General features: G+C 71.4%; 46 protein-coding genes and 3 pseudogenes (1 of these 49 only partly in view). 24 read left to right on the top strand and 25 right to left on the bottom strand.

What is annotated here, in order from left to right; genetic code table 11:
- The 3 genes from KUM32_RS29240 to KUM32_RS29230 all read right to left on the bottom strand — a co-directional run.
- On the bottom strand, positions 1-288 hold the 5' portion of the coding sequence (locus KUM32_RS29240) for a hypothetical protein (RefSeq protein WP_217144975.1). It extends 189 nt beyond the left edge of the window; only the first 288 of its 477 coding nucleotides appear in the window; the start codon lies at positions 286-288; the stop codon falls past the left edge of the window.
- 455 nt (positions 289-743) lie between these two features.
- Complete coding sequence (locus KUM32_RS29235) at positions 744-1,307, bottom strand: hypothetical protein (RefSeq protein WP_254406293.1); 564 nt, start codon at positions 1,305-1,307, stop codon at positions 744-746.
- A 387-nt stretch (positions 1,308-1,694) separates the two neighbouring features.
- On the bottom strand, positions 1,695-2,939 hold the full coding sequence (locus KUM32_RS29230; RefSeq protein ID WP_217144974.1) for an MFS transporter: 1,245 nt from the start codon (positions 2,937-2,939) through the stop codon (positions 1,695-1,697).
- Positions 2,940-3,038: 99 nt separating this feature from the next.
- Here KUM32_RS29230 and KUM32_RS29225 point away from each other — a divergent pair, with 99 nt between their 5' ends.
- Positions 3,039-3,623 (top strand): TetR-like C-terminal domain-containing protein, encoded by a 585-nt coding sequence (locus KUM32_RS29225; RefSeq protein ID WP_217144973.1) that lies wholly within the window; start codon positions 3,039-3,041, stop codon positions 3,621-3,623.
- Between the two features lie 96 nt (positions 3,624-3,719).
- Here the strand turns inward: KUM32_RS29225 and KUM32_RS29220 are convergent, their stop codons facing one another.
- On the bottom strand, positions 3,720-5,249 hold the full coding sequence (locus tag KUM32_RS29220; RefSeq protein WP_217144972.1) for a ricin-type beta-trefoil lectin domain protein: 1,530 nt from the start codon (positions 5,247-5,249) through the stop codon (positions 3,720-3,722).
- Positions 5,250-5,352: 103 nt separating this feature from the next.
- A complete protein-coding gene (locus KUM32_RS29215; RefSeq protein WP_217144971.1) occupies positions 5,353-6,801 on the bottom strand; it encodes a cellulase family glycosylhydrolase in 1,449 nt (482 codons plus the stop codon).
- Positions 6,802-7,096: 295 nt separating this feature from the next.
- Between KUM32_RS29215 and KUM32_RS29210 the strand changes: the two genes are divergently transcribed.
- Positions 7,097-8,395: a M64 family metallopeptidase gene (locus tag KUM32_RS29210; protein WP_217144970.1), complete on the top strand. Its 1,299-nt coding sequence runs from the start codon at positions 7,097-7,099 to the stop codon at positions 8,393-8,395.
- 187 nt (positions 8,396-8,582) lie between these two features.
- Here KUM32_RS29210 and KUM32_RS29205 read toward each other — a convergent pair whose 3' ends face one another.
- The 6 genes from KUM32_RS29205 to KUM32_RS29180 all read right to left on the bottom strand — a co-directional run bounded on the left by KUM32_RS29205 (position 8,583) and on the right by KUM32_RS29180 (position 14,811).
- Positions 8,583-9,455, bottom strand: coding sequence for an alpha/beta fold hydrolase (locus KUM32_RS29205; protein ID WP_217144969.1), 873 nt, complete (start codon positions 9,453-9,455; stop codon positions 8,583-8,585).
- Between the two features lie 52 nt (positions 9,456-9,507).
- Positions 9,508-10,446, bottom strand: a complete 939-nt coding sequence (locus tag KUM32_RS29200; protein WP_217144968.1) for an amidohydrolase family protein — start codon at positions 10,444-10,446, stop codon at positions 9,508-9,510.
- Between the two features lie 169 nt (positions 10,447-10,615).
- A complete protein-coding gene (locus KUM32_RS29195) occupies positions 10,616-11,437 on the bottom strand; it encodes a VanZ family protein (protein ID WP_217144967.1) in 822 nt (273 codons plus the stop codon).
- A gap of 86 nt (positions 11,438-11,523) precedes the next feature.
- Positions 11,524-12,669 (bottom strand): HAMP domain-containing sensor histidine kinase, encoded by a 1,146-nt coding sequence (locus KUM32_RS29190; RefSeq protein WP_217144966.1) that lies wholly within the window; start codon positions 12,667-12,669, stop codon positions 11,524-11,526.
- The gene (locus KUM32_RS29185; protein WP_217144965.1) at positions 12,662-13,357 is read right to left on the bottom strand and encodes a response regulator transcription factor; all 696 of its coding nucleotides are present in this window, start codon (positions 13,355-13,357) and stop codon (positions 12,662-12,664) included. The genes KUM32_RS29190 and KUM32_RS29185 overlap by 8 nt, the downstream gene beginning before the upstream one ends.
- 704 nt (positions 13,358-14,061) lie before the next feature.
- Positions 14,062-14,811 (bottom strand): HAD family phosphatase, encoded by a 750-nt coding sequence (locus KUM32_RS29180; RefSeq protein ID WP_217144964.1) that lies wholly within the window; start codon positions 14,809-14,811, stop codon positions 14,062-14,064.
- A gap of 573 nt (positions 14,812-15,384) precedes the next feature.
- Here KUM32_RS29180 and KUM32_RS29175 point away from each other — a divergent pair.
- Together KUM32_RS29175 and KUM32_RS29170 are read left to right on the top strand one after the other, a co-directional pair.
- Positions 15,385-16,005 (top strand): ScbR family autoregulator-binding transcription factor, encoded by a 621-nt coding sequence (locus KUM32_RS29175; protein ID WP_374227562.1) that lies wholly within the window; start codon positions 15,385-15,387, stop codon positions 16,003-16,005.
- A 152-nt stretch (positions 16,006-16,157) separates the two neighbouring features.
- The gene (locus KUM32_RS29170; RefSeq protein WP_217144962.1) at positions 16,158-16,763 is read left to right on the top strand and encodes a GPP34 family phosphoprotein; all 606 of its coding nucleotides are present in this window, start codon (positions 16,158-16,160) and stop codon (positions 16,761-16,763) included.
- A 78-nt stretch (positions 16,764-16,841) separates the two neighbouring features.
- On the opposite strand, the gene KUM32_RS29165 is transcribed toward KUM32_RS29170, so the two are convergent.
- Positions 16,842-18,689: an AMP-binding protein gene (locus KUM32_RS29165; RefSeq protein ID WP_254406290.1), complete on the bottom strand. Its 1,848-nt coding sequence runs from the start codon at positions 18,687-18,689 to the stop codon at positions 16,842-16,844.
- Positions 18,690-18,908: 219 nt separating this feature from the next.
- Here KUM32_RS29165 and KUM32_RS29160 point away from each other — a divergent pair, with 219 nt between their 5' ends.
- The 3 genes from KUM32_RS29160 to KUM32_RS29150 all read left to right on the top strand — a co-directional run bounded on the left by KUM32_RS29160 (position 18,909) and on the right by KUM32_RS29150 (position 22,537).
- Positions 18,909-19,748 carry an alpha/beta fold hydrolase gene (locus KUM32_RS29160; RefSeq protein WP_254406289.1) on the top strand — a complete coding sequence of 280 codons (840 nt, stop codon included), beginning with the start codon at positions 18,909-18,911 and terminating at the stop codon, positions 19,746-19,748.
- Between the two features lies 1 nt (position 19,749).
- Positions 19,750-21,012 carry a hypothetical protein gene (locus KUM32_RS29155; protein ID WP_217144960.1) on the top strand — a complete coding sequence of 421 codons (1,263 nt, stop codon included), beginning with the start codon at positions 19,750-19,752 and terminating at the stop codon, positions 21,010-21,012.
- Positions 21,013-21,340: 328 nt separating this feature from the next.
- Entirely contained in the window at positions 21,341-22,537 is a 1,197-nt protein-coding gene (locus KUM32_RS29150) for a cytochrome P450 (RefSeq protein WP_217144959.1), read from the top strand.
- A 31-nt stretch (positions 22,538-22,568) separates the two neighbouring features.
- Here the strand turns inward: KUM32_RS29150 and KUM32_RS29145 are convergent, their stop codons facing one another.
- Both KUM32_RS29145 and KUM32_RS43940 read right to left on the bottom strand, forming a co-directional pair.
- Complete coding sequence (locus tag KUM32_RS29145; protein WP_217144958.1) at positions 22,569-23,741, bottom strand: PP2C family protein-serine/threonine phosphatase; 1,173 nt, start codon at positions 23,739-23,741, stop codon at positions 22,569-22,571.
- Positions 23,742-23,905: 164 nt separating this feature from the next.
- Positions 23,906-24,053, bottom strand: a pseudogene (locus tag KUM32_RS43940) (zinc-binding dehydrogenase); the annotation flags it as partial.
- A 96-nt stretch (positions 24,054-24,149) separates the two neighbouring features.
- Here KUM32_RS43940 and KUM32_RS29140 point away from each other — a divergent pair.
- The 8 genes from KUM32_RS29140 to KUM32_RS29105 all read left to right on the top strand — a co-directional run bounded on the left by KUM32_RS29140 (position 24,150) and on the right by KUM32_RS29105 (position 36,241).
- Positions 24,150-25,823 carry a multicopper oxidase family protein gene (locus KUM32_RS29140; protein WP_217144957.1) on the top strand — a complete coding sequence of 558 codons (1,674 nt, stop codon included), beginning with the start codon at positions 24,150-24,152 and terminating at the stop codon, positions 25,821-25,823.
- Positions 25,824-26,063: 240 nt separating this feature from the next.
- Positions 26,064-26,903 (top strand): SDR family oxidoreductase, encoded by an 840-nt coding sequence (locus KUM32_RS29135; RefSeq protein ID WP_217144956.1) that lies wholly within the window; start codon positions 26,064-26,066, stop codon positions 26,901-26,903.
- Positions 26,900-28,015 carry a class I mannose-6-phosphate isomerase gene (locus KUM32_RS29130; RefSeq protein ID WP_217144955.1) on the top strand — a complete coding sequence of 372 codons (1,116 nt, stop codon included), beginning with the start codon at positions 26,900-26,902 and terminating at the stop codon, positions 28,013-28,015. Before KUM32_RS29135 ends, KUM32_RS29130 begins: the two co-directional genes overlap by 4 nt.
- Positions 28,016-28,279: 264 nt before the next feature.
- The gene (locus tag KUM32_RS29125) at positions 28,280-29,851 is read left to right on the top strand and encodes an FAD-dependent monooxygenase (RefSeq protein ID WP_217144954.1); all 1,572 of its coding nucleotides are present in this window, start codon (positions 28,280-28,282) and stop codon (positions 29,849-29,851) included.
- Positions 29,852-30,069: 218 nt separating this feature from the next.
- Entirely contained in the window at positions 30,070-31,446 is a 1,377-nt protein-coding gene (gene dacB, locus KUM32_RS29120; protein WP_217144953.1) for a D-alanyl-D-alanine carboxypeptidase/D-alanyl-D-alanine-endopeptidase, read from the top strand.
- Between the two features lie 448 nt (positions 31,447-31,894).
- On the top strand, positions 31,895-33,529 hold the full coding sequence (abc-f, locus tag KUM32_RS29115; protein ID WP_217144952.1) for a ribosomal protection-like ABC-F family protein: 1,635 nt from the start codon (positions 31,895-31,897) through the stop codon (positions 33,527-33,529).
- A 79-nt stretch (positions 33,530-33,608) separates the two neighbouring features.
- Entirely contained in the window at positions 33,609-35,240 is a 1,632-nt protein-coding gene (locus tag KUM32_RS29110; RefSeq protein ID WP_217144951.1) for an ABC-F family ATP-binding cassette domain-containing protein, read from the top strand.
- 155 nt (positions 35,241-35,395) lie between these two features.
- Positions 35,396-36,241 (top strand): prephenate dehydratase, encoded by an 846-nt coding sequence (locus KUM32_RS29105; protein WP_217144950.1) that lies wholly within the window; start codon positions 35,396-35,398, stop codon positions 36,239-36,241.
- A 340-nt stretch (positions 36,242-36,581) separates the two neighbouring features.
- Here the strand turns inward: KUM32_RS29105 and KUM32_RS29100 are convergent, their stop codons facing one another.
- The 4 genes and pseudogenes from KUM32_RS29100 to KUM32_RS29085 all read right to left on the bottom strand — a co-directional run bounded on the left by KUM32_RS29100 (position 36,582) and on the right by KUM32_RS29085 (position 40,742).
- The gene (locus KUM32_RS29100) at positions 36,582-36,983 is read right to left on the bottom strand and encodes a DUF6009 family protein (protein ID WP_217144949.1); all 402 of its coding nucleotides are present in this window, start codon (positions 36,981-36,983) and stop codon (positions 36,582-36,584) included.
- Entirely contained in the window at positions 36,980-38,503 is a 1,524-nt protein-coding gene (locus KUM32_RS29095; RefSeq protein WP_217144948.1) for a phage/plasmid primase, P4 family, read from the bottom strand. Before KUM32_RS29095 ends, KUM32_RS29100 begins: the two co-directional genes overlap by 4 nt.
- Positions 38,500-39,498: a bifunctional DNA primase/polymerase gene (locus KUM32_RS29090; RefSeq protein WP_308408746.1), complete on the bottom strand. Its 999-nt coding sequence runs from the start codon at positions 39,496-39,498 to the stop codon at positions 38,500-38,502. The genes KUM32_RS29095 and KUM32_RS29090 overlap by 4 nt, the downstream gene beginning before the upstream one ends.
- A gap of 682 nt (positions 39,499-40,180) precedes the next feature.
- A pseudogene (locus KUM32_RS29085) lies at positions 40,181-40,742 on the bottom strand (SDR family NAD(P)-dependent oxidoreductase).
- Positions 40,743-40,909: 167 nt separating this feature from the next.
- On the opposite strand from KUM32_RS29085, the pseudogene KUM32_RS29080 reads away from it, so the two are divergent.
- Positions 40,910-41,343, top strand: a pseudogene (locus tag KUM32_RS29080) (transcriptional regulator); the annotation flags it as partial.
- A gap of 134 nt (positions 41,344-41,477) precedes the next feature.
- Here KUM32_RS29080 and KUM32_RS29075 read toward each other — a convergent pair.
- Together KUM32_RS29075 and KUM32_RS29070 are read right to left on the bottom strand one after the other, a co-directional pair.
- Positions 41,478-42,719 carry a ParB/RepB/Spo0J family partition protein gene (locus tag KUM32_RS29075; protein ID WP_217144946.1) on the bottom strand — a complete coding sequence of 414 codons (1,242 nt, stop codon included), beginning with the start codon at positions 42,717-42,719 and terminating at the stop codon, positions 41,478-41,480.
- Positions 42,716-43,984, bottom strand: coding sequence for a ParA family protein (locus KUM32_RS29070; protein ID WP_217144945.1), 1,269 nt, complete (start codon positions 43,982-43,984; stop codon positions 42,716-42,718). Before KUM32_RS29070 ends, KUM32_RS29075 begins: the two co-directional genes overlap by 4 nt.
- Positions 43,985-44,241: 257 nt before the next feature.
- Here KUM32_RS29070 and KUM32_RS43935 point away from each other — a divergent pair, with 257 nt between their 5' ends.
- Both KUM32_RS43935 and KUM32_RS43930 read left to right on the top strand, forming a co-directional pair.
- Positions 44,242-44,673, top strand: a complete 432-nt coding sequence (locus KUM32_RS43935) for a TnsA-like heteromeric transposase endonuclease subunit (RefSeq protein ID WP_254406287.1) — start codon at positions 44,242-44,244, stop codon at positions 44,671-44,673.
- Positions 44,670-45,047, top strand: coding sequence for a TnsA-like heteromeric transposase endonuclease subunit (locus KUM32_RS43930; protein ID WP_308408745.1), 378 nt, complete (start codon positions 44,670-44,672; stop codon positions 45,045-45,047). The genes KUM32_RS43935 and KUM32_RS43930 overlap by 4 nt, the downstream gene beginning before the upstream one ends.
- Positions 45,048-45,674: 627 nt before the next feature.
- Here KUM32_RS43930 and KUM32_RS29060 read toward each other — a convergent pair.
- Positions 45,675-46,016: a hypothetical protein gene (locus KUM32_RS29060; protein WP_217144944.1), complete on the bottom strand. Its 342-nt coding sequence runs from the start codon at positions 46,014-46,016 to the stop codon at positions 45,675-45,677.
- A gap of 170 nt (positions 46,017-46,186) precedes the next feature.
- Between KUM32_RS29060 and KUM32_RS29055 the strand changes: the two genes are divergently transcribed.
- On the top strand, positions 46,187-47,047 hold the full coding sequence (locus KUM32_RS29055) for a hypothetical protein (RefSeq protein ID WP_217144943.1): 861 nt from the start codon (positions 46,187-46,189) through the stop codon (positions 47,045-47,047).
- A gap of 33 nt (positions 47,048-47,080) precedes the next feature.
- Here KUM32_RS29055 and KUM32_RS29050 read toward each other — a convergent pair whose 3' ends face one another.
- Both KUM32_RS29050 and KUM32_RS29045 read right to left on the bottom strand, forming a co-directional pair.
- A complete protein-coding gene (locus KUM32_RS29050) occupies positions 47,081-47,854 on the bottom strand; it encodes a cyclopropane-fatty-acyl-phospholipid synthase family protein (protein ID WP_254406286.1) in 774 nt (257 codons plus the stop codon).
- Between the two features lie 730 nt (positions 47,855-48,584).
- Positions 48,585-48,890 carry a cupin domain-containing protein gene (locus KUM32_RS29045; RefSeq protein ID WP_217144941.1) on the bottom strand — a complete coding sequence of 102 codons (306 nt, stop codon included), beginning with the start codon at positions 48,888-48,890 and terminating at the stop codon, positions 48,585-48,587.
- 1,181 nt (positions 48,891-50,071) lie between these two features.
- On the opposite strand from KUM32_RS29045, the gene KUM32_RS29040 reads away from it, so the two are divergent.
- From KUM32_RS29040 to KUM32_RS29030, 3 genes are all read left to right on the top strand, one after another.
- Entirely contained in the window at positions 50,072-51,187 is a 1,116-nt protein-coding gene (locus KUM32_RS29040; RefSeq protein ID WP_217144940.1) for a bifunctional DNA primase/polymerase, read from the top strand.
- The gene (locus KUM32_RS29035) at positions 51,184-52,752 is read left to right on the top strand and encodes a phage/plasmid primase, P4 family (protein WP_217144939.1); all 1,569 of its coding nucleotides are present in this window, start codon (positions 51,184-51,186) and stop codon (positions 52,750-52,752) included. The genes KUM32_RS29040 and KUM32_RS29035 overlap by 4 nt, the downstream gene beginning before the upstream one ends.
- 199 nt (positions 52,753-52,951) lie before the next feature.
- On the top strand, positions 52,952-53,332 hold the full coding sequence (locus KUM32_RS29030) for a DUF6009 family protein (RefSeq protein ID WP_217144938.1): 381 nt from the start codon (positions 52,952-52,954) through the stop codon (positions 53,330-53,332).
- 133 nt (positions 53,333-53,465) lie between these two features.
- Here KUM32_RS29030 and KUM32_RS29025 read toward each other — a convergent pair whose 3' ends face one another.
- Entirely contained in the window at positions 53,466-54,266 is an 801-nt protein-coding gene (locus tag KUM32_RS29025; protein ID WP_217144937.1) for a GNAT family N-acetyltransferase, read from the bottom strand.
- A 189-nt stretch (positions 54,267-54,455) separates the two neighbouring features.
- On the opposite strand from KUM32_RS29025, the gene KUM32_RS29020 reads away from it, so the two are divergent.
- Positions 54,456-56,678 (top strand): bifunctional glycosyltransferase family 2 protein/CDP-glycerol:glycerophosphate glycerophosphotransferase, encoded by a 2,223-nt coding sequence (locus tag KUM32_RS29020; protein ID WP_217144936.1) that lies wholly within the window; start codon positions 54,456-54,458, stop codon positions 56,676-56,678.
- Between the two features lie 96 nt (positions 56,679-56,774).
- On the opposite strand, the gene KUM32_RS29015 is transcribed toward KUM32_RS29020, so the two are convergent.
- Positions 56,775-57,158: a helix-turn-helix domain-containing protein gene (locus KUM32_RS29015; RefSeq protein WP_217144935.1), complete on the bottom strand. Its 384-nt coding sequence runs from the start codon at positions 57,156-57,158 to the stop codon at positions 56,775-56,777.
- Between the two features lie 101 nt (positions 57,159-57,259).
- On the opposite strand from KUM32_RS29015, the gene KUM32_RS29010 reads away from it, so the two are divergent.
- Entirely contained in the window at positions 57,260-57,661 is a 402-nt protein-coding gene (locus tag KUM32_RS29010; RefSeq protein WP_217144934.1) for a RidA family protein, read from the top strand.
- Positions 57,662-57,671 lie beyond the last annotated feature (10 nt).

Below are 57,671 nucleotides of genomic sequence, written 5' to 3'. Positions count from 1 at the left end.
CGTCTGCTTCCACGGCCCGGCGGGCGGCCTCAGGTCCCCGGAGAGGCACGCGCCCATGCACGCCAGCAGCTCGGGCAGCCGATAGGTCCTGTCCAGCATCTTCACCGGACCGATCTTCATGATCACCTCACAGGTGACCCGGGTCAGGTCGACGGCTTCCCTCAGACGGGCCTCCATGTCCCAGCGGAGCCGGTGGCCGAGGCGTGGCAGCGCGGGAGCCAGGGCGATGTCGAGGATGTCCAGGACATAGGTGTCGTCGCTCGCGTCCTCCACCAGGCAGATGCTCATCTCACTCCTCCCGTCGTGTCGTCGGTGGGGAAGGCGTCGCGTACGGTCACGGGTCCGCGGGAGGGTGCCGCGCCAGGGGTGGGGCTCGGGGCGTCCACCCGTTCGGGCGCACCCGACGGCCGGTGAGGACCGGTGGCCGATCCTCGGGCACAGGGCTCAACGGAAGATGTTCCAGCGGGAGTCGCCTGGCACGCGGGCCGGTGAGGTGGGAGGCGGCGCACCGGGCAGTCTCGCAGCGCCTGCCGTGCGGCCCTAGGATGGCGTGGCAGGCGCATGGTACGTCGGGTGAAGGCGGCGGCGGGCACCCCCGGGAGTGCTCCGGGCCCGCGCCCGGACGAGAACCCCGGCCCGATTACGGCGGGCCGGGATTCCGCGTCATGCGCCTGGTGGTGGAGCCCCGGCCCGATTACGGCGGGCCGGGGTTCCGCTTCGTGCGCATCCTGGGGCGAGCGGGCTCAGTAGTTGCCCTTGCCGTGCTCGACGACGCGGAAGCTGCCGACCACGCCGTCCTTCACGACGACGCCCTCGACGCAGTCGGGGGTCACGCCGTTCGCGGAGCTGTGCGGTCCGACGGTGGCGATGGGAGAGCCGTTGTCGCAGGTCAGTCCGCTGAAGACCTCGATGGTCTTGCGGCTGTCGTTACGGATGTTCAGGCTTCGGGAGCCCAGGCCACTGGCGACGACCACGCAGCCGCTCGAGTGAGCGGAGTAGGACCGCTCGTTGATCTGGATCCAGCCGCGGTCGCGGTCGTCGTGGTCCCGGCCGCCCTGGTTGTGGCCCTGGTTGTGGCCCTCGCCGTTGCCCTTGCCGTTGTTGCCCTCGTTGCCCTTGCTGCTGCCCTCGTTGCCCTTGCTGCTGTTGCCGCTGTTGCTGGTCCCGGGGTCGCCGCCCAGGGGCGCCTGCTGGACGACAGCCGGGACCGCCTCGGAGTCGGGAGCAGCGGTGGCGTAGGTGATGCCGGTCGCGGTCAGCGCCGCGGCGGCCGCGACAGCCGCGGTGATCCCTGAAGAACGGGACATGATCATGTCGTTTCTTCTCCTGTCTCAGAGTCAGAGAGCGCGGCGGTGAAAGCCGTGCGTGATTGAACGTACTCACGCCTCCCATAACTGTCATTTCGGGAAAATCGGAAGAGATGGCAATAGGGGGCCGAACGGGGGACGTGGGACGCGGGCATACCCGACCTCCGGGCCCGGACGGGGCGTCAACTACCAGCTCACATTTACTTATTGACTGACAATTAGCCCTTAGGAGTGATCTCCTGACGCCTCCTCACTCCCGGCGGCAGCAGGAGACGACGAGCTGGCGGGCCGGGGAACTGAGACCTGCTCAGCGGCGCGTCGGCCGCCGCACGCCCCACCGTGGAGGAGGGCACGGGGGAGCCGGGTCGTCCCGTCGGCACCGGCGCCTCAGCCGCACGGGGCCATGGCGGCGCGGCGCTGCGCCCGTACCTGGTTCAGACGCAGGACGAGGGCGGAGAAGGTGATCACCACGATCGCCACCGCGTAGATCTCGGTGGCGGTCCTCAGCCCGAGGGCGGTGACGGCGATCCCTCCGAGTACGGCGGGCACGCTGTTGCCCAGGTAGTTGATGATGTTCGCCAGGGCGAAGACCTCGCTGCGCTCGTGCGGCCTGGCGATCCGGGCGAAGGTGCCGAACGTCGCCAGCGCCGACGCGCCGAAGCCGACCCCCGCGACAAGGGTGCCGGCGGCGGAGAGCCAGACGAGCCCCTCCACCACCCCGGCGAGCGACATCAGGGTCCCGAGCCCGAGCAGGGCGGACGAGGGGGCCAGCAGCCAGGACGCCGAACGGGAACGGAGCAGGAAGACCGCGAGCGCCCCGGTTCCCGCCAGGAGCGTCACGACGACGCCGCCGACCAGGTGGTTGTGCAGCCCCAGCAGCCCCGCGGCGACGGACGGGCCGAGCGAGAGGTACATCCCGCCCAGGGCCCAGGTGGCGATCATCGCCGGCACCACCGGGACGATGTCCGCGCGCAGGTGCGCGGGCATCGCGACCCGTGGGCGCAGCGAGGCGAGGGCTCCCGGCCGGCGGAGCGAGGTCTCCGGCATGAGGGCGACGACCGCGGCCGCCGGCACCATCGCGCCGAGCAGCAGCGCGTAGACCAGCCGGGTCGGGGCGGGTCCGAACTCCACCAGCACACCGCTGCCGAGCGCGCCCAGAGCGAGCCCGGTCAGGGGAGCCACCGAGCTGACGACGCCCGCCCGCCCCCGTGACGGCTCGAGGTCGACAAGGGCCGCGCTCAGAGCGGTCGTCGCCGCCCCGGTCGCGATGCCCTGCAGTACCCGGGCGGCAGACAGGACGAGCACGTTCCCGGCGACCAGGAAGAGGACGAGCGCGACCGCTTCCAGCGCGACCGCCGCGGCCAGCACCGGCCGGCGGCCGAGATGGTCCGACAGCGCTCCGACGATCAGCAACGAGCCCAGCAGGCCGAAGACGTAGAGGGCGAAGACACCGGTCAGCACCCACGCCGAGAACTGCCATTGCTGCTGGTAGATCACGTAGAGCGGGGACGGCGCGCTGGAAGCGGCCAGGAAGAGGACGAGGATCGCGGCCACGCAGGTGAAGGCACCCTTCCACGGCGCGCGGTGCGCACCGCCGTCGGGCGGTGCGACGTCAGGGGATTCGACAGACATGCAAGCCTCGCAGTGATCGTTGCGTTAGCAGATTCGAACGTAACACAAACGCAGCGATCGCTGCACTAATAAAGCAATGATCAATGCAATAATGGACATATGCCTGCTCCGACGCCTGCTCCGTCCACGCCCGCACCCCACGGCGGCAGCCGGCCCGGCGGCCGGTCCGCCCGAGTCCGGGCGGCCGTCCACCGGGCCGTCAGGGAACTGGTCGCGGACGAGGCCCGGGAACCGCTGACGATCCCGGTCGTGGCCGCCCGCGCGGGCGTGCACGCCACCACGGTCTACCGCCGCTGGGGCTCCGTCGGCGAGCTGCTCGCCGACGTCACGACCAGCCGCTTCGCCGGCGAGTTCGTGGTGCCGGACACCGGGAGCCTGCGCGGGGACCTGGAACGCTACGCGTCCGACCTCGCCAAGGACCTCGGCGACCCGGACACCCTCGCCCTGGTACGCGCCACCATCGGCGCGGGCGGAGAACAGGGCGCCGCCGCCTGCCGCGGAGAGCGCCAGCAGCAGCTCGAAGCCATCCTCGACCGGGAACGCGCCCGGGGCGGACAGCCCCCGTCCCCCGGGCACACCACGGACGCCGTGGTCGCCCCCCTCTACTACCGCGCCGTCTTCACCGACCTGCCCCTCACCCCCGAGTGGACACGCACCCTCGTGTCGCACCTGCTGCCGGAGTGACCCCCCTCCCCCGGCGCACGACCCCCACCCGGCCGCTCGCCGCCGTCGGGCAGGCGGGCGCGGCCGGGTGGGGGCAGCGGATGCGCGTGGTGCCCGCTACGCGAAGCGCTGGTGCGCCGAACCGTCGCAGTTCTGGATCCGCAGCGGCTCGCCCGGGCCCGCCAGGGTGAGGCAGAGTCCCCGCGCGGCCGTCGGCCGGATCGTCGCCCCGTCACGGACGAACTTCTGGTGCGTCCCGCCGTGGCAGTTCCACAGGACCAGGCCCGTACCGGCCGGATACCTGGTGTCGGGGACGTCCAGACAGCGGTCCTGGGTCAGCTCGGTGTGGAGCGTGCCGCGCGCGGAGTCGTACCACCAGCCCTGGTTGCGGCCACCGTGGCACTCCCAGCCGAGGACGCGGGTGCCGTTGGCGCTCGCGGCTGCGCCGACGTCCACGCAGGTGCCGGTCGCCCGGTTCGTCAGCGGCCGGAAGACCGTGTCCCAGGCGTACGGGAAGAGCACCGGCTTCCCGGAGGAGTCGACGTCCGCGCAACTCGCCTCGCCGGCACCCGACTCGTACAGCTGCGTGAGGCAGGAGGCGAAGGCGGCGTGGCCGCGGGCGTTGGGGTGGAAGGACTGGCGCAGGGAGTTCTCGTCCGGCATACCGGGCTTCGAGAGGTCGATGTAGGCGCCCCGGGCCCAGGTGTCCTCCATGCAGACCTCGTGGCCGTGGAAGAGCCGGGAGTTGTCGAGGTAGAGGGCACCCGTGGCGGCCGCGGCCCTGCGCATGCCGCGTTCGAAGGCGGGGACCGCGCTGTCGCGGCCCCAGACGGTGTCGGAGTCGTAGCCGAGTCCGCCGCAGGCGAGCTTGCCGGAGAAGTCCGGGTTGTCGCGGAAGTCGGGTCCGATGGGACTGGGGTAGCCCATGACGACGAGCTTGTAGTCGCCGTCGGCGTAACCCGCGTCGCTCATCACGCTCCGCAGATCGCGCACGGTCTGCTCGACCTTGGGCACGAGAGCGTCGACGCGGGCCTGCCAGCCGGGGGCGTACTCGGGTTCACAGGGGCCCTGGGCGAGCAGGTAGCGCGTGACGCAGTCGGTCATGACGGGCCCGAACTGGAGGTCGTCGTTGGCTCCCGCGACCAGCACCACCATCTTGACGCGGGTGTTGCGCGCCTTGATCGCGAGACTGTCGCTCTGCACGAGCTCGTCGGCGTACTGCGGGGAGCCGCCGATACGGATGTTCCCGGTGGACGCGCCGGAGCACGACACGTCGAAGGTGAGGTCGGCGGGGATGCCGGTGCGGTGGATGGCCGCCTCCGGGGAGCGGTGGCACCAGTTGTCGGGGCCGTTGGTGCCGGGCTCGTAGGTACCGATCCCCTCGCCCGAGATCTCGCTGTCGCCGAGGGAGACCAGGCTGGTCCTGCGGTCGTCGAGGGGCCGTTCCGCCGGGTCTCCGTAGAGCCTGGTGGCCTCGGCCGCGCGGACGGCCTCCAGTTCGGGGGCGAGCGGTACGGAGGAGACGGACTCGGCGGGGCCGGGCCGGGCGGCCTGCGCGGGGGCCGCGGCGGTGACGGTTCCGCATGTCACCGCCACCGCGGCGGCAGCCGCCGTCAGCCAGTGGTGTCTGTGCCGTGTGCCCTTCACTGCACCTCCTGGTGGTGGGGTTACCAGGGGTTGTACTGGCCGGTAGGCGCCGTGGGAACACCGGAAACAAGACAGTTGCTCACCTTCTGCGCTCCACCCCGGGTCATCGTGGCGCGCGCGGGGTGACGGCGACGGTGACGTGCGCGCCGGGCCGCGCCCGTACGTGCGCGATCGCGGCGCGGTCCCCGGGCAGCACGGGCGTGGCGGTCCGGGCGGCCCCGGTCAGCTCCACGCGCCAGCCCCCCGCCCGGGGCGGCACGGAGATCTCCGTGACACCGCGCCCGGCCCGGTACGACAGCCGGAAGGCACCACCGTCCGGCTCGTACGCCTCGGCGGTGACCCGGCCGGCGACCGCCGGGGCGTACGGCGCCGCGGTCCGCTCCTTGTTGGTCCTGAAGCGTCCCTCGGCGTCGACGGCGCAGTACCCGCCGCCGTAGCACCAGACGTAGCCCGCCCAGCCGGAGCTGTAGCGGTTCAGGGACGCCAGGGCGTCACGGTAGAAACGCCCCATGTTCGGCAGGGAGTTGTTGAGCGGGCCCCACTCCCCCACCACGACGGGGACGCGGTACCGGCGCGGGTAGGCCGTCACCGCGGACTCGTACGCCTCGATCCAGCCGGCCGCGGGGTCGTAGTCGGCGCCCGCCTCCATCGCCGTGTTGTAGAAGTGGGGCGCGTAGACGGCCTTCGGGTCGTCGATCCGGCCCAGTCCGGTGGGAACGCCCTCCCCCACGACGGGGGTCGGTTCGAAGAAGATCCAGGAGTCGTCGTCGACGGAGCGGACGGCGTCGGCGAGGCGGTCGTACAGGGGGGTGAGCTGGTCGCGCTCGATGCGGCGGGCCGCCGTCGGCAGGTCCTCGCCCGGCGCGATCTCGCCCATCGGCTCGTTGATCAGGTCGTAGCCGAGGACGGCCGGGTGGTCCCCGAGGCGTCCGGCCAGCACCCGCCACATGTCCGCCTGGGCGCGCCGCAGGTCCGGGTCCTCGTAGAGGTGGGTGAACGCGCGCTGCACGGCCGGTTCGAAGTACTCGGCGAACCAGTCGTCGGGATGCGGGGTGAACGGCAGCCCGTCGGTCCTCGTCGCCCACCCGGGGATGCCCCGGTGCCCGAACGCGGGCCCGAAGACGTCCTGGTGCGCGTCGATCAGGACCTGGACGCGGTACTTGTGCGCCCAGTCCAGGACGCGTTCGATCCTGCGGAGGTACCGCTCGCTGTAACGGCCCCGCTCGGGTTCGAGGTCGTCCCAGAAGACCAGCAGCCGCGCGAAGTTGAAGCCCCGGTCCCGCAGGTCCCGGAAGTGGCGCTCGCCGATCGCGGACAGGGCGGCCTCGCCGCGGTGGGTCTTGTCCTCGACGTTCCAGCCGCGCAGGGTCAGGACGCGGCCCCGGTCGTCCGTGATCCGGGGGATGCCGGGAGGTGGGTCCCGGTGGTCCTCGACGGCGGCCTTCGCGTGGGCGGTTGTGGTGGACAGCAGGACGGTGCAGACGAGCGCGGCGAGCAGACGGCGGTACACGGGACCTCCGGCACGGTCGGTCGGCAGTGCCGCAGATCCCATCAGGCGAACTGACGCGCTTTCAAGAGCGCGGACGCGCCGGACAAGCCGCACCGGACTCCGGAGACGGCCGGCGCCGAGGCCGGCCGGAAGAAAAGCCGAGCCGTTTCTTAAGGCCTCCGTAAGAGCCTCTTAGGGCTGCGGAGAGCTCGTTTCTGAAAGGCTTTCAGCGCTTCCCCCAGGGCAGCCGAAAGGACCCGTGTGGGGTCCCATCGTCGCAGGTCAATGGCGTTTCCACTTTTCCGGAAAAGAACGCGGAAAACAAGCTCACACAAACGCAGGGCCAGATAGGATACTGATGCGCCGAAGAAGTTCGATCTTTCTGACGGTCGCCGCGCTGTGCACCACGGCAATGGCAGCGCTGCCGGCGGGAACCGCTGCGGCCGACCCCGCGCGGCCCACCGAATGGCGAGAGGTCTTCTCGCCGGACGGCACGATCACCCAGGTGCGGATACCGAAGCAGGTCGAGCCTCCGGTCACCCGGCCCGAGGCCCAGGCGGCCGCCGCCACCAAGGTCACCGCCCTCCAGAAGACCGGGCCGTCCGACTCCCGGTTCGACATGGTGATCGTGGGCGACGGCTACACGGCGTCCGAGACGGGCCTGATGCGTCAGCACGCCCAGTCGAAGTGGAACGAGATCGCCGGCACGGCGCCGTGGGACAAGTACCGCAACTCGGTCAACGTGTGGCTGGTCGAGGTCGTCTCCAAGGAGTCCGGCGTCGACAACGACCCCGCCCCGGGCGTCAACCGCGACACCGCGCTCGACATGAACTTCAACTGTGGCGGCATGGACCGGCTGCTGTGCGTGAACACGTCCAAGGCCATGGAGTACGCCAACCAGGCTCCCGGAGTAGACACGGTCATCGCCATCGGCAACAGCACCAAGTACGGCGGCGCCGGCTACACCAGCGTCGGCCTCGCCACCGTCTCCGGCGGCAACGCGCAGGCCGGCCGCATCGCCCTCCACGAGCTCGGCCACTCCGTCGGCGGCCTGGCGGACGAGTACTACACGCCCGGAACCACCTACACCGGCGCCGAGCCCAGCGAGCCCAACGTCACCACCGACCCGCGCGGGTCCAAGTGGGCGAAGTACCTGGGGAAGAGCACACCCGACGGGGGCGTCATCGGCGTCCACGAGGGCGCCCACCAGTTCGAGCGAGGCGTCTACCGGCCGTCGCGGGACTCTCTCATGAGCAACATCAACAAGCCGTTCAACCTCATCGGCCTCGACGTCATGGACCGGGCCATCAGTGCCAAGACCGGCGGCTCCACCGGCCCTGTCCCCGGCCCCGGTCCCGTGTGCACCGACCACAGGACCTCGCGCACCGGAAGCCTGACCACCGGCGGCACCGCCTACGAGCCCGGCGGCGCGTCGTTCCACGCCGGCGCCGGCACGCACCGCGCCTGCCTCGCCGGCCCCGGCGGCAGCACGTTCCGCCTTCAGCTGCTGCACTGGAGCGGCTCCGCCTGGCACACCGTCGCCACCAGCGGCTCCGACGGCACCCTGACCCACAGGGGAGCCGAGGGCCACTACCTCTACCAGGTCAGCTCCGCCTCCGGAGCGGGCTCCTACACCCTGGGCTACACGGCGCCCTGACCCCGCACGGCATCCCGTACCGCGCCGTCCCCCGCACCCGGACCCCACCGGTCGGTCCGGGCCGGCGCATCGCCGGTCTCCAAGGCCCCGCTCGTGGCCCTGGAGGCCGGCGTTTCCGGGTTGCGGACCCCGCGAAGCCACTGCCTCATGCCCGTCACCACACGCCGCCTGTCCGCGCGGTGGGGCGTCATCGGCTTCCGTGGGTGCCCTCGGCTCCCGGCGTGCGCCCGCTCACCCACTCCGCGGGCACCCGCCCCGCAGGGCACAGCATCTGGGTCGCCAGCGCCCGCAGGGCCGCCGCGAAGACCGCCGGGTTGCGCAGGAACTCCATGTGGATGCCGGGGAACTCCGCCCACGGCGCACCGATCCGGCGGGCGATCTCCACGGACGGCCGCGCGTAGTACGTACCCCGGTCGCAGGCGCCCGCGCCCAGCACGATCGGGAAGGGCGCGGCCCTCAGCGCGGCCTCGTCGAGACGGAAGCCGGCGAAGCCGGGCCACTCCGTGCCGAAGAGGTGGTCGTGGTTGCCGAGGAACCGCTCCCAGAGGTCGTCGGGCCAGCGGTACGTCCCCTCGCCGCGCGTGGTCCGGGCGAACCGGCGTCCCGCCGCGGGGGCGCCGCCCTGTGCGTAGAGCGCGGCCATGTCGCTGAAGAAGCCGCGGTCGGGGTCGCCGTCGGGCAGGACGTTCACGGCGGGCGGCTCGTGCGCGATCAGACCGGTCAGCACCCGCGGGTGCAGCGCGGCCAGCGTGAGGCCGATGATGGCGCCCGCGCTGTTGCCGAACACGAGGGCTCGTCCGTCCGCCACCGACTCGACCAGCCGGCGGGCGTCGGCCGCCTGCTGAGCGAGGTCCATCGGTTCGGCGCGGCGGCCGGTGCTGCGGGAGTTGCCCCGCCGGTCGTAGGTGATCACGGTGAAGGCGTCGGCCAGTTCCTCGGCGACACCCGAGTAGTACCCGGCGTCCCCTCCGGCCCCGCTGATCATCAGCAGCGCGGGCCCGCTGCCGCGCACCTCGTGGTAGAGGCGCGCTCCGTCGGTCTCGAGCACGTCACTGCGCATGGCAGGTCTCCGTCCTGCGGTGACACGGACGGGCCGTGGACCGCGCGCCGTGTCAGGTCCGGGCGAGCCGGGGGATCAGGAGTTCGGCGTTGCCACGGTTGACGGCGTGCAGCTGTCCGGGTTCCCAGTGCGGGTACTCGTCCAGCCCGCGGTCGAAGCCGGTGGCCCACTCCTCGGGAAGCATGGGGAAGTCGCTGCCGTACAGGACGTGTCCGGGCGCGGCGAAGGCGAGCAGTGAGGGCAGGGCGGCCGGGCCGGCGGAGATGGCGGTGTCGAAGTAGAAGCGACGGAGGTCGCTCAGCAGGCCCTCGGGGGTGGCGTCGGGACGGAGCCGGGCGGCGACGGCGAAGCGGTGGGCGGCGTACGGCAGGAAGCCACCGGCATGGGGAAGGATCGCCCTGATCCGGGGGTACCGCCGTGGCACCCCGTTCAGCGCCATGTGGAGAGCCGTGCGGACCGTGTCGTACGGGAAGTCCACCAGAGGTCCGGGCAGCCCGGGGACCGGCGTGACCGGCGGCGCGGTGGGGTGGACGAGTACGACGGCGGCGCGCGCGTCCAGTTCGGCCCAGAGCGGCTCGAACGCCGGGTCACCGAGGTATCGGCCGTGCACGTTGGACAGGACCGTCAGACCGTCGGCGTTCAGTTCGTCCAGTGCGCGGGCGGCCTCGGTGAGCGCGGCGTCGACGTCGGGCAGGGGGAGGACGGCGAAGTGACCGAAGCGGTCGGGCCGGTCCTTGACGACTTCGGCGGTGTACTCGTTCACCCTCCGGGCACCGTCGCGTGCTCCGGCGGGGTCGTCCGGGGCCCCGACCGGTGCGGGGAACGACAGGAGGCCCGTGGCGATCGACCGGCGGTCCATCATCGCGATCGCGCTGCGGACGTCCCACGCGGGAGCGGGCCAGCCGAGCGCCGCGGCCCGCTCGGCCATCGCGGGGCCGAGGTCCGGTGGGACCAGGTGCTGGTGTACGTCGATACGCGCGGGGTCCGGCATGGCTGTCCGAGCCTCCTCGAACGAGGTGCGGGGAGCGGGGCTGCGGCGGGACAGCCCGTATCCACGAGGTACTACCCCTCGGGGCAGGGGGGCGGGGGTGGCCGAGCCGGGGATCACCCGCGCGGGCGAGCCCCGGTTCACCGCCCGGCCCGTCCCGGCCGTGTCCGGTTCAGGGGCGTCGTGGCACGCGGTGGCCGGACGGTGGTCCTCCGGGCCCGGGAACGTGCTGCCCCGCCGGACGCGGCGGGCGTACGCACGGGGCGGGACCGCCGGCCGGCGTGGGCGTGCGGCCGGGCCGGGGTTCGCCGGTCGGCGCTGCGGCCGGCGCGCGCCACCAGCGGCGGGACGCCAGGGCGGCCAGGGCGGCGCCGGTGGCGTTGACCAGTACGTCGTCCACGGAGGACACCCGGTCCAGCCTCAGGACGTACTGGAGGGTCTCGGCCAGGACCGAGCAGCCCGCCCCGAGCACCAGGATCCGCGGCACCGACGCCAGCGCGGTGAACCGCATCGGGGCGAAGAAGCCCAGCGCCGCGAAGACCAGCAGGTTGCCGAGGATCCCGAGCGGCCCCATCGTGAGCAGGTCCACCACCGGGACGAGGCTGAGGCGGCCCGGGACCTCACCGGCCCGCGCGCCCGGCATAAGGATCAGCCACACCCACGGCACCGTCCCGTGGACCAGGCCGACCTCGGCCAGGGACCTGTGCCGCGCCCAGGCCGGCTCGGTGCCCGCGGCTCTCCTGCGGCGCGCCAGGAGCCACACCACCAGCACGGACAACGGCAGCGTGGCCACCATGGCGAGCATCACGCCGTTGAAGGTGAAGAGCCAGGCGTGCAGGCCGCCGCGCATGACCATCGGCACGGACACCACGAACATCCGCAGCACGTACACGGCTACCGCCGCGCCGGGGACCCCCAGCCCGACGAGCACGATCCAGCGGCCGGTCCTCCGCGCCCGGCGGGCCGGGGCTGACGGTGGTGTGTTCTGATCCATGCCCCTACTGAACACGGAGGGCCGTTGCCGTGGCGTCTGCGCTTTTCGATACGCCGGCGACACACGCGATCCTTGCCGGTGCCGTGTCAGTCGTGCGGGGAAGTGCCGCGCCGCTCGGGTCCGGGCGCTGTCCACGGCCGGGGTGGCGTACCGCTGCCGTGGTGCGGGGACGCGGTGGGCAGTTCCACGGTGATGCGGAGTCCGCCGGCGGAGCGCGGGGCGAGGGTGAGTGTTCCGTCGTGTGCGTGGGTGATGGTCGCGACGATCGCCAGGCCGAGGCCGACGCCGGCGTGGTCGGTGTGTACGCGCTCGGTGCCGCGCTGGAACGGTTCGGTGAGTGTCGGGACCAGCTCCGGGGGGACCCGCTCGCCGGTGTTCTCGACGGTGAGGACCACTGTCCTGGGGCGGACGCCGGTGGTCACCCACACGCTGCCGCGTTCCGGCAGGTTGTGGACGATCGCGTTGTGCACGAGGTTCGTGGTCAGCTGCAGCAGGAGCGCCGGCGATCCGGTCGTGGGGGCGATGTCGCCGTCGGTCTCGAGAGTGACGCCGTGCTTCTCCGCGAGAGGGAGAAGTGTTTCGGTGGCCTCTTCCGCCATGAGGGACAGGTCGACGTGTTCCCCGGTGAAGGAGCGCCGGTCGGCACGGCTGAGCAGGAGCAGCGCTTCGGTGAGGTCGATGGCCCGGGTGTTGACGGCGTGCAGGCGGTCGATGAGCAGGTCGGTGGCGCGGTTCGGATCGGCGCGGGCCACCTCGAGCAGTGACTTGGAGACCGCCAGCGGGGTGCGCAGCTCGTGGGAGGCGTTGGCTGCGAACCTCCGCTGTTCGGCGACGTGTGCTTCGAGCTGCGCGAGCATCACGTCGAAGGCGTCGGCGAGTTCGCGGAACTCGTCCTGGCGGCCCGGCAGCCGGATCCGGTGGGACAGCGATCCGTTCGCGGCGGTGCGGGTGGCGTGGGTGATGCGGTGCAACGGGGCGAGCATGCGGCCAGCGAGGAACCACCCTCCCCCGAGGCCGAACACCAGCAGGAACGACATCGCCACGGCCGCCATGGGAGCGAAGTCACGCGCGACGGAGAGACGGTAGTCGGGCATGAAGACGAGCCCGACGTGGTTCACCCGGGTCAGGAACAACCAGCCGGTGACGAGCATCAGGGCGCCGGCCAGCATGAGGAATCCGGTGTAGCTGAGGGCGAGCTTGAGCCGGACACTCAACCCGGGCCGCCTATCCACGGCCCGCGCCCTCACGTCCGGTGCCGGGTGGTGTGTCGATGCGGTAGCCGACGCCGGGCACGGTGGCGATGGCCCAGGGCTCGCCGAGACGCTTGCGCAGTGCCGAGACGGTGATGCGCACGGCGTTGGTGAAGGGGTCGGCGCTCTCGTCCCACGCCCGTTCCAGGAGTTCCTCGGCGCTGACGACACCGCCTTCCGCGGCGACGAGGACCTCGAGCACGGCGAACTGCTTCCGGGTGAGCGCGACGTAGCGGTCGTCGCGGTAGACCTCGCGGCGGAAGGGATCCAGGCGCAGGCCTGCGATCTCCCGCACGGGAGGTCTGGCGTGCGCACGCCTGCGGTCGAGCGCCCTGAGCCTGAGCACGAGCTCCCGCAGCTCGAAGGGCTTCGTCAGGTAGTCGTCGGCGCCGAGTTCGAACCCGGTGGCCTTGTCGTCGAGACGGTCGGCCGCGGTGAGCATGAGGATCGGCATGCCGCTGCCGGAGGCGACGATGCGTGCGGCGATCTCGTCACCGGAGGGTCCGGGGATGTCGCGGTCGAGGACGGCGATGTCGTAGGTGTGGACGCTCAGCATTTCCAGCGCGGTGTTGCCGTCCCCCGCGATGTCGGCCGCGATCGCTGCCAGGCGCAGCCCGTCGCGGATGGCTTCCGCCATATAGGGCTCGTCCTCGACGATCAGCACACGCATGGTGTCGATGCTACGAGTCGGCGCATATCGTCGGCGTATCGATCACCGCACACCTGCCGGCGACACCGCGCTGCCCCGGCCGCAGGCATGTCCTCCGGCGAACCGGCACGAACAGCGGCCCGGACCAGGCACCGCCGAGGGCCGGGGCCGCGCGCGGGGGTCCGAGCGTGGGGCCGATCAGCGCTGCCGGCCACTCGGTGTCCGTGCGGGCACAGGGTTCGGCCGGCCGGCGGCCGTCGGTGCCGGGCTCGTCCCGCACCGCCCGGTGCCCCGGCCCGGCCGCGTCACCCCGGCCCGGCCGCGTCACCCCGGCCTGTCCGCGCGAGGGCCCGGTCACCGACCGGACCGGCGGGCACCCGCACCCGCACCGCTACCGGGGCGAGGGGCGCGGCGACGTCGCCACCGTCAGCCGCCCCTCCGACGTCCCGGGGCGGGTGGCCTTCCGCCTGGGACGCTCCGCCGGCCTCGGCGGCGCCACCGCCGTCCGCCCGCGCACCGACGCCGCCGGACGCCGGCCCGCGACCGCCTGCCGGAACGGGCCGTCGGCAGCGGACCGCCGCGGCCAGGAAGGGCACGCCGGCCCTGGACCGCCACGACCAGGAAGGGCACGCCGGCCCTGGACCGCCACGACCAGGAACGGCACGCCGGCCGTACCGGCGAGGTCCGCCGGCCCAGCCACTGCGACGCACACCCCGCCCCGGCCGTCAGGGCAGCGCCGGTCCGGCCTGCCACTCCCGGGCCCAGGCCAGCAGTTCGGGTGCGTGCAGGGTGCTCACCCACAGCTCGGCCCGGCCGGCTTCCTCCTCGGCCGGCCGGGGCCCGACGCCGACCACCCGCAGGCCCGCCCGACGCGCGGATTCGACCCCCGTCAGGGAGTCCTCCACGGCCAGGGCGTCCTCAGGCCGGACGCCGCAGAGCCGTGCCGCGGTCGCGTACACGTCCGGCCACGGCTTGGGACGCAGGTCCCCCGGCCGCTGCCGCGTCGCCGGGTCCGCGTCGGCCGTGCGGCCCCCGGTCCCGGAGGGGACGACGACGTGCTGGAAGTGCCGGCGCAGCCCCGCCCAGGCGAGGCTCTCCTCGACCACCTCCGCGGGGCAGTTGCTGGCCACCGCCAGCGGCAGCCGGCCGGAGAGCAGGCGCACGAACTCCACGGCTCCGGGCATGGTGAGGGGCTCGTCGGCCACGAGTGCCAGGAAGTGTTCCAGCAGGGCCCTCGTCAGGCCGGTGGCCAGTTCCGGCTTCTGCGTCTCCTCGGCCATCAGCCGCCCGCAGTCGGCGTAGTGAACTCCTTTGGCCCGCTGCGCGAACCCGTGCGGAGGCCTCAGCCCGAAGGCTTTGAACGCCCGGTTGCGCGCTTCCTGCCAGTGGCGTTCGGTGTCCATCAGGGTGCCGTCGCAGTCGAAGACGACGGCTTTGGGCGACCAGCGGAGAAGGGGGAGAGTCCGAGTAGGCACGGTGCCTCCTGGAGTGGGAGCGAGTGGGCGCGCCGACGGCGGCGTTCGCACCGCCGGTGTGGCGCGGTTCCCCGTGCGGAGGTATGGCCCCCGTGCCGGAGATGTGGCCCCCCGTGCCGGAGGAGCGGGACCCCGAGTCCTCCGGCGCCCCGGACGGATCCATCCGCTCTCCGGGCATTCCGCCTCAAACGGGAAACATTGCAGTGACTACGTTATTTTCGTTGCACAGAGTGCCGCAATCACTACTTCGAGTGATCGACGGCGTGACGGGAAAGGTGTAAGCCTCGCCGCTCCACGGGCGGTGACCACGGAACCGCCCTGCCGACAACCACCCGGTAGCGCCGATGAGTTGAGGCATATGCGGATGGCGGCCCGCAGGGGCCGCCATCCGCAGCGTCAAGGCCGCTTCAGCGCCACCTGCCACGCCGCAAAAGACTTTTGACCACCCGTAAGCGCTCACCATCGAAAGGACATGCAATTACCGCGCACATCACGGACGAATTGCACCGGGCGTACGCGGGCGCACTACATTCTCGACCGTCAGGAGAACGCTGAGCGAAGGTGGACAGCACCGTGCAGGAACGGGCCATGGCAACCCGCAGATCCCTCCTCGAGGCAGCCGCCTGCCTCTTCGCCGAGCGGGGCTACGCCGCCACCAGCGTCAACGACATAAGCGCCCGGTCCGGCCGGACCAGTGGCTCCGTCTACTTCCACTACGCCAGCAAGGAAGGGGTCGCTCTCGCCGTCGTCAAGGCGCAGTTCGCCAGCTGGCCGGGGCTCGCGGCGCGGTACCGGGACCCCCGCGAACCGCCCCTGGAACGTCTCGTCGCCCTCAGCTACGAGGTCGCCCGTGCTCTGGCCGAGGACATCCACGCGCGCGCGGGAGCACGCCTGTGGGCGGAACGGGAAACCATCGACGCCCCCCTCCCCGACCCCTTCGCCCTCTGGACGGTCGCCGCCACCCGCCTCCTCGCCCAGGCCCGGGCCGCGGGCCACCTGGCCCCGGGCGTCCGGCCCGCACCCACCGCCCGCACGCTTGTCCGGGCCTTCTTCGGACTCTGCACTCTCACCGAGGCCCTGGAGGGACCCGACGTCATCGTCCGCCGCCTCACCGACTGGTGGCACCTGACACTGCCCAACCTCCGGCACGACGGCAGGGCGACGCGGCCGTGCTGCGACCACGGGCGGACATGACGGACGGGCCGGCGGGCACGGCGCGGCCGCCTCGACGTACCGGCACCTTGTCCCGCTCGTAAGGTGATATGTATGTCACGTGCCGTCCTGGTTCCCGCGCCGGGGGCCGGACAGACGGGTCGCGATGACGACGTTGGGACGTGCAGCCGCCTATGACCACAGCGCGGGACCTCCTCGTGATCACCTTGGACAGCGCCGGTGACCAGCCGGTGAGAGCGGGTGACCTCTCCCTCGCGCTGGCCGGGGCCGAGCTGGTCGACCTCTTCACGGCCCGTGCGGTCGAGTTGCGCGAGGACCGCATCGTGCCCGGCCGGCTTCCCGCGGCGGCCGATGTCCTCCTGGAGCAGGCCTTCGCGTCGTTCGTCCGGCAGGAGCCCCACGAGACGATCAGTGACTGGCTGTGGCGCAGAGGGAAGGCGCTGGACGCGGCCTACGTCGCCGCCTTCGAGGCGGAGGGGCTGCTGACGCGGCGACGCCGCGGGGGCCGCCTCTTCCCGACCGGTGAACCCGTCCTCGTCGATTCACCCGCCCGCCGCCGGGCGACGGAGCGGTGGTCCTCCGCCGAACCCGTCCTCATGACCCTCGCGGAGGCCGTGGGCGTCCGCGGTCAGCGGACACCGGACCTTCCCGCGGAGACCGAGGGCGCGGTGGAGCTCATCCTGGCCACCGTCGGCGACGCGCTGCAGGAACTCGAAGCCGAACGGCAGCGGCGGAGCATCGAGCAGGAGGCGTTCGACAACATCTGGCGCGCCCCCTGAGCGCACCGCGTCGTGGAGCGCTCAGGGGGCGCGCCACGAGTTCCGCGCCCCGGCCGGTGGCGCCTGGAGCCGGGAGCGTCAGCCCTCGGTCTCCAGCCGGGCGGTGATGTCCTCACGCAGCCGTGCCTTGTCCGTCTTGCCGACCGCGGTCAGGGGCAGTGCCGGGACCTCGACAAGACGTTCCGGCAGCTTGAACCGGGCCAGCCCGCTGCCCTCCAGGTACGCGCGGAGGTCGCGCAGGGTCGGCGCCCCCTCGTCACTGCCCACCACGTACAGGCAGACGACCTCGCCCAGCACGCGATGCGGCATCGCGACGGCAGCGGCGGCCCGCACCCCGGGGTGCGCCAGGACCAGTGCCTCCAGTTCGTCCGCCGGGATCTTCTCTCCCCCGCGGTTGATCACGTCCTTCAGCCGCCCGGCGACCACGAGGTTCCCGGACGGATGGCGGCGGACGAGGTCGCCGGTGCGGTAGAAGCCGTCGGTGGTGAACGACGCGGGTGCCACGCCGCCGTGATACTCCGTGATGACGCCCGGCCCCCTGACCAGGAGCTCACCGATCTCGCCGTCGGTGACGCGTCGGCCTTCGCCGTCCACCACGAGGGTCTCGTCCCCCGGCGAGGAGGGCCGTCCCTGGGTGGTGAAGGCCACGTCGGGCGGGTCGTCGAGCCGGGTGAAGTTCAGCATGCCCTCGCTCATGCCGTACACCTGCTGGATCCGGCAGTCGAAGGCGTCGGCCAGTCGCACGGCCGTGGTTTCGTCCAGGCGCGCCCCACCGACCTGCAGCACCCGCAGACTCGACAGGTCACGGCCGTCGGCGGCGGCTCTGGCCATCAGCCACTGCCGGGCGAGCGCGGGAGTGAGCGCGCAGTGTGTGACGCGTTCGCGCTCGATCAGTTCCATGGCCGCGGCCGCGTCGTCCGGGGCGGCGAGCACCGCCTTCCCGCCGCCGGCGAGGGTGCCGAGAATGCCCGGAGCGGAGAAGGCGAAGGCGTGTGTCACGGGCAGGACCGCGAGGAACACCGAGTCGGGTGTCAGCCCCGACACCGCCGCCGCAGCCCGGATCACGTGTCCGAGCGCCTCGTGGGTGCGGGCGATGGGTTTGGGGGCGCCCGTGGTTCCGCTCGACAGCAGGTACAGGGCGGTGTCCGAGGGCCGCCGGCCCGCATGCGGGGGAACCCGGCCGGCGGGAGCCGGGCCGGGGGCCTCGATGAGCTCGTCGAGGCTGACATGGTCCGCGGCCGGGCCGGTGAGGCCCGAGACGAGCAGGGTCCGTACGGACGGATGCCGCTCGCGGAGTCTCTCGGCGAGCCCCAGGTGGTCGAAGCGCTGGTGCCGTGCCGGTACGGCCAGTGCGGTCGGCGCCAACGCGGTGAGCACCGGCTGGAGCTCGTGTTCGCGCAGGGCGGGCAGGGCGAGGGCCGGGCACGCCCCGAGCCTGATCAGCGCGAGGACCAGAACGACGAACTGGACCTGGTTGGGCAGGTGCACGAGTACGGTGTCGCCGGGCCGGACGCCGGCCCGCGCCAGGCGTGCGGCGCAGCCGGACACCGCCGCTTCGAGTTCGGCCCTGGTGAAGGCGCGGTCGCCGCCGACCAGAGCCGCCCGGTGACCGGAGTGCACCCGCGTGCTCAGCACGAGATCGTCCAGGAACTCCGGGCGCCACCAGCCGCGGTCACGGTACTCCTGGGAAACACCCGCGCCGGGAAGGCGGTCGCCGAGGACATCGGCGAGTTGCCGCAGGGTGTAGTCGTGCGCGGTCCACAGGTCGACGCGGGTGGCGAACCGGTCGGCCAGCTCGACCTGGATCTGTGTGAGGTCGACGGAGTCGAGCGCGAGATCTGTGCGCAACCGTGCGTCGTCGTGCAGCAGCTCTTCCTCGATTCCCAGGTCACGGAGGATCTTCCGCACTTCGTCGATGCCCGTCAACCGGGCCTCCTTGGCTCGGGGAGCTGTTTCCTTCGCGGTACGTGCGAGAGTCGGTATTCCCCGTGCTACCCGCCGCCAGACCGGCGCGCGGGTGCAGTGGGAAGCGCGGGTGACCGCGGAGGCGTGGGAAGTGGGTGGCGTCGGCCCCTACGCGCCCTGCACCGTGCGTGACTTCCGTGCGACGCTGTGTCGTCTCACCGGATGTGCCATTGGAGCGTGATGAGCCCATCGAACAGCGGGACGCTCGCCGTACCGGGCGCGACGATCTATTTCGAAGTACGAGGCGAGGGACCTCTCCTGCTGCTCATCGGAGGGGGAAACTCCGACGCGGCCGTCTACAAGCGCATGGCTTCCGTCCTGGCTTCGTCCCACCGCGTCGTCACCTACGACCCGCGGGGCAACTCACGCAGCGTGCTCGACGGCCCCCCGATGGACCAGAGGGTCGAGGAGCACGCCGACGACGCGTACCGGCTGATCCGGCACCTCGGCGGCGACGAGCCCGCGTACGTCTTCGGAAGCTGCTCGGGCGGGCTCATCGCGCTGGAACTCACGGTCCGCCATCCGGACAGGATCCGGCTGACCGTCGCCCACGAACCCCCCGTTCTGAGCATCCTCCCCGACGCCGGGCGGCACCTGGCACTCCTCGACGACATCTGTCAGACGTACCTCGTCGAGGGCATGGCCCCCGCCCTGGTCAAGCTCCAGGCCCTCCACGGCGGCCGGCCCGCACCCGCCCTCCCCGAGGTGCACGACAACACCGACTTCTTCCTGACCCACTTCGTCCGGCCGTTCACGCGCTTCGTGCCCGACCTCACCGCGATCGGCGACGTGGTGCACAAGGTGGTGTGGGCCGGCGGCCACGCCTCACGCGGGGATCTCGTGCACCGCCCCATGCTCGTCCTCGCCGAGCGGTTCGGCCGCGAGCCGGAACTCTTCCCGGGCGGGCACGTCGGATACGCGAGGTACCCCGCCGACTTCGCCGAGCGGCTCGTCGAGGTCCTCGCCACGGCGCCCGGCGCGGTGGAGCGTCCGCAGGGGGCCACCGGCGGAGGGGCGTGACGTGCGGATCGTGATGGGTGCGCAGAACTGTGGCTTCGGTCCGGCCTCCGAGCTCGTCGCGGTCTCCCGGCACCTTCCCGGGCACGAGCGGGTGTTCGTCGGCGACGGCGTCACCGCGGTCTTCGCCCGGCGCAACCCCGACGCCTTCGACGACGTGCACGACACCAGCGGGATGCCGGGGACGGCCGGCGCGGAGGTGACCGACGACCTGCTGCGGGGCAGCGATCACGTGGTCTCCGTCATGGACGCCGAGCTGGTGTTCCGGGCCGTCGTGGCGCGGCGGCCCGTGACCATGGTGGACAGCCTGTTCAGCTTCTGGCGGCTCGCACGGCCACTGGACAGGATCCGCGACCTCTGCGCGACCCTGCCGCGCTCCGGCTACCCGGCCGCCGACCGGCACCTGGCGGGCCTGACGCCCCACGAGCGGATCGTCGCGGCCCACCTGCTCGCCACACACAGCGTCGTACAGAACTTCCCCGGCGTCACCGAGCGCGCCGCCGAACTGGCCGCTCCGGGCACCGGTCACGAGATACACCGGACCGGCTCGATCATCGACGTCGCCGGGCTGCGGGACGTCGTCGCGCGCCCTGCGGAGCCGGAGTACGACCTGCTGGTCAATGTCGGTGGGTTCAAGAACTTCCTCCTGGACTTCGACGTCAACAACGACTACCTGCGCCTGCTGCACCGGTGGATTCCGGACCTGCTGCGGGACTGGCCCCGGTTCCGCCGCGTCCTGGTGTGCGGCGGCCCGTTCGGCGAGGGCCGCGAGCGGACCTACACGGTCGCGGGCGGACGGGCCGACTGCCGTTTCCTGCGTCAGCGTGAGCTGCTCCGGGTCGCGGCGGGCACCGCGGACCACCTGCTGGCCCCCGGACTCACGGCACTGCACGAATCGATCGCCCTCGGGCGGCTGCCCCTGGCGATGCACGAGCAGCACTACGCCCATGTCTTCACGATGCGCGCGCTCGACGGCACGCTGTTCGGCCGCGGCGGTGGCCGCTTCGCGGACGTGGTGCCGTCCCATTCCCTGCCGGAGGACGACTTCGCCGGCACCGCGGCCCTCGTCGAGCTGGCGGGCCGTGTCCGGGAGGACGACGGGCTCTACGCGAGGTTCCGGCGTACGTTCAACGAACGCATCGAGCACTACGTCTCCCTCACCCCGCCGCAACGACAGGAGGGCGTCGAGGAGCTCGGGAAGCTTCTCGACGGTGAGCCGGTCCACTCGGTGCTGACCGATCTCCTGGGCACGTCGCGCGCCGCCTAGCATGCGGCGGCCCTCGCACGTCGAAGCGGTCGGCGCCGACGGGCCGGCCCTGACGGCGGGCCGACCCTGACGGGGCGCCGGACGGGCCCGGGGGGAGGCGGCCGTCGGGGCGGTGCGCGGTGGCGTTCCTTCCGGACCGGGTGGCGGAGACCGACCGGTCCGTGGCGTTCGTTCGCCGGAAACCAGGTCGGTCCGGCGGCGGCAGGGGTTACAGTCGGCGGGCAGTCGTCGCCGCCCCGCCGGCGGGGCGGGGGTCCCTTCCGGGAGCCGTGAGCCCTGACCCGTCGGTCACGTCGTGAACCGTGAGCCGTCCGTGAGGTGGTAGCCCATGAGCATCGTCGACCTGGCCGCACTCGGCGAGTCCTTCACGCGTGATCCGTACCCCGTCTACGCCCGCTTACGGGCCCGGGGCCCGGTCCACCGCGTCCGGATGCCGGAGGGCAACGCGGAGGCCTGGCTCGTCGTCGGCTACGAGGCCGGACGCGCCGCGCTCGCGGACCCGACGCTCTCCAAGGACTGGGGCAAGGCGTCCCCCACGCTTCCCCTCCGTGCCGTCTCCTCCGGACCGCACATGCTCGGGGCCGACCCGCCGGACCACACGCGACTGCGCAAGCTCGTCGCCCGGGAGTTCACCGCCCGCCGGGTGGAGGAACTCGCCCCGCGCGTCCAGAAGATCACCGACGCGCTCCTCGACCGGATGCTCACCGCGCCCGACGGGCGCGTCGACCTCGTCGAGGCCCTGTCCTTCCCGTTGCCCATCTCCGTCATCTGCGAACTCCTCGGCGTGCCGGACCTCGACCGCGAATCCTTCCGGGCGTGGTCGAACGACGCTCTCGGCGCCACCGTCCCCGAGACCCGCATGACCGCCGCGGCGTCCATGGCGCGGTACCTGGAGGAACTGCTCACGAGCAAGCGGCAGCAGCCGGACGACGATCTGATGAGCGCGCTGATCCACGGTTCGGACGGCGGCGGCGACCGGCTGTCCTGGGACGAACTCCGCGGGATGGCCTGGCTGTTGCTGGTGGCGGGCCACGAGACCACCGTGAACCTCATCTCCAACGGCGTCCTCGCCCTGCTCACCCACCCCGAGCAACTGGCCGCCCTGCGCGCCGACCTCACGCTCATCGACTCCGCCGTCGAGGAGATGCTCCGCTACGACGGCCCCGTGGAGACCCCCACCTACCGGTTCACCACCGAGCCGCTGACCGTCGGCGACACGGTCGTCCCCGGAGGCGGCGAGCTCGTCCTGGTGGCCCTGGCCGACGCCGACCGCGACCCGGCGCGCTTCCCCGACCCCGACCGCTTCGACATCACCCGCGACGCCCGCGGCCACGTGGCGTTCGGCCACGGGATCCACTACTGCCTGGGGGCCCCGCTGGCCCGCCTGGAGGCACGCATCGCCATCCGTACGCTTCTGGAACGCTGCGAGAACCTGGCCCTGGACATCCACCCGGCGGCGGTCACCTGGCGTCCGGGGTTGTTGATCCGCGGCCCGCGGAGTCTGCCCGTGCGGTTCGCCCCGTAGCCGGCGGGAGGTTGCCGGTACCGGCATCCGCTCATGCGGGCTGTTCGGGATCGGGCTGGAGCGCGATCACGACGACGTCGTCGGACAGGTTGGGCGCCCATTGGGCGAGGTCGCGTTCGAGGAAGGCGATGAGGTCGTCGGGGGTGGGCGGCTGAGCGCGTCCGGTGAAGTGGGCCTGGAGCCGTTCGCGCAGGGGGTAGAAGGAGCCGGTGAGGCTGCGTGCCTCGGTGATGCCGTCGGAGTAGGCGACCAGGACGTCTCCGGGACTGAGCGCGTAGGTGAGGGTGCGGGGCGGTTCGAGCAGGAGGTCCCCCATGCCCAGGGGCAGGCTGTGCTCGGTGTGCACGACGAAGGTGGTGTCGCGTCCGACGACGATCAGCGGCTGGTGGCCGCGGTCCAGGATCCGCACTTCGCGCGCGTCCGAGGAGAATTCGAGCAGGACCGCTGTGGTGAACAGTTCGTCCGCCGGCGCCCCTCCGTGGTCCGGCGCGCCCCTGACGTCGTGGACGGGCTCCGCCGGGGGGTTTTCACGGTCGAGCTGCAACGCCACGTCGATCCGGGCGGCGACCTGGGGAAGCGCGCGGTGGAGCAGCGCCGCCTCCTGGAAGGTGGAGATCACCGTGGCGACGGTCTGCGTGGCCTGGACGCCTTTGCCCTTGACGTCCCCGACGATCACACGGATGCCGAACGGGGTCGGGCGGACGCTGTAGAGGTCCCCGCCGATGAGCGCGTCGTCGTCGGCCGCCCGGTAGAAACCGGCCAGCCTCAGCGGGCCGGCCCGGGCGGGAAGCGGACGCAGCAGGGCGAGCTGGACCGCTTCGGCGACCGCCCGCACCCGGCGGAACCGGCCCTCGATCCGGTTGCGCACCACGCACAGTCCGACGGACAGCAGGGTGACGGCGACCAGCACGATCAGGGTCGATTCGGTCGCCGGACCGATGTAGTCCTCGATCAGCTGAGTGAGAGCCAGCAGGAGACATCCGGCCGCACCGGTGGCCGCGACGCCGATCGGTGGATAGGTGAAGATGGCCAGTACGACCGAGGCCGTGAGCAGGGATCCGAAGAAGTAGTACCGCGGTGTCGCCTGGTCGAGCAGGAGCGTCGCCACGACCAGCGCGGGTGGCAGCCAGCGCAGCCAGCGCGGCGGCCACGGATGCTGCTCGACCTGCCGCCGGTACGCCTCAGCAGCACGACCCGCACCCACGGCTGTCAGTCCTTTCCCGCCCGTCTTGAGGCTCGAAGCGCATAACGAGCATCATGCATGACCAGACCTGGCCTCAAGGGCACCAACCCACCCACTTGGTTCCTCGGCGGGCGAACCCGCCCTTTCCGGCCGCGGCGCGCCCCCGGGGACGCCGTGCCCGTCGCTCAGCGCACGGTGATGACCAGCTTGCCCGTGGCGCGGCCCGTCTCCCCCCAGAACGTGGGCCCGGGCGCCCTCGGCGAGGGGGAAGGCGCCCGAGACGTGGGCGCGGAGCCTGCCACGGTCGACGAGTCCGGCGACGGCGCGCATCCCCGGTGCCGCCGCGGCGTCGGGGCCGGCCTTGAGCGAGGAGACGCGCCGACGCTTTCAATCTCACATATAAGCGCATAAACCAGGTCTTATATAGACATGCCTACTTATACGCGGCGCACCCTGCTGGGTGCCTCGATCGTGGCCGCCGGCTCGGGAGCCCTGACCGCCTGCACCGGGTCCGGCACCAACTCCGGGGCCGGGGCTCCCGGCCACACGGGCGGCGGCCCCGGCCACACGGGCGGCGCCCCCGAGCACACGGGCGGCGCTCACAGCGCGGGCGGCTTCGTCCCGAAGGGGCCCAAGGGATACGTCAACCCGTCCGATCCCGAGGTCCTCGCCGCCGAGAGGAAGCGCGGGAACGGCCCCCTCCGCCGGTTCACGCTCACCGCCACCGAGTCGTCCGTCGACCTGGGCGGTCGGACCGTCAGAACCTGGACGTACGGCGACACGCTGCCCGGCAAGGAGGTCCGGATCACCGCGGGCGACGTCCTCGACCTCACGCTCGCCAACCATCTGCGCGAGTCCACGACCCTGCACTCGCACGGTGTCCGGATGCGCTGCGACATGGACGGCGTGCCGGGCCTGACCCAGTACTCCATCAAGCCCGGCGCGGACTTCACCTACCGCTTCGCCGTGACGCACCCGGGCACGTACTGGCTGCACTCGCACTCGGGCATGCAGCTCGACCGCGGCCTGTACGCCCCGCTGATCGTCGAGGACCCCAGGGAGCCGCTGTCCTACGACAAGGAGTGGGTCGTCGTCCTGGACGACTGGCTGGACGGCGTGGCCGGCTCCACCCCGGACGCCGTGCTGGCGCAGTTGCAGGACGGCAAGGGCCGGCCGATGGACATGGGCGAGGGCACCGGGCGCGACGGATCACGCCACGACATGTCCGACGACGCCCACGGGGCGGACCCCGGCCGGCCCACCGGCCCTTCCCGCGTCCTGCGGGACTCCCACAGCCGCCTGCTGCACAGCATGGGCGGAAACGTCGACTACCCGCACTACCTGGTCAACGGCCGCCTCCCGAAGGCTCCCACGGTGTTCCGGGCCCGCCCCGGGGACCGCATCCGGCTGCGGATCATCAACGCCGGGGGCGACACGGCTTTCCGGGTGGCCCTCGGCGGTCACGAGATGACGGTGACGCACACGGACGGCTACCCGGTCCGGCACACCAGGACGGACGCGCTGCTGCTCGGCATGGCCGAACGCTACGACGTACTGGTCACCGCCAAGGACGGGGTGTTCCCCCTGGTCGCGCTCGCCGAGGGCAAGGGCGCCAGGGCCCTTGCGGTCCTGCGCACCAGCAGCGGGGACCTCCCCGGGCCCTCCGCGCATCCGGACCAGCTCGACGGCCGGATCGTGCCCGCCAGGCGGCTGGTGCCGGACGAGTCCGTGGCCTTCAGCGACCGCGACCCGGACCGCGAGATGCGCATCAAACTGACCGGCGGCATGAAGGACTTCGACTGGGGCTTCGACCACGAGCCCTACTCCATCCAGAAACGCGTCCCGGTCCGGGAAGGGGAACGGGTCCGCCTCACCCTCATCAACGCCACCGACATGTGGCACCCCATTCACCTGCACGGCCACACGTTCGCCCTCACCGGCATCGACTCGGCAGGAGCCCGCAAGGACACCGCCATCGTCCTGCCCCACCGCAAGCTCGTCTTCGACTTCCGCGCCGACAACCCGGGCCTGTGGATGCTGCACTGCCACAACCAGTACCACTCCGAATCCGGCATGATGACCATCCTCGGCTACCGGAAGTGACGGTGCCCCGCCCTCGCCGGACCGTCGTCGCGGTCCGCGAACGGATCGGCTGACGCTTCCACCACACGACTCGCGCCGCGCTGAGATGGCGGGTGGCCGGCCGGCGGGTGAGCATGGACCTGTGCCGGGTTCCGGCCCGGGTGGGCGCCGGGTGCCACGGGTCACCCACCGCCCCAGCACCGTCCCGGCGCGTGTCAGCGAGCCCGGTCCCGCCCGGCTCGACGATTCCAGGGAGCCCCCATGTCCCAGCCCCGGCAGCAGCAGTCCCCGCCCGGTGTGACCTCCGAGATGGTTCCCCGGCCCGATCACGGTGAGGAGAGCTACCGCGGCAGCGGGCGGCTGACCGGCAAGGCAGCGGTGATCACCGGTGGGGACAGCGGGATCGGGCGCGCGGTGGCGATCGCCTACGCGCGTGAGGGCGCGGACGTCCTGGTCTCCTACCTCGACGAGCACGAGGACGCGCGGGAGACCCGGCGGTGGGTGAAGGAGGCGGGGCGCGAGTGCGTACTCGTCCCGGGTGACGTGGCCGATCCGGCGCACTGCCGGTCGATCGTCGACAGGGCCGTGGAGGAGTTCGGCCGGATCGACGTGCTGGTCAGCAACGCCGCGTTCCAGATGACGCGGGACTCCGTCGAGGACATTCCCGACGAGGAGTGGGACCGCACCCTGGCGATCAACCTCAGCGCCTTCTTCCACCTGACCAAGGCCGCTGTCGCGCACATGCGGCCCGGTTCGGCGATCATCGGGAGCACCTCGGTGAACTCCGACAGCCCGCCACCGCAGCTGCTGGCCTACAACGTCACCAAGGCGGGCATCGCGAACATGGTCGGCTCGCTGGCCCAGATGCTGGCCTCGAAGGGCATCCGTGCCAACAGTGTCGCCCCCGGGCCCATCTGGACGCCGCTCATCCCGGCGACGATGCCGCCCGAGCAGGTGGAGAGCTTCGGTTCGCAGGTACCGCTGGGGCGGCCGGGGCAGCCGGCCGAGCTGGCGCCGGTCTACGTGCTGCTCGCCTCGGACGAGGCGAGCTACGTCTCCGGCGCCCGGATCGCGGTGACCGGCGGACAGCCGATCCTGTGAACGCGCACCGGACGGATCTGTACCCGCTGCGGCTGACCGGCCCGGCGAAGCCGCTGGTGTTCGGCGGGCACGCGATCGCCCGCCGCCTGGGCAGGGCCGGCCTCCCCGACTGGAGCATCGCGGAGACCTGGGAGTGCAGCGACGTCGAAGGCGCCGGCAGCGTGGTGACCGACGGCCCCCTGGCCGGTACGCCCCTGCGCCGGGTGGCCGTCGACCACCCCGGAGAGCTGATGGGCGACGGGTGGTCCGGCCGGTACTTCCCCGTACTGACGAAGTTCATCGACGCCGCCGGTGCCCTGCCCGTGCATCTGCACGCCGACGACGAGACGGCCCGGCGCCTGGAGGGCCAGCCCAACGGCAAGACCGAGGCCTGGCACATCCTCGACGCCTCCCCCGGCGCGACCGCCCTGTGCGGCGTCAAGGCGGGCGTGACGGCCGACCGGCTGCGTGCCGCGCTGGAGACCCAGGACTTCGACACGGTCCTGCGGCGCCTGCCGGTGCGGGCGGGCGAGACCCTGTACGTGCCCGGCGGGACCCTGCACAGCTTCGGACCGGACACCCTGGTCTACGAGATAGAACAGACGTCCGACATCCAGCAGCACGCGATGCGCTGGAAGATGGAGGACGGCTCGTCCGTGGGCGACGCCGAGTTCCGTGCCAACCTCGACATGCTGATGCGGCAGGTCGACCTCGGGGCCCGGCCGGATTTCACACCCGGTCTGAGCGTCGCCGTCGGTGACGGGGTGGAGCGGGTCTTCCTGTGCGCGGGCCCGTACTTCGCTCTCGAACGCTGGCGTGCCGGGACGGCGGAGCCGCTGCGCCACTCGTTCGCCACCGCGCAGATCCTCTCCAACGTCGGCGCCCCGGTGCGGGTGCGGACGGGCGGCTGGAGCGAGGAGCTCGGCCGGGCGCAGACGCTCCTGCTGCCCGCGGCCTGCGCGGAGGTCGAGATCACCGGACCGGCCGACGTCCTGTTCGGCTACCTGCCCGACCTCGACCGCGATGTCCGCCGCCCGCTGCTCGAAGCGGGCCACCCGCTCCCGCTCGTCACCGCCCTGGGCGCGGGCCCAGTTCCTGGGGCTCGGCCGCCCGCTCGATCGCTTCCCGGCTGACCTGGGTGGTCTCCGCCTCCGGACCGGTGCTCATCAGCAGGGGGCGGGGGGAGACGAGCCGGATCACCGCGTACGAGTCGCGTCGGCCACCCGGTGGCAGGTACGTGATCGCGGCCCTGGCACTGACGGGACCGGCCACCGGCGCCGGAGCCCGGCCCGGGGAATCCGCTCGCCCCAGGCGTGTGACGGCCGGGCTGCCGCCCGCCCGCCTGCCACACTCACCGGGTGCCCTGTCAAGCCCGAGGTGAGCAGGAGGACGTCGGCATGCCCGTACCGAACGCCGAGACGGACGTACTGGTCGTCGGCGGCGGGCCGGTGGGGCTCACCGCCCGCGCGCTCCTGGAACGCTGGGGCGTGCGGGTACTGCTGGTCGACAAGCACCGCGAGCTGTCGCCCTTCCCCCGGTCCCGGCTGGTCAACGTGCGCTCCATGGAGGTCTTCCGCCGGCTCGGACTGGCCGAGAGGATCACCGCCGTCGCCTTCCCGCCGGAGTACGGCCGCGTCCGCTTCCGCGACACCCTGTACGAGCGTGACTTCGCCACCGCGGCGATGGTCGGAGTCCACGCTCCGGTGCCCGAGAGCCCCGTGACCGGTGTCGTCACCTCGCAGGACCGGCTGGAACCCGTCCTGCTCGCCGCGGCCGGCGCACCGACGCGGTTCGGGACCGAGCTCACCGGCCTGGCCGAGGAATCCGACGGCGTCGTGGCCCTGCTCGTCGACCGTGACAGCGGTGCCGAGACTCGTGTCCGCGCCCGCTGCCTCCTCGCCGCCGACGGCGCGCACTCCACCGTCCGGCAACTGCTGACGATCGGCACCACGGGCCCCGGAGCACTGGGGAACGTCACCACCGTCGTGTTCGACGCCGACCTCGACCGCTGGTGCGCCCGCCGGCCCGCCGGGGTCTACGTCACCGCGCACGGCTCCTTCCTCCCGCTCTACCCGGAAGGAGGCTGGGCCTGGTTCGGCCCCACGCCCGAGGACCCCGCACACACCGACTGGCCCGGCCTGGTCGCGCGCGCCCTCGGACCCGGCGCCGGGGTACGGGCCGAGGTGCTGCGGGTCCAGCACTGGGTGATGCACGCGTTCGTCGCCGAGCGCTTCCGCCGGGGCCGGACCCTGCTCGCCGGCGACGCCGCGCACGCGATCCCCATCGTCGGCGGCCTGGGCATGAACGCGGGCATCGCCGACGTGCACAACCTGTGCTGGAAACTGGCGGGGGTCCTGAGCGGGTGGGCCGGACCGGGCCTGTTGGACACCTACGACACGGAACGACGCCCGGTGGCCCACCGGACACTCCGCCAAGCGGTGGCCAACACCCAGCTTCTGCTCCAGGTGCAGAACCGGCGCCGCGAGCAGCTCCGCACCGGCGAAGCGCCGTCGGACGGCATCGAACTCCCCTGGTCCGAGGAGTACTTCGCCCAGCTCGGCCTCGTGCTCGGCGTCGCCTACCGCTCCGACGCCGTCCTCACCGGCCACGACACCCCGCCCGAGCCGTCCGACAGCGGCACGGACTACGTCCCCAGCACCGAGCCCGGCCACCGCATGCCGCACCTCTGGCTCGCCCCCGGCACCTCCACGCTCGACACCGTCGGCGAGTGGTTCACCCTGCTGACCCCGGACCCCGCCCACTGGGAGCGACAGACCACCGCCGCCACCCCCTGGCCACTGCGCGTCGAGACCCTCGGGCACGAGCACCTCGGCCCCTGCGGCCTCGGCCCGCACGGCGCGCTGCTCATCCGGCCCGACGGACACGTCGGCGCCCGCTGGGCCGACCGCTCCCCCGACGACACCACCCTCCGCCACGCCCTCACCGCCCTCACCCGGCGGGGGCGCTGACTCCCGCCGGACCGGACCGGCCGCCGAAAGCCGGCCGAACCCGAACTGGCCTTGGGTGAAAGCCCCTTCACCGGCACCGGGACTCGTGAAGACACCTTGAAGGTGTGTCAGGAAGACGTCCCGGCTTCCGCCGGGCGTTCACGGGCCGGTGGTAGCGTGCGCGCCGTTCGACAGGCTTGAGAACTCCGTACTCGACGTTTGGACTCTCCTTGAGTGACATGGCCAACGAGACGCCTACGAGCACATTCGCCCCGGGAGGGCGCCACCGGCACCGCAGGACGAGACAGCCCGGGACGGCGGCCCGGCGAGCCGTCGTACTCGCGATGACCGTTCCCGTGGCCTCGGCCGCGCTGGCCGGCACCTCGGCGTTCGCCGCCGGCAAGGACACCACCGCGACAGCGGCCCGCGGAGTCGCGACAGCGGGTCAGGCCAACGGCCTCTCGGCGGACGACGCCCAGCTGGTCGCCAACCTCGACGCCCGCGTCCTCGACCAGCGACTGGGCACCAACGTCAGCGGCGTGGTCCTGGACGGCGACTCGAAGGACGCGCTCTGGGGGCGCAACGCGACCACCGCGATGATGCCGGCGTCCAACGCCAAGCTCGCCACGTCGACGGCCGCCCTGACGGTGCTCGGCCCCGAGCACCGGTTCACCACAAAGGTCGTCTACGGCCACGGCACGCTGACCCTGGTCGGAGGCGGTGACCGGACCCTCACCAGTGACGACCTCGCCGAGCTGGCGAAGACAGCCGTGGCCGGGCTCAAGGCGGCGGGCCTGACCTCGGTGAAGGTCGCCGTGGACGACAGCCTGTTCGCCGAGCCGTCCCTGGCCGAGGGCTGGAACGAGGGCTACTACCCCACCGAGGTGGCACCGGTCCGCGCGCTGGTCGTGGACGGACACAGCGTCGAGGACACCTCCCTCGACGCGGGCAAGGTCTTCGCCGAGCGGCTCACCGCGGCCGGCGTCACCGTCGACGGCGACGTCACCCGTGCCACGGCCCACCGACGGGACGTACCGGTCGCCCGGCACAGGTCGGCGCCGCTGAGCGACATCGTCAAGACGATGCTCAAGACCAGCGACAACAACATCGCCGAGACGCTGCTGCGCGCGACCGCCGTGAAGGCGGGCCGCCCGGCCACGTTCGAGGGCGGCACCGAGGTGGTGCGCCAGGTGCTGAGCCATCGGTACGGCGTGTCCCTCGAGAACTTCGAGATGTACGACGGAAGCGGCCTGTCGCGGGCTGACCGCATCCCGGCCGCGACGCTCGCTCAGATCCTCGAACTGCCGACCGACCCCCGCCACGCACACACCCTCGGGGCGATCCTGGAGGGCCTGCCGGTCGCCGGCGAGGCCGGTGCCACGCTGGGTCCGGAGTGGGGGCGCTTCGACGACCCGAACTCCCAGTGCGCCGTCGGCAAGGTGCGGGCGAAGACCGGCACCCTCACCGGTGCGGTCGCGCTGAGCGGTCTGACGCGGACCGAGGACGGGGAGTGGCGCGTGTTCTCCTTCATCGAGAACGGCTCGACGGCCGCCCCCGGCGACATCAAGGACGCCATGGACGGTCTGGCCGCGACCGTCAACGGGTGCTGGGCCTGACGAGCCCGGGACGCCGCCGGCAGGCCGCGCGCACGCACCGCGTGGCCCGGCTTGCCGGCGGCCCTCCAGCACCGCCACGTGCCCCGTCGCCGACGCCCGTGGGGCCGTCGGCCGCGGCGTGCTGCGCGCCGTGACGGAAGGTCAGCCGGGTGCGCGTCCCGCGGGACCGCCGCAACGGGTCCTCCCGGGGCTGGTCCGCAGGACGGCCACGGCGAACGTTTCCCCTCGTGTTGTAAGCTGACCGTTCCTGTTCTTCGTGTGTCGAGGAGACCGATCGTGGCGGGTGACGACGACATCTCGGGGTGATACCCGAAGGTGAGGCCACCGGCCGGGGCTCAGGAGCGCCCGCCGACGTGGCCATGTCGTCGTTCCCTCATGCCCTTCTTCTCCGTCCTCCGCGGAGGAGTGCCTTTCGGGCACCCCCGCGTCACACACGAGGTACTCACCCATGGCCGACGCCTCCGTCATCTGCTCGAACCTCTCCTTCGCCTGGCCCGACGACACCCCCGTCTTCGAGGACCTGTCCTTCACCGTGGGCCCCGGCCGCCACGGACTCGTCGCACCCAACGGCACCGGCAAGAGCACGCTCCTCAAGCTGATCGCCGGCGAGCTGCGCCCCACCAGGGGGTCGGTGACCGTCACCGGCACGCTCGGCCACCTCCCGCAGAGCCTGCCGCTGACCGCCGACCTGACGGTCTCCGAAGTGCTGGGCGTCGCCCCGGTGATCAGGGCCCTGGACGCCGTCGAGTCCGGCGACGTGAGCGAGGAGCACTTCACCGTCATCGGCGACGACTGGGACATCGAGGAGCGCACCCGGGCCCAGCTGGACCGCCTCGGCCTGGCCCACATCTCCCTCGACCGCGCCCTCGGCACGCTCAGCGGCGGCCAGGTCGTCTCGCTCGGCCTCGCCGCCCAGCTGCTCAAGCGCCCCGACGTGCTGCTCCTGGACGAACCGACCAACAACCTGGACCTCGACGCCCGCCACAAGCTGTACGACGTGCTGACGGACTTCCACGGCTGCCTGCTGCTGGTCAGCCACGATCGGGCGCTGCTGGACCGTATGGAACGCATCACCGAACTCGAACGCGGTGAACTGCGCGTGTACGGCGGCAACTTCACGGCCTACGAAGAGGCCGTGAAGGCCGAGCAGGAGGTCGCCGAGAAGAACGTCCGCAACGCCGAGCAGGAACTGCGGCGCGAGAAGCGGGAGATGCAGCAGGCCCGCGAACGCGCCGAGCGCCGGGCGAGCAACGCCGCCCGCAACCTGAAGAACGCGGGCCTGCCGCGCATCTTCGCCGGCACCATGAAGCGGGGCGCGCAGGAGTCCGCGGGCCGGGCCGGGCAGATGCACGCCGCCCGGGTCGGCGAGGCCAAGTCCCGTCTGGACGAGGCGGGACGTGCCCTGCGCGACGAGCAGCGCCTCTCTCTCGACCTGCCCGACACCAGCGTCCCGGCGGGACGGACGGTCTTCCTCGGTGAGCACCTGCAAGTGCGCCACGGCGAGCGGGCGCTGTTCGCCGGGGACGGCATCGACCTGTCGATCCGCGGGCCCGAGCGGATCGCGCTGACCGGGCCCAACGGCGTCGGCAAGTCGACGCTGCTGCGCCTGGTCACCGGGGATCTCGAAGCGGAGAGCGGGCAGATCAGGCGGGCCGACGGCCGCATCGCCCACCTCTCGCAGCGCCTGGACCTGCTGGACCTCGACCGCACCGTCGCCGAGAACTTCACCGCGTACGCGCCGCACCGCACGGAGGCCGAGCGGATGAACCTGCTCGCGCGCTTCCTGTTCCGCGGTGCCCGCGCCCACCTGCCCGTCGGAGTGCTCTCCGGCGGCGAACGGCTGCGGGCCACGCTGGCGTGCGTCCTGTGCGCGGAGCCGGCCCCGCAGCTCCTGCTGCTCGACGAGCCGACGAACAACCTCGACCTGGTGAGCGCGGGCCAGCTGGAGAGCGCGCTCGGCTCCTACCAGGGTGCCTTCGTGGTCGTCAGCCACGACGAACGCTTTCTCACGGAGATCGGCGTCAACCGGTGGCTGCGGCTGCAGGACGGGAAGCTGACGGAGACGGCGGCACCCGCGGTGTGATCCGCCCGCGTACCGGCCACGCCCGCTCCGAGGCACCAGCCCGGCGGGTCCGAAACCCGATCGCGTACGGCGGATTCCCATGCCCTCCCCACAGCCTGCTCTCCTCGCCCACGACCTCGTCCGCGTCCTCGGTGGCCGCCGGGTGCTCGACGGGGTCTCCCTCACCGCCTCCCCCGGTCACCGCATCGGTCTGATCGGGGAGAACGGCGCCGGCAAGTCGACCCTGCTCGGCCTGCTCGCCGGAACCGACCGGCCCGACTCCGGCAGCGTCGAACGCCCCGTCGACCTGGGCCACCTCCGTCAGGAGATGCCCTTCCGCACGTCGACGACGATCGCCGACGTGCTCGACGACGCGCTGCGCGAGGCCCGCGACGACCTGGCGCGGCTCGAACACCTCACCCTGCGGCTCGCCGACACCCCCCAGGACTCCCCCGAACACGACGACCTGCTCCAGGAGTACGGCCACCGGCTCGAACAGGCGCAGCAGCGGGAGTCCTGGGACGCCGACCGGCGGGCCGCGGTCGTTCTCACCGGGCTCGGCCTGGGCGGGCTGCCGCACGAGCGCCCCCTCGGCTCGCTCTCCGGCGGCCAGCGCGGGCGGCTGGCGCTGGCGGCGCTGCTGGTACGGCGTCCGTCGGCCCTGTTGCTGGACGAGCCGACCAACCATCTGGACGACGCCGCGGCGGCGTTCCTGGAGGAACAGGTGCGCGGCCTGCCCGGCGCCGTCGTGGTGGCCAGCCACGACCGGGCGTTCCTCGACGCCGTCTGCACCGACGTGATCGACCTCGACCCGGCCCTGGACGGCCCCGTCCGCTACGGCGGCAACTACAGCGCCTACCTGGCCGAGAAGCGCGCCGAGCGGGCCCGCTGGGAACGCCGGTACGCCGAGGAACAGGAGGAACTGGCCGCGCTGCGCCGGTCGGCGAGCGTGACCGCGCGCCGGGTCGCCCCGGACCGCGGACCGCGCGACAACGAGAAGATGGGATACGGGCGCCGCGCGGGCCGGGTGCAGAACCAGATCGCCCGGCGGGTGCGCAACGCCGCCCGCAGGCTCGACGAGCTGGAGCGGACCCAGGTCGGCGAGCCGCCTCAGCCCCTGCGGTTGCGGAGCACCTCCCTCGCGGCGGCGTCCGCGCGGGAGGACTCCGACCTCGTCTCGCTGCGAAACGTACGGGTACCGGGCCGGCTCACCGTCGGCCGGCTGGACGTGCCGGCCACGGACCGGCTGCTGGTCACGGGTGACAACGGGGCCGGGAAGTCGACGCTGCTCGCCGTCCTCGCCGGTCACCAGGCCACCGAGGGCGAGGTACGGCGGCGGGCGGGGCTGACGGTGGCACTGCTCGCGCAGGACACCGTGTTCGCCCGGCCGGACCGCACCGCACGGGAGACCTACGAGCGCTCCCTCGGGGCCGAACGCGCCGAGGCGACCCCGCCGGGCTCGTTGGGGCTGCTGCGGGAGGCGGACCTGGACAAACCGGTCGGGCAGCTGTCGGTGGGCCAGCGCCGCCGGCTCGCGCTGGCCCTGCTGGTGGCGCGCCCGCCCGAGCTGCTGCTGCTCGACGAACCGACCAACCACCTGTCCCCGCGGCTGTGCGACGAACTGGAGGACGCCCTGGGCACGGGTCCGGGTGCCATCGTGGTCGCCAGTCACGACCGCTGGCTGCGGGCCCGCTGGAAGGGGCGTGAGCTCCGCCTGGCCGTTGACCGGTGACCAGCTGGACGGGCACGGCCGTCGCGGGCGACGTCCACCGTGGCCCGCCGGAGTCTCTCGTTGTGGACGGTGCCGCGGTCCCGCGGCGCCTGAGGTCTACGGTGGCCTTCTCGCTGACCGGCCAGGTCAGCTCCCCGACCGGAAGGTGACGAACGGTGACGACCGTCGCATACCAGGGCGAACACGGCTCCAATTCGGCGACCGCCACCCAGAAGCTGTTCCCCGGCAGCACCGAGCTGCCCTGCACGAACTTCGAACAGGCTCTGGACGCCGTGACGCTGGGGTCGGCCGACCTGGCGGTGATCCCGGTGGACAACTCCGCGGCCGGACGGGTCGCGGACGTGCACCACCTGCTCCCGGAGTCGGGCCTGTTCGTCATCGGGGAGTACTTCCTCGCCATCCACTTCGACCTCATGGGCGTCCCCGGGACGTCACTCGACCAGGTGGAGTGCGTCCGCAGCCACGTGCACGCCCTGGGACAGTGCCGCAAGGTGCTGCGGGAGGGCGGCTGGCGCACCCTCGTCAGCGACGACACCGCGGGCGCGGCCCGTGAGGTGGCGGAGCTGGGCGATCCCCGGCACGCGTCGCTCGCCCCGCCCGCAGCGGCCCGGCACTACGGGCTCGAGGTGCTGCGGGCGGGGGTCGAGGACGACCCGGAGAACACGACGCGGTTCGTCGTCCTGTCCCGCGACGCCGCCTTCGCGCCCCTCACCGGCCGGCCGACGATGACGAGCCTGTTCTTCGCCGTACGGAACATCCCCAGCGCCCTCTACAAGGCGCTCGGCGGCTTCGCCAGCAACGCGGTGAACCTCACCAAGATCGAGAGTTACCAGATGGGCGCCGGCCTCAACCCGAGCTGCTTCTACGTCGAGATCGAGGGCCACCCCGACGAGCCCCGCGTCGCTCTCGCCCTGCAGGAGCTCCGCTTCTTCTCCTCCGAGGTGCGCGTCCTGGGCGTCTACCCGGCACATCCGCACCGCCTGCGCCAACGGGCCGCGTGACCCACCCTCCCCCACCGACCGGCCGGGGTGACGGCCGGCGTACGCCGACGTGCACGGAAACCGGATTCCCGGTCCCTTCGGTCCCTGCCGCGGTGGGGGTCTCTCCCCACGGGACGGGCCGTGGGCGGCGCCCGGACCGGCCGGGGCCGCCCGGGCGGGAGGGCATCCGGACCGGCCGTCTGTTCGGGAATCTCGGTCGCTTCGGTCGCTGTGTGCTGCCTGCACCGGCGCCCACCAGGAAAAAGACCCTCGTGCCCGGAGCGCCTACGGTCTCCTCGGCCCCCTGGGTCGCGCGGACGGGCCGGACGCCCGCCGGGAGCTTCCCGCACCGCCAGGGTCCCTACAGGGGCAGCGTTATCCCGAGCTCCCGCATGGCGGTGGAGGGCGGTCCGCCCTCGGAGCGTTCGGTCTTGTAGCCCTTCACCCGGGGCTGGAGGGTCCGGGGATCCACGGCCTCCGCGGGCGCGCCCTTCGTGTACAGGCCCTCGGGCTCACTGTCACGGTCGTGCGGCAGCAGCCAGAAGACCCGCCGACGGAAGGTGCCCGAGGAACGGGACGCCTTGGCGGTGGGCCCCAGGAGCGCGTACCCGACCATGCGACCGGGCCGGTGGTACGCCGGCCTGCCCCGACGGTTGGCGAGTCGGTCCAGGCTCTGGCGGACGTAGTCGAGGTGCTCGATGTCCTCCAGCCAGACGAGTTCGGCCTCGTGGCTGATCTCTTCCTCGTTGATCAGCGAGCTCATACGGTGGCGTCCCTCTCCTGGTCGGTGAGCAGTCCGATTCCCGGATAGTGCTTGCGCTGGTTGGACAGGATCATTTCCTTGGGCGACGTCAGCCCGACGAGTTCGCGGGTGCGGGCGGCGAACGCTCGGGAGGACATGGGCGGGGCACCCTCATTCTGGCACCACCTCTTGTAGGCGGCGTAGAGGCCCGTCTGTTCCGCCCTCAGCTCGGGGGCCTGCGCGCAGCACTCGTCGTAGAAGCGTCCGGTGTGGTCCTCGGTCTCCGCGTAGGCCGTGGTGGCGATGCGGACCCGCTCGGGACCGGTCAGATCACGGTCCCCCGCGAGGTAGCGCCGCGCCCCGTCGATGAGCCAGGTCAGGATGCCGGGCCCTTCCTCGGTGACCAGGATGTCGGCGAGGTTGTCGATCTTCCGGTCGTCGGAGACGGTGTTGACGAACGGGATCAGCCGCATGCGCCGCCAGAACGCGAAGCCGCCGGTACCCACCTCGGGACGGTGGTTCCCGATCAGCCAGAGCTTGTGCGTCGGCTGGAAGCTGAAGAAGTCCTGACGCATCCGGCGGGCCTTGATCCGGTCGCCGCCCGTCAGCAGTTTCACCCGCGCCTCGTCGAACTTGTCCCCGTGCTTGACCTCCGAGCAGACGATGACCCGCCGGCCGTGCAGCTCGGCCAGGTCGGTGGGGTGCCCGTCGTAGGTGCGGGACATCAGGAACCCGGGGGGCGCCGCGTCGGCGTAGTCGCCGAGCAGCTTCATCAGGACGTCGAGGAGCACCGACTTGCCGTTCTTGCCCGCGCCGAACAGGAACGGCAGGACCTGCCCGCCCACGTCGCCCGTGACGGAGTACCCGAGCAGGAGCTGCAGGAAGCCGATCATCTCCCGGCCCTCGGCGTCCTCGCCGAACGTGTCCGTGAGGAAGCGGTCCCAGCGAGGGGTGGGCATCTGCCGCGGGCCCACGGTCGTGGAGCGGGAGTGGAAGTCCTTGTTGGGGTCAGGAGCGCTGACCAGGCCCGTGTGCAGGTCCACGACCCCGTCGGGGGTGCACAGCGCGTAGGGGTCCGCGTCCAGGCGCGAGGCGTTGAGGACCATGCCGGGGGCGGACTTCGCCTGGGTCAGCATGGCGTTCATCCCGGCCGTGCTGAGCGCCCGGCGCCGGTGCTGCTGGAGCGCCTTGTTGCTGAAGACGCCCCTGGGGTCCGTGCAGGCGAGGTTCTCGGCCAGGTCCCCGGCCGCCCAGACGGCGGTGTCGTCCTCGTCGAACTGCCAGCGGGTCGTGTCCCAGCGGTACCAGCCGATGCCCGGGACGTGCCGGTAGTCGTTGGAATACAGCTTCACGAACAGCTTCGCGTTGCCCCGGTCGGAGAGCGTGTCGGGCAGCAGCCCGGCCGCGGTCGCCGCCTCCGAGGTGGCGCGGGAGTGATCCGCCTGGGCCGGGAGCGGGACCTGTCCCTGGGCGCGGATCTGGGCGGCCACGGCTTCCGGGTCGAAGTCGAAGAGCAGGTTCTCGTTGCCGTGCGGGTTCACGGGCGCCCTCCCGTGTGGAGCGGGCGCTTGAGGCCGGCGGCCATGCCGCTGCGGATGATCTGCTCGGCTCTGCGTTCCTGGCCCGGACGGGCCGCCGCCGCGCTCTCGGCCAGGGCACGGCGTGCCTCGTCCTCGCCGAGCCGTCCGGCGGCCACGAGGCCGCCCAGGGTGAATGCCGCCCGGTTCAGGGCGTCGGAGAAGCCCGCCCCCTCCGCGACCTGTCCGCACGCCTCCACGGGCTCCAGAACGGCGGCCAGGGTGCGGCGTGCCCTGTCCTGGCCGCCGCCCGCGGCGAGGACGGCCTGCTGGGCGCGGGGCGGCACCGGACGGGGCGCGGGGATACCGGCCGCGGGCAGGTGGCCGGTCCGCTCCAGTTCCTGCGCCAGCCAGTTGGGCAGGACCGCCGGGTGACGGACTTCGCCCACGGCCCGGTAGGACCCGGCGCTCGTGGTCGTGCCCGGAGCGATGATGTAGCCGCCGTGGGCCCTGACGTCGACCTGCCAGGCGAGCGCGCGGCCGTGGCCGGAACCGCTGGAGCACTGCCAGCGGCGGTTGTCGGCGGCCCTGTACCAGACGTGGAGCCCTCCGGAGGGGGTACGCACGCGCAGGGTGCCGGTGTCCTCGGCGGGGCTGGGGACACCGCGCAGGGCGGCCAGCACGGCGAGGGTGTGGAAGCCCGTGGAGAGGCCCGTGAGGTCGATGTGGTCGGCGATGGTGATGCCGGGCAGGATGCGGTCCCGGCCGGGCGGGAGCGTGCCGTGGGCGTCGATGTCGATGACGACCAGCCGCGCCGGTCCGCAGGCCACGCCCACACCGAACTCCGGCTGCCTGCCCCACCAGCTGTCGATGCGTTCCTGATCGAGGGTGGCGGCGTGGAAGCCGTGGCACCAGCGACCCGCGGGCAGGCAGGGACAGTCGATGGGGGCGTGCTGGGCCTGGCGGCAGTCCTCGCAGTTCGCCGCGGGCGTTTTGCGGCCCGCGGCGAGGGGATGCACCGGCCAGCCCTGGCGGGCGCACCACCGCGCGGTGGCCAGCGACAGTCCGGCCGGGACGGACGCAGGGACTGACTGCTGTGGGTCGCTGTGAGAAAACCGCAGCTCAGCGGACATCCGCACCCCCTCTCAGCGACTGAAGCGACTCAACAACGGACACAGACTAGCGAAAGTCTCCGGGCAGGTCCCGAAGCACCTGCGAAAGATCGGGAAGGCCGTGTCGGGAGGGGGACCGGCACAGCTACCAAAGCGACTGAAGCGACTCAACTTCCTATTTATGACGCGCACACGCGCACACACGCGCACGCGGGAACGGCTTATATATAGGGAACTTCAGTCGCTTCAGTCGCTCTCTCCTGGTTCTACATGGCCTGACCTGCGGTTTCTTCAGTACGCTGGAAGCGACCGAAGAGTCGCTCGGTCGCTGCTTTTCAGTCGCTGACGGGCTTCTCGGAGAGCGACCGAAGCGACCAAGCCCGTTTTCGGGCCCGGAATCGCCCCCGGAAGCCGTTTTGGGTCGCTCAGTCGCTGCGCTTCAGTCGCTCGGTCGCTGGGCTTCGGTCGCTGGGTCGCTGGGCTTCGGTCGCTGGGTCGCTGCTGTCGTCGGCGGCCGAGGGCTTCGGTCGCTGTGCCCGCCACGGTCGGAGTCGGCAAGCCGCTCGGTGTCCGCCGGCGGGGGTCGCCCTCAGTGGCCGGGGAGCAGGGCCAGGGCCCGGGAGCGTCGTGCGACGAGGTCGTCGTAGGTTCGAGGACTTCACGGGGGATGGGGTCCTGCGAGAGCAGTCCCAGACCTCGGTGGCGAAGCCGTCGAGGGGCAGTGCGTGCGGATTCACCTTGCCCTGCCCCGCCGTGGCGACGGCCGGGCGGACGAGCTCGACGACCCGACACCGGTGCCGTCGAGCTGTGCGCGCAGTGCCTCGGAGTAGGCGTGTACCGCGGCCTTCGACGCGGCGTAGGTGGGCATGGGAGGGAAGGGCAGGAAAGCGATGCCGGAGGTGACGGTGACGAAAGCGCCGGCGCCTCGTTGCACCAGGTGGGGGTGAAAGCGTGGATGACCCGGATGGTGCCCAGCAGGTGCCGAAGCCTTCTGCGGCGAGTTCCGCGCGTGCCTGCCGGCTACGGCCGCCGACGGCCACGGTGCCGCCCGCTGCGGCGAACCGGCGGGCCGGCTCCCGCCCGATCCCCGAGGTTCCGCCGCCGACGATGACGATGACGACGACGAGAACGGTGCGCTTGGAGAGATCCATGAGATCTTCCCGTCGTTTCAAAGCGCCGACGAGCGTTCGGGGCCGTGGCGCCATGGTGCTCCCTGTGCTTCTCAAGGAGTGATCCACAAGTCTTGACGAACCCCGTCGCATGTGGCAGGGCCTCGGTTCTCCCTGGTCCTGACACTGACAGGACCACCTCTGGGACGCGTGAGCTCGTCTCCCCCGCGCAGGTGGGGCTCCCTCCGGGAGGCAACCACCGGTTGCCGGGTCTGCGCCGTGAGGAAGTCACCGTCCCAGGGCACCGCGCCGCAAGCGGCCCGAACACGTACCGGCGCGGGTGCACCAGATGCTCGCGCACCTTCAGGTGCCCGCGTTCGTCGAAGGTCGTGCTTACGACGTCCTGGCTTCCAAACTCGTCGGAGAGCTCGCCTTGTCCAGTCGGCGGTTTCGCCCCTTGTGGGCCCGGCACGACGTCCGCAACCTCGACGGAGGCACCACCACGGTCCGCCACCCCGTCGTCGGGGAGCTACGCCTGCACCGCGACACACTCCCCGTCGACGACGTGATCCTTGTCGTCTACTACCCCGACAAGGACAGCGACAGCGACGAGAAACTGCGGCTTCTCGCCTCTCTCTCATAACGGCGATCTCCCGCAGAATCGTTCTGAGCGAAGAATCGAACGACTCGAACAAAGGGTTGTGAAGATGGGCGGAGGCGTTCGCTGGGGGCTATTACGGCGTAATAGCCCCCAGCGAACACTGCCCTGCCGTCCCGTCAGCGGGACTGCTCGTGGGGAGGCATGGTCCGCTCTCGCTGGTGTTTGACCAGGATGCCGACCATACGGTCGAACTCCGCAACGCTCATCTTGCGGATCAGGTGCATGGCGATGAAGGCACCGTCGTCGTACGGGAGTCGACGAGGTTCCGTGGCGGACACCTCGGCCGGGCTCTTGCTCGTGGGGAGCGGGCCGTCGGAGAGCGTGCTGTCAGGGAGAGCGCTGTCGGAGAGCGCGCTGTCGGAGCGAGGCTCCGGTACGGTCTCCACTCGCTCGGCCGGTGGCTGTGCCGGGCTCCGCTCCTTCAGAACCCTCTCGCCCGATGCCGGGGACACGTCACCCTGAATGGCCGGAAGGCCGCCACTCCCCTCCCCCACGACCGCTTCCTCCCGCGCAGGCACGGATGCCGATGCAGGACGGGCCGGTGGTGTCCGGTCGTGCACAGGTTCTGGCGCCGTGTCACTGGAAGCCACAGCCACCTGTGCGGGCTGCTCCGGCGCGACCTGCGGCGGAGGTGCGGCCGCTCGCTCCGCCGCCTTACGGTCACGTTCGGCTTTGAGCTCGTCGAGCGCGGCTTCCTGCCGCTCGTGCGGCAGCTTGGCCACCGTACGCAGCAACTCGATGGGCTCTCCCCCGACACGTGCCTGGAGTTCGGGGGTGAGCTGCAGCAGGGCCAGTCGCTGCGACACCCACCCCTGGGACTTGTGCAGCCGCTTGGCGAGCTTCACCTGTGACCCGTGGATGACCAGGAGGCGTTCCAGCGCGCGGGCCTCGTCGAGGGGGGCGAGGTCACTGCGGTGAATGTTGGCGACGAGAGCGGACTCCAGGATGGCGGTGCTGTCGCTCCCCTGGGTGTCGTCGACCATCACGTTGAGATGGGTGAGGCCGGCTTCCCGGGCAGCGGCCAGGCGGCTGCTGCCGTCCACGACGACATGGGTCGTATGCGGTTCGAGGCTCTGCTCGCGCTCGGGATTGGCCTTGAGGTAGGCGTCACGGTTCATCACCGTGATGGCCTGCTTCTGGCCGTGTTCCCTGAGACTGCCCGCAAGCTCCGTCAGGTCGCCGAGCGAGGTCCGTGGGTTGTCGGGGTTGGGGTTGATCCGGCTGATGGGCAGTCGGGTCGGTGGAGCGACACCCTCGGTGGGGACCCCGGTGGCGGCACCGATGGCGGCGCGACGTGCGCTCACGGGCCTGGAGCCGCCTCCGAAACGCCCGGCACCGAGCTGGTCGGCCTTGCTCATGAGATCTCCCGGGCGAGCGCGCGCATGGCGACCGCTTGCTGGGAAGCAGGGGCGTAGCTCAGCAGGGGCTGCTTCATACGCACGGCCTCCTTCTGTTCCTTCAGGTCGCTGATGAGGCCGACGACACGAGGATCCTTTATGTCGACCCACCCTTGGAGGGACGACGTAGCGATGTATCCACGACGGCCGTCGTAGAGGTTGACGACGATGCCCAGGTAGTCGAGGTCGAGGCCGAGGTCGTTGCGCAGGTCCTCGATCTGGTTGGTGAGCAGCTCGTAGGCGTCCGCGGAGCTGTCCTCGGCCTGGACGACGATGAGGGCGCCCGACTGGCCCGGGAGTTCCCCTTCTCTGCGGCGCCCGTAGTAGGCGGCGGCGTCCATGCTCAGACCGAGGCTGGGCGGGCAGTCGATGAGGATGACGTCGTAATCGGCTTCCAGCGGGGCCAACGCCCGTTCCAGAGCTGCCTCGCGAGCCCTTACCGCGGAGAGCCGGACGTCGAGGAGGAAGGCGTCGTGGCAGGCCGGCAGCAAGTGCAGCCGACCGCCGAAGTGTTCGTCGTCGATGGAGACGATGAGGTCCCGCAGGTCACCCTTGGGGTCACCGGCCATGTGGTTGGTGAGACTGTCACCGTTCAGGGGCAGGGGAGACGCCCCCAGTTGGTTGGTGAGGTGACATTGCGGATCGAAGTCGACCAGCAGGATCCTCAGTCCGAGACCCGGAAGCTTCTCGACGTCGAGCGGGTCGGCAGCGGGACCGGTGGCATCACCGTCCGCGGCCTCGCTGGCCCGGAGGGCGGCCGTCAAGGCTTTGGCGACTCGTACGGAGTGCAGCTTGTCGGGGTCCTCCGCCATCGCCTCCCCCACACCGGCGGTAATGGCGGTCTTGCCCACACCGCCCTTCTGGTTGCAGACCACGAGACGACGAGTGATGGCCGGACGCTGGACATCCGGAGCCGCGTTGGTGTCGAGCCAGAGCTGGACGGACTGCGCCAGACCCTGGATCAGTGAGACCCGGCGGTCCTCTGCCGTCCGCCGGAACTCCTCCCACTGCCCCGGGGGGACGAAGGTGGAGAAGGACTCCGCACCAGAGGTGTCGACCTGAGCCGTCGCCGAGGCGAGCCCGCACCAGGCGGCGATGCCCTGCTCAACCGCGGTCTGGATTTCGATGCCCAGCTGGGCGGTTCTGACCTTGAGGTTCTGCCGGAGCCATCCCGGCAGTTTGGAGACGACCTTTGCCCGGTCGCTTGAGGTGGCTGGCATACTCATGGCGCTACCTTACTAACAGCCTTGCCCGGCTCTACGCGATGACACGTTAGTTTGCCTGACCTGCCAGGGAGTCAGACGTTTCGACACTCCTATTACGGCGTAATAGCCGGAGGAGAGTGACCTGTCTCGCTGAAGGTGGGCCAGTCTCGGTCTATCCGAGTCATCTGGTCTTGCGTCCCGGTCGACCTGGGCCATCTACCGATCCGTCTCGCTCTTTCTGAGCCACTGCCGCGCCTGGCTCCCTATGGTCGTCGTACATGGTCAGCGCCGGGCGGGGGTGGCTGGTGGAGACTGAGGACTTCCGGCTGGAGTACGTCGACGGTCGTGGTGAGCTGCACAGCGGGCCGTTTGAGGCGATGTGGTCGACGCGTTTCGAGGCTGCCGGGCAGGTGCGGACGTTCCCGTCGTACCGGGGGCAGCGCAACTTTCCCGGCTGGTACTGGGCTGCTACCAGTGGCGAGTTGGTGGGCTTCGAGTCGTGGGTGGAGCTCGGTCATCTGATGCGGCTGGACTCCGAGCCGGACGTGGTGGCCTTCTCGTCGCAGCCGTTCCGGCTCTCGTGGCGGCCTGGGGACCGAGCCCGGCGGGTCAGTCATACGCCGGACTACTTCGTGCGCCGTCGGGACGGCACCGTCGTGGTGCTGGATGTGCGCGCCCCGATGACCGGATCGACCCCGGGGATGCCGTGAAGTTCGCGGCCACGGCGGCGGCTTGCGGCCTGGTGGGCTGGGATTTCGAGCGAGTCGGTGTGCTCGATCCGGTGTTGGCGGCGAATCTGCGCTGGTTGTCGGGCTACCGGCATTCGCGGGTGCGGCGCGAGCCAGTGGCGGCGGGGTTGCGGGCGGTGTTCGCCCGTCCCCGGGGGCTGCTGGCGGGGGCTCGTGCGGTGGGCGATCCGATTGCCGTGCTGCCGGTGCTCTTCCACCTGGTGTGGTGCCGGGAGCTGGCGGTGGATTTGGAGGCGAGCCTGTTGTCGGCGGCGACGACGGTTCGCCCGGCATCCGCAGTCGCGGGGGAGGCGAGTGGAGATGCCGGCGCTTCCGAAGCTGCTGTCGCTGGGTGACCGGGTTCGCTATGACGGGCGGGAGCACACGGTTGCCGCCCTGCACGGCACCTCGGTGCGGCTGGTCGATGATGCCCAGGCCGCCAGTGTCGTGCTGCTGGGGCATCTCCTGGCATCCGAGGGGTTCGCCGTGTTCGGCACTGCGTTGAGCCGCCCGCCGCTGCCGGAGGCCGGGGCGCTGGAGGGCCTTTCGGAGGAAGCGGTGGAGCGGGCCGAGTGGTGGCGCAGGCACCTGACCGAGCTGCTCACCGGCCACCCGGATGGCGATGCTGCCACCTCGAGGCGGGCCGAGTACGACCCGGCGGTGCACTCGCTGCGGCAGCGGGAGCTGACCAAGGTGGCCGAACTGCGGGCCGCCGGTGAAGAGGTGGGGCTGAGCACGCTGCGCCGGATGCGGTCGCGTTTCGAGCGCGAAGGGGTGGCGGGCTTGGTGGACGGCAGGAGGCGCAGGCCGGCCACGGGCACGGGCCGGGCCGATCCCCGGGTGGTCGACGCGATCGCGAGGGTCGCGGGCAGCCGGACCGACGAGCCGACTGTCTCCGCGCAGGTGTTGCGGCACCACGTCGAACAGCTCCTGGTCGCCGAGCACGGGGACGGAACGGTCCGGATGCCGTCCAGAGCGGCGTTCTACCGTCTGCTGGAGGCGGTCACGGCCGGGCAGCACCTGTTCGGGTCCGCCCGCACCCGTCGCTCGCTGGGCAAGCAGCCCAAGCGGATGTTCGGACAGCTGACGGCGGCCCGGCCGGGCGAGGTGATGGAGATCGATTCCTCGCCGCTGGATGTCATGGTCATCCACGACGACGGGACGGTGGACCGCTGCGAGGTGACCGGACTGGTGGACCTGGCGACCAGGACGCTGTCCGCGGTGATGCTGCGGCCGTCGACGAAGGCGGTGGATGCCGCGCTGCTGCTGGCCCGCGCCATGACCCCGGAACCGGTACGTCCGGGCTGGTCCGACGCCCTGCGCATGTCACGATCGGTACTGCCCTACGCCTCTTTGCTGTCGCTGGACGAGCGGCTGGACAAGGCCGCCGCGGTCCCGGTGATCGTTCCGGAGACGGTGGTCTGCGACCACGGCAAGGCGTTCATCTCGGACAACTTCCGCAACGCCTGCCGCAGAGGCCGTCGTCTTCCGCCCATTGCCGCGTCCGCTCAAGCCCTTCCCGCAGGAGACCGAAGCCTCGTTCCTGGCCCGCCTCGCCACGGCCAACGCGATGCCCGTCCAACGACTTCAGCGGCCCTCCCACTGGCTGGACTCCCGTCTGGATCCGGTCGGCCGGCTCAGCGTCCTCAGCGGACAGCCCCGGACCTCGATCCGATACGCGATCCCCCGCTGGGAGCGACAGGCGTGGAACATCCCGCAAGGTCCCCTCGCCGCAACTCCCCGATGGGCGTGCCGGCGCTGTGTCGCCCGCAGGACCGGCACCCCCGGCCAAGGCGTCATGGTCTGGATGTCGAAACACCACGACCAGGTCTGCATCCCGCATCGCCTCTGGATCGGCCGGGCCGTCGAAGCCCCCGCCAACCAGTTCGACCTCGCCGATCTACCGGAGATCGTCGCCGCCCAGAAGCGCCACTACCGACTCCTTCGCCGCTACGGCCCCGACGTGATCAATGCGTGCTACGAACAGACCTCCCGTTTCTGGACCACCCTCCTCCAGCACGGCTACCGGATCAGCGACCTCACGCAGCGGCTCGCCCGGCTCCAGCCCCACGCGGCCCGCACCGTCCGTCCGTGGGATCCCAAGCGCTACGCGGCGATCTATCCCGAGATCGTCAAAGCCATGGTGTTCTACGCAGCTCCGCGCTGGCGCAGCCTGGCACTCTCCGGCACTGAAGAGGACTTCCGGGCCTTCCACGCCGAATTCATCCGGCGGCTCCCCGACGAAAGCTCCCTCCGCACCACCGCCAAACCGTGGTTCATCCACCAACTCCGCATGATCGCGCACACCATCGAGGCAGCGACGGCACCCGACGCTGACAACTCCGGGCTCAGTTGATACTCCTGCTCCACCCACAGATTTCGGCAGCGTTCAGGTTCTGGTAACCGGGACGAGGGTCAAGTACGTGATGCCAAGGATGTTGCGGTAGCCGTCAGCCCAGGACGACCGCTGGCGGTCGACTCGTTCGCGGGTCTCTGCGGCGAGTGGGTGGTCCGGGTTCATGGCGAGCCAGAGTTCTGTGTCGTGGCGGTAGCCGGACTCGAACTCCTCCCACTCCTCACGGCTCGCCGACTCGATCCATGCTGGCCGGAAGCCCGCCTCGACAGCGAGGTCGACGAGCGGTCCGAGCCGCAGGTGGTCGCCTGCGTGCGCCCCGGGCCACATAGCCGCGAGTTCCTCGTCCGTCGGGGCGCGATCCCAGAAGCCCTCGCCCAGGACGACACGTCCGCCTGGGCGGACCAAGCGGCGCAGCTCGTGCAGTACGACGCTGGGATCGTACGGCTGCTCGGGGTCGCACAGCGCCTGACCAGCCCCCAGGCAGAGCACCACGTCCACGGGCCCGCGTGCCGTGCCAAGGGCCGACTCCTCGGTGAATTCGACCCGTCCGGCCAGTCCGCGCCCCTTCGCAAGGTCCCTTCCCCTGGCCAGATCCTCGGCGTTGATGTCGAGGCCCACGCCTGTCGATCCCGGGACGGACTCCAGAACGCGGAGCAGCAGTTCGCCCCAGCCACAGCCGATGTCGAGGATGGTGGAGGGCGAGACGGCGGCGAGCCGCGCGACGATGCGCCCGGCGCGGGCTTCGGAGAGCGGTCCGTGGAAGGTCAGACTGCCGAGACGCGGGGGAAGATCGGAAGCGATTGCCATAGGGTGAAACATTAGTTCTCCCCGAGTGGCGTGCCGAGCGATTTAGATCCGGCTCGACCGACCCGGACGACTGGCCCCGCACCTGGTATGCCCGCCGCGGATTTACTCCGAGCGGCCGCACCCACAGCTTCACCCGCTCGCAAGCCGGGAACTGAACGCCGCCGTTCTCACCGCTTCAGACGGCCTCCTGCACAAGGCGCGGGGACATCCTGCCCACGGAGCTCAAGTCTCAAATTGAGTGAGACGTCGGCCCTCGCCTCGTCTCACTCAATCTGAACCACCGCAGGTCACAGCGTTGCGATGGCCCATCTTCATTGAGACGGGTCAGAGAGGAGAGGTCATCCGGATGAGGTCATCTCCCCTCGACCGAGCCGCGCTCCTGCCCAGCGGACCGGGCAGGGACTCCGGACGCCGGACCTATTACGGCGTAATAGGCCTCAGCACGGAGTGACGCGGCACCGTCGGTAAGGCCTCCTGAAAGACCACCACCATGTGGAAGGCGTCCACCGAGCCGGAGTTCATCGCCCAGATGCACCTGGCGCTGTATGTCCCTCGCTGGCGGACGGGCGGCAAGGACCTCGGCCCAAACACCGCGGCCGCGCCGAGTACGACGCTGCCATCGGTGCCTACGTCCGCCGGCGCGATGCCCGCGCCGCGCCGAGGACGAACTTCGCTCCAGGCTCACCCATTCGCACGTGGACCGATTCCCCGGCCCGGGGCGTGAGTGCGTTCACGCCCCGGGTTCCTCCACGATCACCAATGTGCCGCGGCTACCGGGGCGGACAGCGTGTCGAGCGCCTGCCGGCACCCGGTACATCTCGCCTGTCTCCACGGCGACCTTGATGCCCTCCACCAGCAGTTCCAGCCGTCCGTCGAGCACCAGCAGCACTTCATCAGCTCGGTGAACCTCTTCCTGGACCGGGCTGCCGTCCATCCGCAGGACTTTCACGCAGGCCGCTCCTACCGTTGCCAAGGAGTAGGAGCTCCAGGCAGTCGACATCCTGGCCGCTGTTTCCACGACGTTGATCGAACTCACCACATGCCTCCCGGCGGGCTGCTCCCACCATGACGCAAGCAGCCCGCTCATCACCTCCAACGGATGCCGGAAAGCTATCTGAGCAGGAACGACCGGTGGTCGACCGTTTGGCAAAACCTCTCACCGACCACGGCTCGACTACCCGGCCAAGGTCGCGTGACGATCCACTGGCACCCGGCGTCCGGGGCGCCCGCGCCCCGCGGGCCGCCGACGAGGCCGACGGGTCGAGCCGGCTCGGCCCGGCCCCGCTTCCGGAGGAGGGGCTATTACGCCGTAATAGGGCCGACGGCGCATCCCCGGATCCGGGCCCACCGGGCCTGCCCGGAGCACGGTCTCGACGGGGTCTTAGAGTGACGGGGTCTCAGAGTCCTCTTCGTACCCCCGCTGCTGCTGGTGACCTTAAGGTAGACGGCGCTCTGTCCGCTGTAGTTGCCGTCGTCGGTGATTCGGCCGTTGATCTTGACATCTGACCTGTATCAGTCCGGTCATCAGGCCGTCAGGAGACTGCGCCGGTCTGTGGCCGGTTGACCGCTTCTTCTGCTGTCCGTCCTGGCCGGAGCCTTGCCGAGGTCTTTGGGCAGCTGCAGGGTGCCTTCGGCGTGCGGGGCTCGCAGCCCGGAGCTGGCCGATCTCCCTCGCAGGGCCTGGGACGAGGCTTCGGTCCCTTGGTATTTCCCCAGGTCACAGCACCGTGAGCGGCAAATCAGGGTCTGAAGGGACTGAGGAACGCAATTATGACGTGTACAAGGATCGTAAGGCTTCGTATGCGCGGGCGCATGTGAGAACTGAAAGCGTACGAAGAGCACAGTCATAATGGGCGAATTGAGTCCCTACAGTCCCTGTGGAGTGTTGTCGAGCCCTCTGACCTGGGAGAATGCTGAGGGACTGGGCAGAAACGGCCGGACCCGACAGCCCCTGCCGTCCGTCCCTGCCGTTCTTCAGGCCCTGTCCCGGGTCCCGGCTGGAAGGGCGGCGCCGGTGAGCGGGGATCCAGGGGCAAGGGACCCAAGGGACCCGGCCGTCTGGTAGTACTGCGGCACGCGGGACCAATGAGTCTCTCTTCCCGCCACAGCCTCTAGACTCCTTTTCGGACTACGGTCCCTTCGGTCCCTCACTCTGTGTCACCCAGGGTCAGGCGGCCGTGGGATGACCACACATCGACCGTGACGAGGACGATCTGCGTGCCGCGCGAAGGTGAGAAACGCGAGCGTGTCGCCCCGGGGGGACACGTCTCCCCGCATGCCGTCGCTCGCTGGTGTGCGTCCCAGGGATGGCCGGTGCACCCCCTGGCTCCTGGTCGTAAGACCCCGGCGGGCAACTGCCCCGACTGCCGTGCGCGCAGGCATGATCCGGCCACCTGCCCCTGTCTGCCCGCCGGACGCCCCTGCCACGGCTTCCACGCGGCCACGACCGATCCGCGACGCATCGACAGATGGTGGCGCCACACCCCGGCCGCGGGAGTGGGGGTGGCCTGCGGGCCGGCCGATCTGGTCGTGATAGACATCGACGCCCACCCGGCCCCGGTCGCCGACCGGTCCCGTCTGCTCCCCGGCATCCCCATTCCGGAGCAAGTTCCCCTCGACGGGCTGGCGTCGGGATTCGACACACTGGCATTGCTCGCCGCCTTCCGCGGACAGCCCGACCCCGCGCAGGACACGGGCTCTCTCCGGGTGCGCACCCCCTCCGGAGGACGTCACATCTGGTACCGGAACACCGATCCCGCGCGCCGTTTCCGTTGCTCGACCGGCTCGGGCGGCGGCGCCGCGCTGGCCTGGCAGGTCGACGTACGGGCGGACGGCGGGTACATCGTCGCCCCCGGCACCCGTGTCCAGGGAGGTGTCTACACGCCCGAGGGCCCGGCCAGGACACCGGCGCCCCTGCCCGACTGGCTGCGGGACGAACTCGTGCGCACCGGGCACCTGGTGTCGCGCGAACCGGACGCCGTGGGTCTGCCCGGAAGCCGTCCCGCTCCGGCCCGGCAGAGCGGTCGCGAGCCGCGTCCCGGACGCCGCCGGACAGCAGCCGCCGAGCAGATCCTCGACCAACTCGTCACGCAGGTCGCCGGGTGCGCCGCGGCCCCGGAGGGAACCGCGTTCACGGAGAAGCTCAACCGGGCCGCCTACACCGCCGGCGGCCTGGTCGCGGCGGGGTACCTGGAGCACGCCGATGTGCGGGACCGCCTGGTGAGAGTTGCCCGGCATGCCCGGCCCTGGCAGCAGGTCCGCAACGAAACGATCGTCGACGACGCCCTCGCCGCAGGGTCCGGCCGTCCTCTCCACCTCAAAGGACGTTCATGAGCAGCGCCGAGACTTCGCCGCGTTTCGACCCCCAGGCCGCCGCGCAGCAGATGCTCGACCTCCTGGCCGACGAATCTCCCGATCCCGCCCGGGTGCCCGCCCAGGGTGCATCGAGTGCCGCATCGAGCACCGCATCGGGAACCGCCTCGACGGCCGCGCGTGCCACCGGCGCGGACATGCCACCGCTGCCGCCGTCGCTGTCCGACCGCGGCAACGCGCGGCTGTTCGTGCAGAGGCACCGCGACCAGTTCCGGCACGTGGAAGGACTCGGCTGGTTCGCCTGGGACGGGTACCGCTGGAAGCGCGGGGGAGGGGAGAAGGCCGCCCTCTGGGCGGCGGGGGAGATGGCCGAGGACATGCCCGACACCGACCCCCGCGGCATCTTCAGCAACCGGGAGATCGCCCAGCACAAGCGGCGGACCCTGTCCACCAACGGCATGAAGGCCCTGCTCACACAGGCCAAGGCCTCTCCGGATCTCTCCGTCGACCCGGACGAGCTGGACGGCGACCCCTACGCCCTGTGCACTCCCGCGGGGGTCGTCGACCTGTACAGCGGCCGGCTGCGCAAGCCCGACCCCACCGTCGACTTCCACTCCCGGGCCACCAGTGTCGCGCCGCAGCGCATGGAGACCCCCCGCTGGCACCGCTTCCTGGCCGACACCTTCGGCGAGGACGAGGAGGGCCGGGAGATGATCGACTTCCTGCACCTCCTGCTGGGCTACTCCATCACCGGCGACGTGGGCGCGCAGGTCCTGCCGTTCCTCCACGGCGAGGGCAAGAACGGCAAGTCCGTCCTGCTCGACGTAATGATCCAGATCCTCGGCGACTACGCGGACGCCGCCCCGCCCGGGTTCCTCATGGACCGCGGTGCCTTCTCGGAGCACTCCACGGAGCTGACCGAACTGCACGGCCGCCGACTGGTGGTGTGCAGCGAGCTGAAGCCGAACGACAAGTTCGACGAGGCCCGGGTGCGTCTGCTGACCGGCGGCGACAAGATCAAGGCCCGTCGTATGCGGCAGGACTACTTCTCCTTCACCCCGACCCACCATCTCTGGCTGCTCGGCAACCACCGTCCCGAGGTGTCCACCGGCGGCTACGCCTTCTGGCGCCGTATCCGCCTGCTGCCCTTCACCCGTGCGGTCCCGGCCGAGCGCAGGATCGACAACCTCGCCTTCGAACTCGTACGGGACGAGGGACCCGGCGTCCTCCAGTGGCTGATCGAGGGAGCCCAGCGCTACCTCGCCACCCGCGACCCCCTGGAGGGCCCCGACCGGGTGCGCATCGCCACCACCGCGTACGCGACCACGGAGGACCACATCGGCCGGTTCCTCGCCGAGTGCTGCACCCGCGACAGCGACACGGGCCGTGAGCTGCGCGTCGAGCAGGGCCTGCTGTACACGGAGTACAGCTCCTGGTGCCACGCCGGCGAGGGCATCAGACCGGCCACCGCGCGGGCCTTCGCCAACCGGGTCCGGCAGGAGGTCGGCCTCGCGTCCCCCGCGGACATGATCAAGTCCAACGGCCGGAAGTACTACCCGGGCATCGCCCTGCTGGAGCACACATGAGCGGCGTGCCCCAGCCGTCCTCGGTCCGCGGCCTACACCGGCGTCGGCGCGCGATCTACCATGGAGGCGGGACGTCGTACGCGGTCGCCGTCACCGGCCGGGCCGCAACCGGCCGGCGCGGGGACCCGGACCACACGCCCGCAGGCCGGACCACGCCCCACGCGGTGGGGAGCACGCCGAAGAAGGAGGGGCCGCAGCCATGAGTTCGCTGTTGACCGAGAGCGACCTCGTCAACGAGGCGGAGGTGGTGTGGCTGGAGAACCCCGAGCACTTGGACTATGTCCGCCAGGCCCTGGACAAGACCAGGCGCCGCAACACGAAGCCGCCCTACGCCCGTGACGGCCGCATGGTGGGCTACGCGCTCCTCGACGACGAGGCCTCCCCGGACCCCGACAGCGGCCTGTACCGGCGCCGGGTGTTCTTCCTGCTGCCCCACGACCGGGACAGCCTGCCGGACGGCCTCTACCGGGAGGGGGCCCCGGGCGAGGCGGTCGACCCCCGCACCATCGCGCCGAAGAAGCCGGGCGCGAAGACTCCGCGGTCGCAGTCGGGTTCGGTGGCCGTCGCCTCCGCGCAGTGACCCCGACGCCCGGCGTGCGGTGCGCACGCCGGGCGTCCTCTCACGGCGTGCTGACAGCCTTCCGGGCGTCCCGGGGGACGGCCCCCGGACCGGTCCGCTCTGCTCGCGACACGGCTGCGCCGCCGCTCCGGGGTCAGTCCTTCAGGCCGTAGAAGCGCATGGGGGAGTTCGGCTCGAAACCGATCCGCGGATACACGGGCGCCCCGGCGGCGGTCGCGTGCAGGGTCGCCCGGGTCAGTCCGGTGGCCCGGGCACCCTCGTACAGCGCTTTCCGTGTCACCGCCTCGCCGTACCCCCTGCGCTCCCACTCCGGGTCGGTGGCGACGAGCACGACGAAGAGACGGCCCTCCGCCTCCACCGTCGCCGCGCAGGTCACCGCGGTGCCGTCCCGCAGTCCCAGATAGGCGTGCACCCGCTCCTTCCACAGCGTGGAGCCCGCCAGGCCGTCCCGTCCGTCGTCCAGGGAGAACCCGTACGCACGCGAGTTGATGTCCGCATAGGCCTGTAGCTGCTCGTCGGTGGTCACGCGGGTGAAGACCAGATCGGGGTGGGACGGTTCGGGAAGGGGCAGCAGGTCTCCCGCCATGCCCGTGCCCGGGAAGGCATAGGCGAGGCCCGCCTGCTCGGCGGCGGCATCGAGCGCCGCACGCGCCTCCTCGTCGAGAAGGTCCTCGAAGACCCACAGGAAACCGGGACGCTCCTTCGAACGCATGATGCCCGCCGCCTCGTTCAGACGCTGCTTCAAGAGACCGGCGTCCGCGCCGACGTCGGTCAGCGTGACGCAGTTCCAGAAGGCGAACCGGCAGTCGGCCCAGCGGACGGCGATCCCCGGGAGGTCCCGGACGTCCGCGTCCTGGCTCCGGTCGAGCACCATGGCGCGCCAGACCGTGGCGAGTTGCTCCATCGACTCGACCGAGTCCGCGAGATCGTGCACCAGAACCTCTCAAGGTCACCGAGTGGGGAGGAAAGCCGTCCGAGATCCCCGCGGGCGCGGACAGACACCGTCCCGACGCGGACCCGGCGACCATCACACCGATTCACGGCGTCATGTACAACCTCTCGGGGCCATCGGAGGTCTTCGTGTCCGGTTCTGGTAACCCGTCCTTCACCTGGAGTTGTCCGAATGCCCCGGTTCAGCGTCGTCATCCCCGTGTTCAAGGTCCAGGGCTATCTCCGCGAGTGCCTGGACTCGGTTCTGGGGCAGTCGTTCCGGGACATCGAGCTGATCGCCGTCGACGACTGCTCACCGGACGCCTGCGGGGCGATCATCGACGAGTACGCCGCCCTCGACGAGCGCGTCAAGGCCGTGCACCTGCCCCGGAACGTGGGCTTGGGCCAGGCGCGCAACGCCGGGCTGGAGCGAGCACGGGGGGACTACGTCCTCTTCCTCGACAGCGACGACTCCTACACCCCCGGCCTGCTGCAGGCGCTGGCCGCCCGGCTCGACTCGGTCGGGGAACTGGACATCCTGGCCTTCGACCACGTGCGCACCCATTGGTACGGCAGGGGCGGCCGGAGCCAGGCCGCGGACCTGATCGAGCGGGCGGGCACGGACGTCTTCCGCCTCAAGGACCGGCCCGAGTACCTGCACCTGTTCCTGGTGGCCTGGAACAAGGCGTTCCGCCGCGAGTTCTTCCTCGAGCAGGGCTTCCGGTACGCCCCCGGCCTGTACGAGGACGCACCGGTCACCTTCATGGCGATGGTCACGGCCGAGCGCATCGGCTGCCTGAACCGGGTCGGCGTCGAGTACCGCCAGCGCCGTCAGGGAGCCATCACGAAGACGCCGGGCCGCAGACACTTCGACATCTTCGCGCAGTACGAGGGGTTGTTCGCCTTCCTGGCGGAGCGTCCCGAACTGGGGTGGGCGAGGCCCTTGTTGTTCGAGCGGGCCATCTACCACATGCTGTTCACGCTCAAGCGCCCCGAGCGGATCAGGGCCGCCGACCGCAGGGAGTTCTTCGACCGTACCTCGGACTTCCACGCCGAACACCTCCCGGCCGGCTTCACGCCGCCCGAGGGATCGACCGGCGTGTACATGCGCGCCCTGGCCAAGAGGTCCTACCGCGCCTTTCAGGCCGCCGAACTCGCCGAACGGGTCAGGAAGGCGGGACCGGACAAGGTCCACAAGGCCAGGACCAAGGTCGGCAAGCGCGCGTACGCGGGCCTGTACACCGTGCGGCGCCGGGGCTCCCTGGATCCGAACCTCGCCGTCTACAGCTCCTACTGGGACCGGCTGCCGTCCTGCAACCCGCTCGCCGTCTTCGACAAGGCCAAGGAGCTGGCCCCACAGGTGCACGGCGTCTGGGTGGTGCGCAAGGAGCTCGCCGGCCAGGTGCCCGACGGCATCGACCACGTGGTGCGCGGCTCACGCCGCTACTGGGAGGTCATGGCCCGCGCCACGTACTTCGTGAACAACGTCAACTTCCCGGACGGCATCGTCAAGCGCCCCGGCCAGTACCACCTGCAGACGCACCACGGCACCCCGCTCAAGCGCATGGGCCTGGACCAGAGTGCCTTCCCCGGCGCCGCCAGGGGCATGGACTTCGACCGCCTCCTCGATCGCGTGGACCGCTGGGACCTCAGCGTCTCCTCCAACCAGCACTCCACCAAGCAGTGGGAACGCGCCTACCCCGGTACCTACGAGTCCCTCGACGTGGGCTACCCGCGCAACGACCGCTACTACCGCTCCAGCGCCGAGGACGTCGCCGCCGTCCGCGCCCGGCTCGGCATAGCCCCGGGCAGGACCGCCCTCCTGTACGCGCCGACCCACCGCGACTACCGGACGGACTGGACACCCTCCTTCGACCTGGCACGCGTGGCCGAGGTGCTGGGCGACGACTTCGTCCTGCTGGTGCGCACCCACTACTTCTACGACCGGAACCCGGAGTTGAGCGACCTCGCGGAACAGGGCGCCGTCATCGACGTGTCCCGCCACCCCGTCGTCGAGGACCTCTGTCTGGCGGCGGACGCGCTCCTCACCGACTACTCGTCCATCACCTTCGACTACGCCAACCTCGACCGCCCCATCGTCATCTACGCCGACGACTGGAACGTCTACTCCCAAGTGCGCGGCGTCACCTTCGACCTGCTCTCCGGACGCCCCGGCGACACGCCCGGAACCGTCGCGACCACCGAGGACGAACTCGTCGACACCTTCCGCAGCGGCCGTTGGCGCGGCCCCGAGGCCGCCGCGCTGCGTGCCGCCTTCCGCGAACGCTTCTGCCCGTACGACGACGGACATGCCGCCGAACGCGTCGTGCGCCGCTTCTTCCTCGGGCAGGACGCGGAACCGGCGACAGTCCCGCTCGCCCAGCGCACCCCGGCCCCCAGGCCCTCCCTCCGCTGACCCTTCGCCCGCCGAGGACCGCTGCCGAGGACCGCTGCCGAGGACCGCCACGGACCGCGAGGCGGCCCTCGGCCCGCGGGGCCCGGTCCGCGCCGCTCAGGTGTCGAAACGGCCGCGCGCCGTCTCGATGTGGCCCAGGTACTGGTGGGTCCATCCGCACAGCGCGTCGACCGTGGCGCGCAGGGCCCGGCCCGGCTCGGTGAGGGTGTACTCGACCCGTGGCGGCACGGTGGGGTGCACCTTCCGGTCGACCAGGCCGTTGCGCTCCAGCATGCGCAGGTTCTGGGTGAGCATCTTGTGGCTGACGCCCTCAACCTCGTCGCGCAGCTCGCTGAAGCGCAGGGTGCGCTCGCCGAGCGTCTCGATGATCAGGAGCGCCCACTTGTTGGCGACGTCCGAGAAGATCTCGCGCGCCAGGGAGTCCGCGCGCCTCAGGTCGGCGTCCTCGGGCAGGCCTTTGAGCAGTTGCTTGGTCACCATCAGGTACCTCAGTCACTAAAAAGTGCGTTCTTCCAGGTCAGCGCTCACTCTCCTACAGTTTCCGAGTAACCACAAGAGAGCGCAGTGAAAGGGGACCATCCATGGCCACCATCGACGTCTTCCACCACGACGTGCCGGCCGAGAGCGACTTCGGCTACGCACAGGCGATCAGGTCCGGCGAGCTGATCCACGTCTCCGGGCAGCTCTCGCTCGACGAGGCGGGCGAGTTCCGCCACGCCGACGACTTCGCCGCCCAGCTCCAGCAGACCTACGCCAACATGGACAAGGTCCTGGAGCACTACGGAGTCACCCGCAGGCAGATCGTCTCGCAGGTGCTGTACGTGGTCGACCTGCGGCAGCACGCGGTGGCGACGGCGCGGGGCAACCTGGCGTACTTCGGCGACCACCACCCGGCCAGCACGGTCGTCGGCGTCACGGAACTGACCTTCCCCGGCCAGGTCGTCGAGATCAGCTGCGTCGTCGACCGGAAGCTGCCCGCCTGAATCCGCCGCC

This window comes from Streptomyces sp. AC627_RSS907 (genome assembly GCF_019049165.1).
This window is presented reverse-complemented; position numbering and strand designations above follow the sequence as displayed.

Bases quoted from the DNA above. Each gene is read 5' to 3' on its own strand.
- KUM32_RS29235 (WP_254406293.1), bottom strand. From the start codon at position 1,307: ATGTCCCGTTCTTCAGGGATCACCGCGGCTGTCGCGGCCGCCGCGGCG.
- KUM32_RS29230 (WP_217144974.1), bottom strand. From the start codon at position 2,939: ATGTCTGTCGAATCCCCTGACGTCGCACCGCCCGACGGCGGTGCGCAC.
- KUM32_RS29225 (WP_217144973.1), top strand. From the start codon at position 3,039: ATGCCTGCTCCGACGCCTGCTCCGTCCACGCCCGCACCCCACGGCGGC.
- KUM32_RS29215 (WP_217144971.1), bottom strand. From the start codon at position 6,801: ATGGGATCTGCGGCACTGCCGACCGACCGTGCCGGAGGTCCCGTGTAC.
- KUM32_RS29210 (WP_217144970.1), top strand. From the start codon at position 7,097: ATGCGCCGAAGAAGTTCGATCTTTCTGACGGTCGCCGCGCTGTGCACC.
- KUM32_RS29205 (WP_217144969.1), bottom strand. From the start codon at position 9,455: ATGCGCAGTGACGTGCTCGAGACCGACGGAGCGCGCCTCTACCACGAG.
- KUM32_RS29200 (WP_217144968.1), bottom strand. From the start codon at position 10,446: ATGCCGGACCCCGCGCGTATCGACGTACACCAGCACCTGGTCCCACCG.
- KUM32_RS29195 (WP_217144967.1), bottom strand. From the start codon at position 11,437: ATGGATCAGAACACACCACCGTCAGCCCCGGCCCGCCGGGCGCGGAGG.
- KUM32_RS29185 (WP_217144965.1), bottom strand. From the start codon at position 13,357: ATGCGTGTGCTGATCGTCGAGGACGAGCCCTATATGGCGGAAGCCATC.
- KUM32_RS29170 (WP_217144962.1), top strand. From the start codon at position 16,158: ATGACCACAGCGCGGGACCTCCTCGTGATCACCTTGGACAGCGCCGGT.
- KUM32_RS29160 (WP_254406289.1), top strand. From the start codon at position 18,909: ATGAGCCCATCGAACAGCGGGACGCTCGCCGTACCGGGCGCGACGATC.
- KUM32_RS29150 (WP_217144959.1), top strand. From the start codon at position 21,341: ATGAGCATCGTCGACCTGGCCGCACTCGGCGAGTCCTTCACGCGTGAT.
- KUM32_RS29140 (WP_217144957.1), top strand. From the start codon at position 24,150: ATGCCTACTTATACGCGGCGCACCCTGCTGGGTGCCTCGATCGTGGCC.
- KUM32_RS29135 (WP_217144956.1), top strand. From the start codon at position 26,064: ATGTCCCAGCCCCGGCAGCAGCAGTCCCCGCCCGGTGTGACCTCCGAG.
- KUM32_RS29125 (WP_217144954.1), top strand. From the start codon at position 28,280: ATGCCCGTACCGAACGCCGAGACGGACGTACTGGTCGTCGGCGGCGGG.
- dacB (WP_217144953.1), top strand. From the start codon at position 30,070: ATGGCCAACGAGACGCCTACGAGCACATTCGCCCCGGGAGGGCGCCAC.
- abc-f (WP_217144952.1), top strand. From the start codon at position 31,895: ATGGCCGACGCCTCCGTCATCTGCTCGAACCTCTCCTTCGCCTGGCCC.
- KUM32_RS29110 (WP_217144951.1), top strand. From the start codon at position 33,609: ATGCCCTCCCCACAGCCTGCTCTCCTCGCCCACGACCTCGTCCGCGTC.
- KUM32_RS29100 (WP_217144949.1), bottom strand. From the start codon at position 36,983: ATGAGCTCGCTGATCAACGAGGAAGAGATCAGCCACGAGGCCGAACTC.
- KUM32_RS29075 (WP_217144946.1), bottom strand. From the start codon at position 42,719: ATGAGCAAGGCCGACCAGCTCGGTGCCGGGCGTTTCGGAGGCGGCTCC.
- KUM32_RS29070 (WP_217144945.1), bottom strand. From the start codon at position 43,984: ATGAGTATGCCAGCCACCTCAAGCGACCGGGCAAAGGTCGTCTCCAAA.
- KUM32_RS43935 (WP_254406287.1), top strand. From the start codon at position 44,242: ATGGTCAGCGCCGGGCGGGGGTGGCTGGTGGAGACTGAGGACTTCCGG.
- KUM32_RS29060 (WP_217144944.1), bottom strand. From the start codon at position 46,016: ATGCGCAGGGCGTCGGACCAGCCCGGACGTACCGGTTCCGGGGTCATG.
- KUM32_RS29050 (WP_254406286.1), bottom strand. From the start codon at position 47,854: ATGGCAATCGCTTCCGATCTTCCCCCGCGTCTCGGCAGTCTGACCTTC.
- KUM32_RS29035 (WP_217144939.1), top strand. From the start codon at position 51,184: ATGAGCAGCGCCGAGACTTCGCCGCGTTTCGACCCCCAGGCCGCCGCG.
- KUM32_RS29030 (WP_217144938.1), top strand. From the start codon at position 52,952: ATGAGTTCGCTGTTGACCGAGAGCGACCTCGTCAACGAGGCGGAGGTG.
- KUM32_RS29020 (WP_217144936.1), top strand. From the start codon at position 54,456: ATGCCCCGGTTCAGCGTCGTCATCCCCGTGTTCAAGGTCCAGGGCTAT.
- KUM32_RS29015 (WP_217144935.1), bottom strand. From the start codon at position 57,158: ATGGTGACCAAGCAACTGCTCAAAGGCCTGCCCGAGGACGCCGACCTG.
- KUM32_RS29010 (WP_217144934.1), top strand. From the start codon at position 57,260: ATGGCCACCATCGACGTCTTCCACCACGACGTGCCGGCCGAGAGCGAC.